This window comes from Microbacterium sp. MEJ108Y (assembly GCF_000834175.1).
In the GTDB taxonomy this organism is placed as follows: Bacteria; Actinomycetota; Actinomycetes; order Actinomycetales; family Microbacteriaceae; genus Microbacterium; species Microbacterium forte.
Genome location: NZ_JXQX01000028.1, coordinates 1 through 50,290 on the forward strand (window position 1 = coordinate 1; position 50,290 = coordinate 50,290).

General features: G+C 67.5%; 52 protein-coding genes and 1 other RNA gene. 39 read left to right on the top strand and 14 right to left on the bottom strand.

From position 1 onward, the window contains the following. The 23 genes from RU09_RS18750 to RU09_RS12770 all read left to right on the top strand — a co-directional run. Positions 1–193, top strand: a 193-nt coding sequence (locus tag RU09_RS18750) for a hypothetical protein (protein ID WP_042541085.1), incomplete at its 5' end; no start/stop codon positions are given. Further along, a complete protein-coding gene (locus RU09_RS18565; protein ID WP_042541087.1) occupies positions 190–1,626 on the top strand; it encodes a flagellar hook-length control protein FliK in 1,437 nt (478 codons plus the stop codon). The genes RU09_RS18750 and RU09_RS18565, both read left to right, overlap by 4 nt. Positions 1,627–1,638: 12 nt before the next feature. Beyond that, positions 1,639–2,121: a flagellar hook capping FlgD N-terminal domain-containing protein gene (locus tag RU09_RS12670; protein WP_042541089.1), complete on the top strand. Its 483-nt coding sequence runs from the start codon at positions 1,639–1,641 to the stop codon at positions 2,119–2,121. 30 nt (positions 2,122–2,151) lie between these two features. Continuing rightward, positions 2,152–3,318, top strand: a complete 1,167-nt coding sequence (locus tag RU09_RS12675) for a flagellar hook protein FlgE (RefSeq protein ID WP_042541091.1) — start codon at positions 2,152–2,154, stop codon at positions 3,316–3,318. Between the two features lie 147 nt (positions 3,319–3,465). Next, complete coding sequence (locus tag RU09_RS12680; RefSeq protein WP_042541093.1) at positions 3,466–5,325, top strand: heavy metal translocating P-type ATPase; 1,860 nt, start codon at positions 3,466–3,468, stop codon at positions 5,323–5,325. 102 nt (positions 5,326–5,427) lie between these two features. Then, positions 5,428–5,643: a flagellar FlbD family protein gene (locus tag RU09_RS12685; RefSeq protein WP_042541095.1), complete on the top strand. Its 216-nt coding sequence runs from the start codon at positions 5,428–5,430 to the stop codon at positions 5,641–5,643. 2 nt (positions 5,644–5,645) lie between these two features. Next, complete coding sequence (locus RU09_RS12690) at positions 5,646–6,443, top strand: motility protein A (protein ID WP_042541097.1); 798 nt, start codon at positions 5,646–5,648, stop codon at positions 6,441–6,443. Then, a complete protein-coding gene (locus RU09_RS12695; protein ID WP_042541099.1) occupies positions 6,440–7,249 on the top strand; it encodes an OmpA/MotB family protein in 810 nt (269 codons plus the stop codon). Before RU09_RS12690 ends, RU09_RS12695 begins: the two co-directional genes overlap by 4 nt. Positions 7,250–7,284: 35 nt before the next feature. Beyond that, positions 7,285–8,178 (top strand): flagellar motor switch protein FliM, encoded by an 894-nt coding sequence (locus tag RU09_RS12700; RefSeq protein ID WP_042541177.1) that lies wholly within the window; start codon positions 7,285–7,287, stop codon positions 8,176–8,178. Further along, complete coding sequence (locus tag RU09_RS12705; RefSeq protein ID WP_042541101.1) at positions 8,178–8,834, top strand: FliM/FliN family flagellar motor switch protein; 657 nt, start codon at positions 8,178–8,180, stop codon at positions 8,832–8,834. Before RU09_RS12700 ends, RU09_RS12705 begins: the two co-directional genes overlap by 1 nt. Positions 8,835–8,836: 2 nt before the next feature. Further along, on the top strand, positions 8,837–9,271 hold the full coding sequence (locus RU09_RS12710; protein ID WP_042541104.1) for a flagellar biosynthetic protein FliO: 435 nt from the start codon (positions 8,837–8,839) through the stop codon (positions 9,269–9,271). Between the two features lie 127 nt (positions 9,272–9,398). Continuing rightward, the gene (gene fliP / locus RU09_RS12715; RefSeq protein WP_194285926.1) at positions 9,399–10,238 is read left to right on the top strand and encodes a flagellar type III secretion system pore protein FliP; all 840 of its coding nucleotides are present in this window, start codon (positions 9,399–9,401) and stop codon (positions 10,236–10,238) included. Then, on the top strand, positions 10,238–10,513 hold the full coding sequence (gene fliQ / locus RU09_RS12720; protein WP_042541106.1) for a flagellar biosynthesis protein FliQ: 276 nt from the start codon (positions 10,238–10,240) through the stop codon (positions 10,511–10,513). Before fliP ends, fliQ begins: the two co-directional genes overlap by 1 nt. Further along, positions 10,513–11,274 (top strand): flagellar biosynthetic protein FliR, encoded by a 762-nt coding sequence (locus RU09_RS12725; RefSeq protein ID WP_042541108.1) that lies wholly within the window; start codon positions 10,513–10,515, stop codon positions 11,272–11,274. Before fliQ ends, RU09_RS12725 begins: the two co-directional genes overlap by 1 nt. Beyond that, on the top strand, positions 11,271–12,374 hold the full coding sequence (locus RU09_RS12730) for an EscU/YscU/HrcU family type III secretion system export apparatus switch protein (RefSeq protein WP_042541110.1): 1,104 nt from the start codon (positions 11,271–11,273) through the stop codon (positions 12,372–12,374). The genes RU09_RS12725 and RU09_RS12730 overlap by 4 nt, the downstream gene beginning before the upstream one ends. A 51-nt stretch (positions 12,375–12,425) precedes the next feature. Continuing rightward, positions 12,426–14,492 (top strand): flagellar biosynthesis protein FlhA, encoded by a 2,067-nt coding sequence (locus RU09_RS12735; protein WP_042541112.1) that lies wholly within the window; start codon positions 12,426–12,428, stop codon positions 14,490–14,492. An 89-nt stretch (positions 14,493–14,581) separates the two neighbouring features. After that, positions 14,582–14,830, top strand: coding sequence for a carbon storage regulator CsrA (gene csrA / locus RU09_RS12740; protein ID WP_042541117.1), 249 nt, complete (start codon positions 14,582–14,584; stop codon positions 14,828–14,830). 121 nt (positions 14,831–14,951) lie between these two features. Beyond that, complete coding sequence (flgN, locus tag RU09_RS12745) at positions 14,952–15,434, top strand: flagellar export chaperone FlgN (protein WP_042541118.1); 483 nt, start codon at positions 14,952–14,954, stop codon at positions 15,432–15,434. A gap of 7 nt (positions 15,435–15,441) precedes the next feature. Then, entirely contained in the window at positions 15,442–16,848 is a 1,407-nt protein-coding gene (flgK, locus tag RU09_RS12750) for a flagellar hook-associated protein FlgK (protein WP_042541120.1), read from the top strand. A gap of 17 nt (positions 16,849–16,865) precedes the next feature. Then, complete coding sequence (gene flgL, locus RU09_RS12755; RefSeq protein WP_042541122.1) at positions 16,866–17,753, top strand: flagellar hook-associated protein FlgL; 888 nt, start codon at positions 16,866–16,868, stop codon at positions 17,751–17,753. Continuing rightward, positions 17,750–18,148, top strand: a complete 399-nt coding sequence (locus tag RU09_RS12760; protein ID WP_042541124.1) for a flagellar assembly protein FliW — start codon at positions 17,750–17,752, stop codon at positions 18,146–18,148. The genes flgL and RU09_RS12760 overlap by 4 nt, the downstream gene beginning before the upstream one ends. A 241-nt stretch (positions 18,149–18,389) precedes the next feature. Next, positions 18,390–18,704 carry an HU family DNA-binding protein gene (locus RU09_RS18755; RefSeq protein ID WP_042541126.1) on the top strand — a complete coding sequence of 105 codons (315 nt, stop codon included), beginning with the start codon at positions 18,390–18,392 and terminating at the stop codon, positions 18,702–18,704. Positions 18,705–18,874: 170 nt separating this feature from the next. Continuing rightward, the gene (locus RU09_RS12770) at positions 18,875–19,678 is read left to right on the top strand and encodes a sigma-70 family RNA polymerase sigma factor (protein ID WP_042541129.1); all 804 of its coding nucleotides are present in this window, start codon (positions 18,875–18,877) and stop codon (positions 19,676–19,678) included. 36 nt (positions 19,679–19,714) lie between these two features. Here RU09_RS12770 and RU09_RS12775 read toward each other — a convergent pair whose 3' ends face one another. Beyond that, positions 19,715–20,800, bottom strand: coding sequence for an AAA family ATPase (locus RU09_RS12775; protein WP_052492967.1), 1,086 nt, complete (start codon positions 20,798–20,800; stop codon positions 19,715–19,717). A gap of 132 nt (positions 20,801–20,932) precedes the next feature. Between RU09_RS12775 and RU09_RS12780 the strand changes: the two genes are divergently transcribed. After that, complete coding sequence (locus RU09_RS12780) at positions 20,933–21,310, top strand: hypothetical protein (protein ID WP_042541131.1); 378 nt, start codon at positions 20,933–20,935, stop codon at positions 21,308–21,310. A gap of 36 nt (positions 21,311–21,346) precedes the next feature. Here RU09_RS12780 and RU09_RS12785 read toward each other — a convergent pair whose 3' ends face one another. After that, complete coding sequence (locus RU09_RS12785) at positions 21,347–22,180, bottom strand: zinc-ribbon domain-containing protein (protein ID WP_079112893.1); 834 nt, start codon at positions 22,178–22,180, stop codon at positions 21,347–21,349. A gap of 101 nt (positions 22,181–22,281) precedes the next feature. On the opposite strand from RU09_RS12785, the gene RU09_RS12790 reads away from it, so the two are divergent. After that, a complete protein-coding gene (locus tag RU09_RS12790) occupies positions 22,282–23,172 on the top strand; it encodes a TIGR01777 family oxidoreductase (protein ID WP_042541136.1) in 891 nt (296 codons plus the stop codon). A gap of 24 nt (positions 23,173–23,196) precedes the next feature. Here the strand turns inward: RU09_RS12790 and RU09_RS12795 are convergent, their stop codons facing one another. Continuing rightward, positions 23,197–23,961: an SDR family oxidoreductase gene (locus tag RU09_RS12795; RefSeq protein WP_042541138.1), complete on the bottom strand. Its 765-nt coding sequence runs from the start codon at positions 23,959–23,961 to the stop codon at positions 23,197–23,199. Positions 23,962–24,061: 100 nt separating this feature from the next. Between RU09_RS12795 and RU09_RS12800 the strand changes: the two genes are divergently transcribed. Further along, positions 24,062–24,898, top strand: coding sequence for a helix-turn-helix transcriptional regulator (locus tag RU09_RS12800; protein ID WP_042541140.1), 837 nt, complete (start codon positions 24,062–24,064; stop codon positions 24,896–24,898). Here RU09_RS12800 and RU09_RS12805 read toward each other — a convergent pair. After that, a complete protein-coding gene (locus tag RU09_RS12805; protein WP_042541141.1) occupies positions 24,870–25,805 on the bottom strand; it encodes a methyltransferase family protein in 936 nt (311 codons plus the stop codon). The two genes, RU09_RS12800 and RU09_RS12805, sit on opposite strands and share 29 nt — an antisense overlap. Positions 25,806–25,854: 49 nt before the next feature. Then, positions 25,855–26,694 (bottom strand): aldo/keto reductase, encoded by an 840-nt coding sequence (locus RU09_RS12810; protein WP_042541143.1) that lies wholly within the window; start codon positions 26,692–26,694, stop codon positions 25,855–25,857. Positions 26,695–26,716: 22 nt separating this feature from the next. On the opposite strand from RU09_RS12810, the gene RU09_RS12815 reads away from it, so the two are divergent. From RU09_RS12815 to RU09_RS12830, 5 genes are all read left to right on the top strand, one after another. Then, positions 26,717–27,139: a YchJ family protein gene (locus RU09_RS12815; RefSeq protein WP_042541145.1), complete on the top strand. Its 423-nt coding sequence runs from the start codon at positions 26,717–26,719 to the stop codon at positions 27,137–27,139. Between the two features lie 34 nt (positions 27,140–27,173). Then, positions 27,174–27,905 (top strand): zinc ribbon domain-containing protein, encoded by a 732-nt coding sequence (locus RU09_RS12820; protein WP_042541147.1) that lies wholly within the window; start codon positions 27,174–27,176, stop codon positions 27,903–27,905. 25 nt (positions 27,906–27,930) lie between these two features. Then, positions 27,931–29,628, top strand: a complete 1,698-nt coding sequence (locus RU09_RS12825; RefSeq protein WP_052492968.1) for a bifunctional 3'-5' exonuclease/DNA polymerase — start codon at positions 27,931–27,933, stop codon at positions 29,626–29,628. Between the two features lie 30 nt (positions 29,629–29,658). Continuing rightward, positions 29,659–30,015: RNase P RNA component class A (gene rnpB / locus RU09_RS18095), an RNA gene on the top strand. A gap of 48 nt (positions 30,016–30,063) precedes the next feature. Then, positions 30,064–30,594: a hypothetical protein gene (locus tag RU09_RS12830; protein WP_042541149.1), complete on the top strand. Its 531-nt coding sequence runs from the start codon at positions 30,064–30,066 to the stop codon at positions 30,592–30,594. Here RU09_RS12830 and RU09_RS12835 read toward each other — a convergent pair. Beyond that, positions 30,569–32,062 (bottom strand): amino acid permease, encoded by a 1,494-nt coding sequence (locus tag RU09_RS12835; protein WP_042541184.1) that lies wholly within the window; start codon positions 32,060–32,062, stop codon positions 30,569–30,571. The two genes, RU09_RS12830 and RU09_RS12835, sit on opposite strands and share 26 nt — an antisense overlap. A 219-nt stretch (positions 32,063–32,281) precedes the next feature. Continuing rightward, the gene (gene ppgK, locus RU09_RS12840) at positions 32,282–33,028 is read right to left on the bottom strand and encodes a polyphosphate--glucose phosphotransferase (protein WP_042541151.1); all 747 of its coding nucleotides are present in this window, start codon (positions 33,026–33,028) and stop codon (positions 32,282–32,284) included. Between the two features lie 70 nt (positions 33,029–33,098). On the opposite strand from ppgK, the gene RU09_RS12845 reads away from it, so the two are divergent. From RU09_RS12845 to RU09_RS12860, 4 genes are all read left to right on the top strand, one after another. Then, entirely contained in the window at positions 33,099–33,314 is a 216-nt protein-coding gene (locus RU09_RS12845; RefSeq protein WP_042541153.1) for a hypothetical protein, read from the top strand. A gap of 2 nt (positions 33,315–33,316) precedes the next feature. Further along, positions 33,317–34,654, top strand: coding sequence for a type I glutamate--ammonia ligase (glnA, locus tag RU09_RS12850; protein ID WP_042541155.1), 1,338 nt, complete (start codon positions 33,317–33,319; stop codon positions 34,652–34,654). A gap of 9 nt (positions 34,655–34,663) precedes the next feature. Beyond that, on the top strand, positions 34,664–37,639 hold the full coding sequence (locus RU09_RS12855) for a bifunctional [glutamine synthetase] adenylyltransferase/[glutamine synthetase]-adenylyl-L-tyrosine phosphorylase (RefSeq protein WP_042541157.1): 2,976 nt from the start codon (positions 34,664–34,666) through the stop codon (positions 37,637–37,639). A 70-nt stretch (positions 37,640–37,709) separates the two neighbouring features. Next, positions 37,710–38,639, top strand: coding sequence for a diacylglycerol/lipid kinase family protein (locus RU09_RS12860; RefSeq protein ID WP_042541159.1), 930 nt, complete (start codon positions 37,710–37,712; stop codon positions 38,637–38,639). On the opposite strand, the gene RU09_RS12865 is transcribed toward RU09_RS12860, so the two are convergent. Continuing rightward, positions 38,626–39,780, bottom strand: coding sequence for an AI-2E family transporter (locus tag RU09_RS12865; RefSeq protein WP_082041126.1), 1,155 nt, complete (start codon positions 39,778–39,780; stop codon positions 38,626–38,628). The two genes, RU09_RS12860 and RU09_RS12865, sit on opposite strands and share 14 nt — an antisense overlap. A 133-nt stretch (positions 39,781–39,913) precedes the next feature. On the opposite strand from RU09_RS12865, the gene RU09_RS12870 reads away from it, so the two are divergent. After that, positions 39,914–40,414: a GNAT family N-acetyltransferase gene (locus tag RU09_RS12870; RefSeq protein ID WP_042541161.1), complete on the top strand. Its 501-nt coding sequence runs from the start codon at positions 39,914–39,916 to the stop codon at positions 40,412–40,414. A gap of 7 nt (positions 40,415–40,421) precedes the next feature. Here RU09_RS12870 and RU09_RS12875 read toward each other — a convergent pair whose 3' ends face one another. The 3 genes from RU09_RS12875 to glnA (RU09_RS12885) all read right to left on the bottom strand — a co-directional run bounded on the left by RU09_RS12875 (position 40,422) and on the right by glnA (RU09_RS12885) (position 44,051). Further along, positions 40,422–40,658 carry a hypothetical protein gene (locus RU09_RS12875; RefSeq protein WP_042541163.1) on the bottom strand — a complete coding sequence of 79 codons (237 nt, stop codon included), beginning with the start codon at positions 40,656–40,658 and terminating at the stop codon, positions 40,422–40,424. A gap of 302 nt (positions 40,659–40,960) precedes the next feature. Beyond that, positions 40,961–42,262 carry a hypothetical protein gene (locus RU09_RS12880; protein WP_156145928.1) on the bottom strand — a complete coding sequence of 434 codons (1,302 nt, stop codon included), beginning with the start codon at positions 42,260–42,262 and terminating at the stop codon, positions 40,961–40,963. A gap of 364 nt (positions 42,263–42,626) precedes the next feature. Next, positions 42,627–44,051 carry a type I glutamate--ammonia ligase gene (glnA, locus tag RU09_RS12885; RefSeq protein ID WP_042541166.1) on the bottom strand — a complete coding sequence of 475 codons (1,425 nt, stop codon included), beginning with the start codon at positions 44,049–44,051 and terminating at the stop codon, positions 42,627–42,629. A gap of 160 nt (positions 44,052–44,211) precedes the next feature. Here glnA (RU09_RS12885) and RU09_RS12890 point away from each other — a divergent pair, with 160 nt between their 5' ends. Further along, positions 44,212–44,598, top strand: a complete 387-nt coding sequence (locus tag RU09_RS12890; RefSeq protein WP_153302300.1) for an RDD family protein — start codon at positions 44,212–44,214, stop codon at positions 44,596–44,598. A 6-nt stretch (positions 44,599–44,604) separates the two neighbouring features. On the opposite strand, the gene RU09_RS12895 is transcribed toward RU09_RS12890, so the two are convergent. After that, positions 44,605–45,084 carry an ATP-dependent zinc protease family protein gene (locus tag RU09_RS12895; RefSeq protein ID WP_042541169.1) on the bottom strand — a complete coding sequence of 160 codons (480 nt, stop codon included), beginning with the start codon at positions 45,082–45,084 and terminating at the stop codon, positions 44,605–44,607. Between the two features lie 26 nt (positions 45,085–45,110). On the opposite strand from RU09_RS12895, the gene RU09_RS12900 reads away from it, so the two are divergent. Next, a complete protein-coding gene (locus tag RU09_RS12900) occupies positions 45,111–46,298 on the top strand; it encodes a RimK family alpha-L-glutamate ligase (protein ID WP_042541171.1) in 1,188 nt (395 codons plus the stop codon). A gap of 64 nt (positions 46,299–46,362) precedes the next feature. Here RU09_RS12900 and RU09_RS12905 read toward each other — a convergent pair whose 3' ends face one another. Then, the gene (locus tag RU09_RS12905) at positions 46,363–47,073 is read right to left on the bottom strand and encodes a DUF4191 family protein (protein WP_042541187.1); all 711 of its coding nucleotides are present in this window, start codon (positions 47,071–47,073) and stop codon (positions 46,363–46,365) included. Positions 47,074–47,234: 161 nt separating this feature from the next. On the opposite strand from RU09_RS12905, the gene RU09_RS12910 reads away from it, so the two are divergent. Next, positions 47,235–48,734: a hypothetical protein gene (locus RU09_RS12910; protein ID WP_042541173.1), complete on the top strand. Its 1,500-nt coding sequence runs from the start codon at positions 47,235–47,237 to the stop codon at positions 48,732–48,734. A gap of 8 nt (positions 48,735–48,742) precedes the next feature. Here RU09_RS12910 and sucB read toward each other — a convergent pair. Next, a partial coding sequence (gene sucB, locus RU09_RS12915) for a 2-oxoglutarate dehydrogenase, E2 component, dihydrolipoamide succinyltransferase (RefSeq protein ID WP_042541175.1) occupies positions 48,743–50,290 on the bottom strand: 1,548 nt, incomplete at its 5' end.

Consider the following 50,290-nt stretch of genomic DNA (forward strand, 5'->3'; position numbering starts at 1 on the left):
GGCCAAGGCGGCCTCGGCCACCGAGACCACCGCCCCTGCCCCGGCCGAGGGGTCAGCGGCCGCCAGCACTGCGGCATCCGGCGGAGAGAACGCAGACGTCATCGCAGCACTGCAGACCTTGTTCTCGGCGAGCGCCTCGGGGACAGGCGGATCGACTCCGTCGATGCAGAAGATCATCGAGATGCTCGGATGACCGGGGTGGCACTGCTCGCGATGATCTCCGGCGCCGGCCCGGGTGAGGCGGACACCGGGGGACGAGCGTCGGGTGACTCCGGTTCGCTGTTCGGCAACGCGCTCACCGCGGCAGGTCAGGCGCTTGACGGCGCGTCGGACTCGGGCACGGCGATGCTCGCCGCAGATCGGCCGAGCGGATCGACGGCGGAAGCATCATCGGCAGCAGATCGCACGATCGACCCGCAGGCGGCGATCGCGGCCATGACCCATCTGGTCGCGTGGTCGGCTCCGGAGACCGCAGGGCCCTCCGTGGCAGCCCCGCAGGTGACGACCCCGCAGGTGACGACGCCGCAGGTGACGACGCCGCAGGTGACGACGTCCCAGGTGACGACGTCCCAGGTGACGACGTCCCAGAGCACCGTTCCGGGTGAGACGGCTCCGGACGCGGTGGTGGAGACCGTACCCGGGACGGCCGGGACGGAGGCGACACCTGTCGATCCCGTGAGCGGCGCCGCCACGACGGATGGAATGCACGTGGTTCCGGTTGCCGCGGCGTCGCCGACGACGTCGGCTTCGGCGTCGATCTCGGCACCCGCTTCGGTGAGCGCGGCAGTCGTCGCCGGTGGACGCGGCGACCCCCGATCGATGCAGGGCGGGACGCTGGGCGACGTCCGAGAAGTCGACGTCGACGCTCCGGCGACTCCGCTGGAGCCTGCCGGTGGCGGCGCCGATCCGTCGCTGTCCGAGCCGGTCGCCGTCGTGCCCCGGCCGGAGTCACTCCCGAGGCAATCGACGCCCGCGATCCCGTCCATGGTCGGTGCCCCTCTGGCCGCGACCGTGGCCGCTCCGAATCAGCAGGTGACGAGCGATGCGGGAGATAAGGCGCAGGGGTCGCAGCCCGCTCCCGCGACGGCCTCGACCGTGCCGGTCGCTGCCCCCCTGCCGACGGCGACACCCGTGTCGTCGCCCGATGCGGCCACAACCGCGAATCGTGCGGTGGCCGCCCAGGTCGCGCCGGTGGTCGTGAGCATCGCCCAGCGTCCGATGGGGACGCACCAGCTCACGATGACGGTGAACCCCGACAGCCTCGGCCCCGTCACGGTGCGCGCGCACATCTCCGCATCCGGAGACGTGCAGGTCGAACTCAGCGGTGCGACCGACGCCGGGCGCGACGCGCTGCGCACCATGCTCGTCGAGCTGCGCCGTGACCTCGCCGCAGTGATGCCGCACGCCTCGCTGAGCGTCACCCACGGCTCTTCCGCTGATGCCTCCGGCGACCGCGGCCAGCAGGCCGCGGGCGATGCGCCGACAGGGCAGGGGGCAGGCGATCGCGAGGCGAACCGCGGGCGCCCCGACCACCCCCGCGGGATCGAGCAGGCGCGGGATCTTCCCCGCACCATCCAGACAACGCCCTCTGCCACCTCCGGCGCGGGGCTCGACATCTTCGCCTGAGAGGACGACCGAATGACTGTCGACGCAGTGAGCGCCCCGAGTTCGATCCATACGGGAAGCACCACCGACCCCGCAGCCCGGAAGCAGGTGCTCGACGGAGAAGTGTTCCTCAAGCTCCTGGTCACCCAGCTGACGCACCAGGATCCCTCGAGTCCGATGGACACCAACGAGATGATCTCGCAGACCACCCAGCTCGCCATGATGGAGCAGCTGACGGCTCTCGCCGACAGCGGCGCCGAGGCCTTCGCCCTGAACATGCGTCAGGCCGCGAGCGCCCTCATCGGCCAGGAGGCGACCTACAAGGATGCCGACGGCAAGACCGTCTCGGGCCTCGTGACCAAGGTCTCGTTCGACGGACCGATCCCGCAGGTGACGATCGGCGACAAGACCGTCGCGCTCGACGTCATCACGGGCGTCACCACCGCACCGACCGCCCCCGCACCGACCACCCCCGCACCGACCACCCCCGCTGCGCCCACCCCCGCCGCAGTCTGACCTCCGTCTCACCCAGGAAGAGAGAACCCCATGCTCCGCTCGCTCTACTCCGGAATCTCCGGCCTCCGCTCGCACCAGACCATGCTCGATGTCACGGGCAACAACATCGCGAACGTCAACACGGCCGGGTTCAAGGGCTCGTCCGTGCTGTTCCAGGACTCCCTGTCGCAGCTGGTCGGCAACCCGGGAATCCCCGACGACGAGGTCGGCGGTCGCAACCCCGCCCAGGTCGGTCTCGGCGTGCAGGTCGCCGGCGTGCGCACCAACTTCGCACAGGGCTCGGCCCAGGCGACCGGCCGAGGAGGCGACCTGATGATCTCGGGCGACGGTTTCTTCGCGGTCCGATCCGGCGGAGAGACCCTGTACACCCGAGCAGGTGGATTCTCGTTCGACCCCACCGGCAAGATGGTCACCGCCGACGGCTCGATCGTTCAGGGCTGGTCGGCACAGGACGGCGTCGTCAACACCGGCCAGGCGACGGGCAACATCGTGCTCCCGCTCGACGCCGTGTCTCCCGCGAAGGCGACGACCGAAGCCACCGTCACCGGCAACCTCCCGTCGACGGCTGCGACCGGCGACGAGCTGGTGCGCGACGTCACTGTCTACGACGCGCAGGGCACGCCCTCGACTCTCAGTCTCACCTTTACGAAGACGGCGACCGGATGGGACGTCACCGAGCCGACCAGCGGTGCGACCGGGTCGCTGGCGTTCACCGACGGCAAGCAGGCCGGGGCAGGCCTCACGCTCACCGCAGGGGCCGTGAGCGTCGACCTGGGAGCGGTCACCGGCTATGCGGAACTGTCGACGGTCGCCGTGTCCGAGCAGGACGGTTCGGCAGCGGGCACCCTGAAGTCGTACAGCATCACCGGCGACGGATCCATCGTCGGCACGTTCAGCAACGGTGCGACGCAGACTCTCGGCAAGATCGCCATGGCCACGTTCGCCAACCCCGAGGGACTAGAGAAGGCCGGCGGAACGGCATACCGCGCATCCGTCAACTCCGGTGCGGCGCGCATGGGCGAGCCGGGCCAGGCAGGCTTCGGCAGCCTCGTCTCGGGCGCTCTGGAGATGAGCAACGTCGACCTCTCGCAGGAGTTCACCAACCTGATCGTCGCGCAGCGCGGCTTCCAGGCCAACGCGCGCATCATCACGACCAGCGACGAGGTCCTCCAGGAGCTCACCCAGCTGAAGCGCTGATGCGAACGGACCCGGCGCCGTCTCATGGCGCCGGGTCTGCCTGCGGAGCGAACCGGTGACCCGGGGTGCCCGCTGCCGAGATGCGGCCGGGGGCTCTGTCGCACACTGCCCCTGGCGCCAGGGGCAGCGGGGAGAGAGGCTGAGGGCATGCGCTTCGTCCGGCGGTACCCCGTGATCATCATCACGGTCGTGGTTCTCGCGGGGGTGCTCGCTCTGCACATGGTCGGCATACCCGCCGTCGGACGATGGATCGCCACTGCCTATGTCGGAGCGTTCGTCGTCTGGACGCTCGTCGGAATGGTGCGGGATGTGCTTCGCGGGCACGTCGGGCTCGACATCCTCGCAGTCGTCGCGATGGTCGCCACTCTCGCCGTCGGAGAGTACATCGCGGCACTCATCATCGTCCTGATGCTCGCGGGCGGCGAAGCCCTGGAGCAGTTCGCGGGCCGACGTGCGAAACGGGACCTCTCGGCACTGCTGGACAGGTCTCCGCGGATCGCACATGTCCTCGTGCATCCGCTGGCACCGGACTCGGAAGAGGTTCGGGATGTCGCAGTCGACGATGTCGTGATCGGCGACGCGCTGCTGGTGCGTCCGGCCGAGATCGTGCCGATCGACGGCGTGCTGCTTTCGGCGTCAGGTGAGTTCGACGAATCGTCGCTCACCGGCGAGAGCATGCCCGTCGCTCGCGAGGCCGGGGGCGAGGTGCTGTCCGGAGCGATCAACGGAGCACGGGCCGTCCGCATCCGCGCACTGCGATCGAGCGCAGACAGCCAATATCAGCAGATCGTCGCGCTCGTGCACGAGGCTGAGGAGTCGCACGCCCCGGTCGTGCGTCTCGCCGATCGATTCGCGATTCCGTTCACCGCCGTCGCTCTCGTACTGGCCGGCGCCGCATGGGCGATCTCCGGTGACTCGACACGGTTCGCCGAGGTGCTCGTGCTCGCGACTCCGTGTCCTCTCCTCATCTCGGCTCCCGTGGCATTTCTCGGCGGACTCTCCCGAGCGGCCAAGACCGGAGTGATCATGAAGGGCGGTGCGGTGATCGAGCAGCTGGCTCGGGTGCGGTCCGCGGCCTTCGACAAGACGGGCACCCTCACCCAGGGACGCCCCGACCTCGTCGATGTGCGACCCGCCACGGGGATCGATGCTGACGAACTGCTGCTGCTCGCGGCATCCGCCGAGCAGTACTCGTCGCACGTGCTCGCCGAAGGAATCCGTCGCGCCGCCGCAGAGCGTCGCCTCGTACTCCGTCGATCCGATGACGCGAGTGAAGTCGCGACCAACGGTGTGGTGGCCGTTATCGACGGCCGCACCGTCGTCGTCGGCAAGCCCGCTTTCGTCGCATCGCTCGCCGCCGACACCGTGCGCGCAACTCTCGGGACAGGTGAGGCTGCGGCCTACGTGGCGATCGACGGGCGGTTCGGAGGCGTCCTCATCCTCGCGGATGCGCCGCGACCTGAAGCGACCTCGGTCGTGTCGTGGCTCCGCTCGCACGGCATCGAGCGCATCATGATGCTCACGGGAGATGCTCGATCGACCGCGGAATCCGTCGCTCGCGAGGTAGGGATCGACGATGTCCACGCAGAACTCCTCCCGCCGGAGAAGGTCGGGCTCGCCGCCGACCTCCGTCCGAGACCGATGATGATGGTGGGCGACGGTGTCAACGACGCGCCTGTACTGGCGGCCGCCGACATCGGTGTCGCGATGGGCGCGCGTGGGGCGACGGCCGCGGGCGACGCTGCCGACGTCGTGATCCTGGTCGATTCATTGACGAAGGTCGTCGATGCGGTCGCCATCGGACGGCACACACTGCGTGTTGCGCTCACCGCGATCTGGATCGGCATCGGGCTGAGCGTGGGGCTCATGCTCGTCGCGATGACGGGGATCATCCCGGCGGTCGCGGGTGCTCTCATCCAGGAAGCGGTCGACCTCGCGACGATCCTCTATGCCCTCCGCGCACTGGGCGGTCCAGCCACCGGACTCGTCGCCCCTCGCGGGTCGTGATGTCGAGACCCGCCGGTGCGCCGACTGGTTACCGGGGGAGAGCCGCGTCGCGATAGTCGGGGCAGACTTCCCCCTCTCATCCGAAGCCCGGAGACCCCCTCGATGATCATCGTCACCCGCCTCGACCGCACCCGGTTCGCGGTGAACCCCGACCTGATCGAACGAATCCATGCGTCGCCGGACACGACTCTGCACATGGTCGACGGGCATGTGTACGTGGTCGAGGAGGACCTCGACGCCCTGATCGACCTGATCGTCGCCTACCGTGCGCGCGTCCTCGGCGCAGCCCAGGCTCTGACCTCGCAGACGGGCGCGTGATCATGGATCCCGCGTTCATCATCGGAGTGGTCCTGGCGTTCGGCGCGCTCGTCGCGATGATCACGATGGAGGGGGCGAGCTTCGAGGCTCTGCTCATCCCCGCGCCGATGATCCTCGTGCTCGGCTCGACGATCGGCGTCGGCATCGCGAGCCACACCCTCCGCGACACGATCCTCGCGGTGAAGAGCCTCGGGCGCATGGTCCGTGGCCCCAAGATGACACCGGAGGCGGTGATCCCGTTCCTCGTCGGGTATGCCGAGAAGGCTCGGGGTGAAGGGCTCCTCGCCCTCGAACAGGAACTCGACTCCGCGCCTGACGAGTTCACCAGGCAGGCGCTTCAGGCGCTCGCGGACGGCACGGATGCCGAGGATCTGCGGACCCTCATGGATGACGAGATCGCGGCGACATCGTCGCGCAACCGCGTCGCATCGAAGTTCTTCGGCTCTCTGGGCGGATATGCGCCGACGATCGGCATCGTCGGCACCGTCGTCTCCCTGACGCACGTGCTCGAGAAGCTCGACGAACCCGATCACCTCGGTCCGATGATCGCCGCAGCCTTCGTCGCCACCCTCTGGGGCCTCCTCTCTGCCAACTTCATCTGGAACCCGATCGCCGGCCGTCTGGGTCGGATCGGGGCCGTCGAACTCGAGAGGATGACCCTCGTCTCCGAGGGGATGCTCGCCATCCAGGCCGGCAGCGCGCCCCACCTCCTGCAGGAGCGACTCGAGGCGCTGTCGACCGTGAAGCCCAAGGCCGGCAAGCAGAAGCGGGAGCCTGAGTCGGTCGAGGGCGTCCAGTGAGCACAGCCCGTCGAGCTCGCGGTCGCGGGCATGAGGACGACTCGCATGACGAGCCGGACGAGCGCTGGGCCGTCTCGTATGCCGATATGGTCACCGTTCTCATGTGCCTGTTCATCGTGCTGTTCGCCGTGTCGAATGTCGACAAGACGAAGTTCGAGTTGCTCGCGAACAGCCTGGCGACGGGGTTCGGGCAGGAGAGCACCGAGGGTGGCGCCGACACCGCAGAGGGCGTGATCGTGCCGCCCGAGCTGCAGGACGACGACGGCGTGGTCGACCTCGCCGCCCGCGCGGAGACCGAGTTCGAGTCGCTCGTGGGCCTGCGTGACCGCATGAGCACGTCCCTGGCGGCTCAGGGACTGCAGGACACCGTGCAGTTCGTGATCGACGATCGGGGGCTCCAGGTCGGGCTGGTCGGCGCCGAGACCTTCTTCGCCGACAACAGCACCGACCTCTCGGCGAAGGCCGATGCGGTGCTCGACACCATCGGAGACGTCCTGGCCACGGTCGACAATCAGGTGAGCGTCGAGGGGCACGCCGATCACCGGGTCTCGGCCGCTCCCTTCCCGACCAACTGGGAGCTCTCGGGAGGGCGCGCGACCCAGGTGGCTCGATTCCTCGTCGAGCACGAAGGCTTGGGAGGTCCACGCGTGAAGGCCACCGCGTTCTCCGACACCCGCCCCATCGTGCCGGGCGACAGCCCACAGGCGCTGGCCAGCAACAGACGCGTCGACATCGTCGTCGAGTCGAACGAAGAAGAGCAGGTGAGAGCGCTGATACCCGCTCTCGCGGCTGCTGCGAACAAGTGAGCACTCACGTGAACACCACCGTCGAGGAGACCGTCATGACCGCATCCGCCGTGCTCGATGACCCGGTCGTGCGCTACCCGGCGTACGATTTCGGACGCCCGGCCCAGCTCGGGCGCGAGAGCACCCGGCATCTCGAGGCGGCGTTCGAGTCGTTCGCCCGGCTGTGGTCGTCGCAGCTGACCGACAAGATCCGCGTGCGGGCGCATCTGGCGCTCGAGAGCGTCGACCTGGTCTCGTATGAGGAGTACTCCGACACGCTCCCCGGCACGACGGCGATGGTCGCCGGCTCCTTCGCCGACCGTGATGAGCCGTGCGTCGTGCAGTTCGGACTCGACAGCGCCCTGCTGTGGGTCGTGCAGATGATGGGGGGCAGGAGCACATCGCTTCCCGCAGCCCGTACGTTCACTCCGATCGAACTGGCTCTCGTCCGCAACCTGATGGAGGGCACGTTCGAGCACCTCCACGCCAGCCTCGATGCTCTGCTCCCGGGCGCACCGAGGTTCAGCGCCGTGCACTACAACCCCCAGTACATGCAGGTCATCTCCGCCACCGCCGCGGTGATCGTCGCCCGCTACACGATGCGGCTGGGCGACTCGGAGTCGACGGCGACCGTCATGCTGCCCGCGTCGGCGGTCGTCGACCGCCTTGCGGCCTCAGGATCCGATGCTGCATCGGCTCACACGACCGAGCAGACCCTCGAACAGGTGCGCAGCACCCCGTTGGAGCTGACGCTGCGTCTCGCCCCCATCACGATCGGCACCGGTGAGATCCTCGACCTCGCGCCGGGAGACCTGCTGCGCCTGCCGCACCCGGAGACTCGACCTTACGAGCTGATGGCCGGACAGACGCGGATCGCCCTCGCGACACCCGGCAGCAGGGGCTCGCGCCTCACATGCAAGATCACGACCACCCATGAGGAGACCCACTGATGAGCACCTTCCACGAGACCGCCATCGCCGCGGCGATCGCCGGCAAGCTGCCGTTCGGATACCCCGTCATCCCGGCGCCCTCGACCGACCCGGGAGCGTCGGGCGACGCGGTCGTCGTCACCTTCACGGGCAGCCCCGGTGCTCGTATCGCGATCCAGGTCGTCGATCCGTCGCAACTGGAGGACGGTTCGAAGACCGCACCGCTGACCGATCGACTGCATCCGATCTTCGAGGCGGCCACAGCCGTGCTCGGCAGCGGTTCGCTCGGCGACGGAGCCGTGGTCGCGGCCACTGATGTCTTCACCGACTCGGGCACGCAGGTATTTGACATGGTCGACGCCGACGGCAGCGTCGTGGCCCGCGCATCCGTGCGCATCGACGGGGCGAGGTCCGCAGCCGCGGCGGGTCCTCAGCGACTGAATCGCATCGCGGGCGTCGAGATGGAGCTCGTGGTCGAGATCGGGCGCACACGGATGCCGGTGCGCGACGTGCTCTCGCTCGAACCGGGGCGTGTGGTCGAGCTCGACCGCGCGGCCGGGTCTCCCGCGGACATCAAGCTGAACGGCCGCCTGATCGGGCACGGCACCGTCGTGGTCGCGGAGGGCGACTTCGCGATCCGCGTCGAGCGCATCCTCGACGGCGCCGAGACGGTCTGACGATGGACGACATCCTCGTCGCGCTCCGAGCGATCGTGGCGCTGGGAGCGGTGCTCGGTCTGCTCCTCTTCCTGAGCCGTCGCCTGCAGAAGTCACAGGCGAAGGGAGTGAGCCCGCTGGCCGGGCTGATGCCGAAGAAGCTCGCCAAGCTGACCGAGCTCGTGCCGTCGCGTCCGGCGGCAGCCACGCGCCCGCGCCCGCGCCCGGAGAAGATCACCGTGGTGGCGCGGTCGGGCATCGGGGGCAAGGCGCAGCTCGTGGTCGCCGAGTTCGGCGGCATCCGCTACGTGCTCGGCGTGACCGAGCACGGGATCAACGTCGTCGACACCCAGGAGGCGCCTCCGCTCGCCGAGGATGTCCTCGCGGAGGACGAGCGCCCCGCTGTCTCCGAGATGCCCGACGACATCGTCGACCGCGCTCTTCGCTCCGTCGCCTGACGACAGTCAGCTCATCGGTCGACGCGGTTACGTGCACCTCGTCGTGTCGCGATAGTCGACTGCGAGCACGGATCGCTCGACCCTCTGGCTACGGATCGGCCACGTCACCCATCTTCGGAGTGCCGCCGTGCCCGTATCCGCCGCAGTCGCCGCGACGCCGTCTGCGCGCGCACCGCGACTGCCGCGGCGTGCCTGGGTACTCCTCAGCGTCGCGTTCGGCATCGCGGCGGTTCTGGTGCTCCTGCAGACCACCGGTGCGCACGCCGCCGCGTCGCTGCTCCCGACGGAGACCGGTGACGGCGACGGCGTGACGATCAACGGCATCAACGGGACCCCGTCCGACAGCATCATGACGCTGCTCGGCATCACCGTTCTCAGCGTCGCTCCGGCCCTGCTGCTGATGATGTCGAGCTTCACCAAGATCTTCGTGGTGCTCGCCCTCACCCGCAATGCGCTCTCGCTGCCGTCGATCCCACCGAACCAGGTGCTCGCGGGGCTCAGCCTCTTTCTGACGCTGTTCATCATGTGGCCGGTGCTCACCGACATCAATGCCGTCGCGGTCGCACCGTTCACCGATGGTCAGATCGACTTCGGCAGGGCGTTCGAGCTCGCCCAGGAGCCGCTGCGCGAGTGGATGCTCACCTACACCCGCGAAGAGGACATCGCGCTGATGCACCGGGCGGCGCAGATGGAGAACCCCACGGACGCTGCCAGCATCCCGCTGCAGACGCTCGTGCCGGCGTTCATGATCAGCGAGCTGCGCGCTGCCTTCCTGATCGGGTTCATCATCTTCGTCCCCTTCCTCGTGATCGATCTCGTCGTCGCCAGCGCACTGATGTCGATGGGCATGATGATGCTGCCTCCCGTCATGATCTCGCTGCCGTTCAAGATCCTCCTGTTCCTGCTCATCGACGGCTGGGGCATGGTCATCACGGCGCTCGTCCAGTCGTACAACGGGGGTGGCTGATGAACCCGGAGGCCGTCATCGACATCGGGCAGGCGGCGCTCATCGTGGGCGCGAAGCTCTGCGCGCCGCTGCTCATCACCGCGCTCGTGGTGGGATTCGCCATCTCGCTGCTGCAGTCCATCACTCAGGTGCAGGAGATGACGATCTCGTTCGTGCCGAAGCTCGTCGCCGTCGGCATCGCCCTGCTCGTGACGGGGCATTGGATGATCGCCGAGATGATCGCCTTCACGAACGAGATGTTCGCGCGGATCCCGTCGCTGCTGAACGGCGGCTGATGAACATCCCCATCGACTTCACGTGGCTCGAGGCGACCTCCCTCGCCTGCGTGCGGATCACCGCCTTCCTGGTGCTGGCGCCGCCGTTCAGCCACGGCACGATCCCGATGCGGATCCGCGCGATGCTCGGCGTGGGTCTCGCTCTCGCCGTATCGCCGGTGGTGACAGCAGGTTACGAACGTCTCGACACCGGAGCCTTCATGCTCGCCCTGGCCGGTCAGGCGCTGACGGGCGCGCTCCTCGGCTTTCTGGTGATGGTGCTCTTCAGCGCGATCCAGGGCGCGGGCCATCTCGTCGACACGTTCGGCGGGTTCCAGCTGGCGCAGGCGTTCGACCCAGGGATGGCGATCAACGGTGCGCAGTTCACGCGCCTGTTCCAGATGACCGCGATCATGCTGCTGTTCGCCTCGGACGGATACCAGCTCGTGCTCGGGGGCCTGTTCCGCTCCTTCGACGCCGTGCCCGTCACCGGCATGATCGATCTCGCCAAGCCGGCGGAGGCACTCGTGGGGGCGGCGGGGCAGATGATGCTCAGCGCCGTGCAGATCGCGGGCCCGCTGCTCATCGTGCTCTTCCTCGCAGACGTCGGTCTCGGACTGGTCAGTCGCGTCGCGCCGGCACTGAACGCGTTCGCCATGGGCTTCCCGATCAAGATCGGCCTCACGCTGCTGCTGGTCGGATTCGTCTACGCGGCGCTGCCCAGTGTCGTCGCAGTCATCGCCGAGGAGGCCGCGAGGCTGCTCCTGGGGGTGACGCGATGAGTGAGTCCGACAGCGGCGAACGCACCGAGAAGGCGACCGAGCGTCGCCTGAAGGAAGCGCGGAAGAAGGGGCAGATCGGCCGCAGCCAGGACTTCACCGCCTGGGTCTGCATAGCGGCCGCCGCCGTGATGATGGTGCCGACGATCGCCTCCGGCACGCAGGTCGTCACCGAGCTCTTCCTCGCCGTGACACCCGTCGCGATGAACCCCACCGACGGCGCGGCCCTCGACGTGCTCGGCTCGGCGATCGCATCGCTCGGCGGCATCCTGCTCCCGATGCTGGTGGTGGTGCTGCTCGCGACGACGGCCACCGCAGTCGCTCAGGGCGGCATCCATCTGCGAGGGGTGACGATGCGCACCGAGCAGTTCAACATCGTGTCCGGCATGAAGCGGGTCTTCGGGCAGCAGGCGCTCTGGGAGGGTGCCAAAGCGCTGCTGAAGACGCTGGCGATCGGGCTCGCGCTCTGGATCGTCGTCTCAGGTCTCGTGCCTGTGCTCATGGCCAGCGGCAGCCACAACATCACCTGGCTGCTCGAGCAGGCGGCCGGGGGAGCGATCGCGCTCCTGCAGGTCGCGGTCGCGGTGGGCATCCTGCTGGCCGCGATCGACGTGGCGGTCGTGATGCGACGCAACCGCAAGCACACCCATATGACGAAGAACGAGGCCAAGGACGAGCACAAGAAGAGCGAGGGCGATCCGCTCGTGCGCTCGCAGCGCCGTTCGCGGCAGCTCGCCATGAGCCGCAATCGGATGATCGCCGCGGTCGGCGACAGCGATGTCGTCCTGGTGAACCCCACCCACGTCGCGGTCGCGCTGAGGTACGAGCCGGGCAAGTCGGCCCCTCGGGTCGTGGCGAAGGGGGCGGGGGTCGTGGCGCAGAAGATCCGCGAGAGGGCGGAGGAAGCCGGCGTGCCGATGATCAAGGACGTCCCGCTCGCGCGTGCGCTGCACTCGGCCTGCGAGATCGGGCGGGAGATCCCCGAAGAGCTCTACACCGCCGTCGCCCAGGTGCTCGCCTTCATCGAGCATCTCAAGCGCCGAGGGTCGGCCAGGGGGACGCACACGATGCCCTTCGCGAGCACCAGGGACCGCGGCCTCTGAGCCGGGTCACGAACAGATTTCGAACGACGAGAGAGAACGAAGGCGAGACGCATGATCGGTCAGCTGTTGTCCAAGGCGACGGTGCCCGTAGGAGTGGTGGGCATCATCCTCCTGCTCATCGTGCCCATCCCGACCGGGCTCCTCGACGTCCTCATCGTCCTGAACATCTCGTTCGCGCTCCTGATCCTCCTCACCGCGATGTTCATCAAGAAGCCGCTCGACTTCTCGGTCTTTCCCAGCCTGCTGCTCGTCGCGACGCTCTTCCGGCTCGGTCTGAACGTCGCGTCGACGCGTCTCGTGCTCAGCGAGGCGCATGCAGGCGAGGTGATCCAGGCGTTCGGGGAGATCACGATCAGCGGGTCGCTCGTGATCGGTGCGGTGATCTTCCTCATCCTCACCGTCATCCAGTTCGTCGTCGTCACCAAGGGTGCAGAGCGCGTCGCCGAGGTCGGAGCACGATTCACCCTCGATGCCATGCCCGGCAAGCAGATGGCGATCGACGCGGATCTGAACGCCGGGCTGATCACCGACACCGAGGCGCGCAGGCGTCGAGCCGAGGTCGCGGCGGAGGCCGACTTCTACGGCGCGATGGACGGCGCGTCGAAGTTCGTCAAGGGTGACGCGATCGCGGGCATCGTGATCGTCGTCATCAACTTCGTCGGTGGCATCATCATCGGCATGGTGCAGCACGGCATGGAGGTCGGCGACGCCCTCGAGACCTACAGCATCCTCACCATCGGCGACGGACTGGTCACCCAGATCCCCGCGCTGCTGATGGCCGTGTCGACCGGCATGATCGTGACTCGCGAGAACGCCGAGTCCGAGATGGGACAGGCGGCCGGTCGTCAGCTCATGCAGTCGCGCAACGCCCTCGTGATCACGGGCCTCGCAGCCATCGCCATGGGCTTCATCCCCGGGATGCCCCTCGTGATCTTCCTGGCGATCGGAGCGGTGCTGCTGTTCGCGGCATCCCGCGTCAAGGCCAACGAAGACCGCGATGCCGCACTCGAGGCCGATGCGCTGCAGCAGGAGGCCGTCGAGGCCGGGGCCGAGGGACCGGAAGAGCTCATGGACAGGATGCGCGTGCACGCGCTGGAGATCTCGCTGTCACCTGACATCGTCGATCTGGCATCCGGGGGAGCGGGGGATCTGCTCACCCGGGTGAAGTCCCTTCGTCGCAAGCTCGCTCTGGACATCGGCATCCTGATGCCGCCGGTGCGCACCCGTGACAACATCGACCTGCCGGCGCAGACCTACTCGATCCTGATCGCCGGGGTCGAGGCCGGGCGCGGATCGGTGCCGCGCGGACACGTGCTCGCGATCGGCACGGGTCTCGAGCAGCTTCCCGGCACGGCCGTGGTCGACCCCGTGTTCGGCCTCGAGGGCAAATGGGTGCCCGCCGAGATGTCGCACGCCGCTGACATGGCGGGTGCGACGGTGATCGATCGGGCGAGCGTGATCATCACCCACCTCTCCGACATCGTGCAGAGCCAGGCCGATCGGCTGCTCTCGCTCGAAGACGTACGCCAGCTGACCGAGCACCTGAAGCAGTCCAGCCCCGCGACGGTCGAGGAGCTCACTCCGGCCGTGCTGTCGCTCGCCGCGATCCAGCGCGTCCTGGCGGGGCTTCTCGCCGAGCGGGTGCCGATCAACGACCTCTCCCGCATCTACGAGGCGCTCGCACTGCGAGGCAAGACCTCGACCGAGACCGCGGGGCTGATCGACGCGGCCAGGGCGGCGCTCGGGCCGGCGATCGCCTCGCGCTTCGCCGAAGACGGACGCATCCGGGTCGTCATGTTCGAGCCGATGCTCGAACAGCAGATGCTCGAGGGGATGCGGGTCGTCGACGGTCATCCGCAGATCGTGCTGACGCCGGAGTCGACCATGCAGGTGCTCGAGAACGTGCGTCGCACCGTCGCCGAGCTCGAGCAGGTGGGTCCGGAACCCGTGCTCGTGTGTGCTCCGTCTCTGCGTCAGGCCGTGCGTCGGATGGTCTCGTCGCAGGTCAGCGGCCTCCCCGTGCTGTCGTACGACGAGGCGGCGGCAGGCGGCCTCGCGACCGACGTCGTCGGAGTTGTGCGCATGACGCAGTCGGCTCTTCCGAGCGCGGCCGTGTAGGGCCTGGATCTGCTCATTTACGAGCTGAATGCGATACGTTTGTGGGCAGAGGGCGCAACAGCGCTCACGCCATGGAAGGCAGACGACGCATGCTGGTACTCACGAGACGCGCCAACGAGAGCATCGTGATCGGCGACGACATCACCGTCACCATTCTCGCGGTGACGCCCAGCGGCGTCCGCGTCGGCATCGATGCGCCTCGCGACAAGCGCATCAACCGCGCCGAGATCGTCCTCGCGGTGAGCGACGCGAACCAGGAAGCCGTCCAGACATCCTCCGATGGGTCCGCCGAATCGGTTCTCGTCGGCATCCTGGGAAGAACGACCCCGGCACCCTGATCCGGTCGCAGGAGCGTCATCTCGACGCGCGCCGAGTTACTGGCCCGCTCCTTGTCGCGATAGTCGTGGATGTGACGGGCGATCCCGTCATGGAAACCGTGACATGACGAGGTGACGAACCGTGGCCGCTCACGACCTGAGCATGCAACTGATGCGAGAGCGCGACCTTCTCGAGGTGCTGCTCTTCAAGCTCGACGAGCAGCAGATGCTGCTCGCGACCGGACGCAACCGTTGGATCCACCATGCGGCGAACGAGATCGAGCGGGTCATCGCGGCCATGCCGACAGTCGCCCTCTCGCGTGACACGCTCGTCATCGCTGTGGCTGACGAGTGGGGCGTGCCGGAGGCGACGACGCTCCGCGATCTGATCGAGGCCGCACCGACCGACGCGTGGCGCGAGATCCTGACGGGTCACCTCGACGCGATGACGACCCTGGCCGACGAGATCGGCGACATGAAGAAGGTCAACGAGCAGCGCCTGCGCACGGCCATCCGGGTCACACAGGAGACCATCGCGGGTCTCGGCGTTCCGACCGGCGAGTACGACACGCACGGCGATGTCGTCCGCGGCGCGGACGCCCGACTTCTCGACACAAGGGTGTGAGGTAACGATGTCGTCATTCGCAGGGCTCCGCCTCGCAGAATCCGCGCTCTCCGCGGCACGAGCGGGGATGACCGTGACCGGTCAGAACATCGCCAATCAGGCCACCCCCGGCTACACGCGCCAGCGGGTGGAGCAGACCTCGTTCTCAGCGCCCGGGCAGACGGGACTCTGGCCGTCGGGACTCGGCATCGGCGGAGGTGTCGGCGTGACCGGGATCGCGCGGCTGGGCGACGACATCCTGGACGCTCGCGTCCGTGATGCCCTGTCGACGTCGGGTTTCTGGAGCGCCCGCGCGACGGCCGCCAGCAGCGCCGAGGGCGTGATGGCCGAACCGACGAAGGACGGCCTCGCGGCGAACCTCGACCGCTTCTGGGCGGGCTGGTCCGACCTCGCCAACACGCCGGATCCGGCTGCGGCCCAGGTCGTGCTCACGAATGCCAACGTGCTCATCGGACAGATCGCCGCGGGATACCAGACGATCGCCGGGCAGTGGAGCGACCTGCGTGGACAGGTCGACAGTCAGCTCGCTGACGTCAATGCCGTCGCAGGCCAGGTGGCCTCGCTCAACGGTCAGATCAGGGATGCACTGCAGTCCGGGCGCAACGCCAACGAGCTGATCGACCAGCGCAACGTCCTCGCCCAGCAGCTCTCGACCGCAGTCGGAGCCAAGGGCAACGTGGAGGCAGACGGAACCCTCACCCTTCGCGTCGACGGCAACGCGCTCGTGTCGGGCGACAGCAGTCGAGCGCTCGTGGCGAGCGGGCCGCGTGACATCGCCGATGCCGGTCGCATCACCGTCGCGTGGGCCGATCGGCCGGGCCTGGCGGTGCCGATCACGGGCGGCATCGTCGGCGGCACCATCAGTGCGCTCGCCCCCGCATCCGACGGCGGCACGCTGGCGGGAGTCGCTGCGGCCTACAACGAGACGGCGACAGCGCTCGCGACCGCCGTGAACGACGTGCACCGCACGGGCGTCACATCGTCCGGTGCAGCCGGGGGCGACTTCTTCACGCTCAACGGCGCGGGCCCTGCTGCTCTCGGGCTCAGCGTGGTTCCCACCGGTCTCGACCAGCTGGCTCTGGCAGCGCCGGGAGCCGGAGCGAAGGACACCACGATCGCCGACCGCATCAGCGCGCTCAGTGCATCGGCGACTGGGCCCACCAAGACCTGGTCGACCTTCGTCACCGGGTTCGCGGTCACCGTCGCAGGCGACCTGCAGCGCGCCGACATCGCCGACATGGGAGCTGTCGCGGCGGTCACTGCACAGCAGTCGAACTCTTCGGTCGACGGCGACGAGGAGACGATCAACCTCCTGACCTACCAGACCGCCTATCAGGCAGCGGCCCGCGTGCTGACCGCTGTCGACGAGGCCCTGGATCTGTTGATCAACCGCACCGGCCTCGTCGGCCGCTGACTCTGGGGAGAGCGAACATGATCGGCCGTATCACGAGCAACACCATGACGCAGCAGTCGCTGCGGACGTTGCAGACCAACCTCGCGGACCGCGAGCGCCTGCAGAATCAGGCTGCCTCGCAGCGTGCCTTCCGCTCGCCGAGCGAAGACCCTGCCGCAGCGGCCACAGCGCTCGGCGTGCACGGCGACCAGTCGCGCGTCGCCCAGTTCGCCCGCAACCTCAGCGACGGGATGGCGTGGGTGACGACCGTCGACACTGCTCTCGGGGCCAGCGCAGACCTGCTCAACCGCGCGCGGGATCTCACCGCGCAGGGAGCCAACTCGGGGGCGCTCAGCCCGACAGCGCGCGAGTCGATCGCGCAGGAGCTCGAGTCGATCAGCGCGGAGCTGCTCGCCAAGGCGAACACGAGGGTGCTCGGTCGCAGCGTCTTCGCCGGCACGAGCGATGCGGGAGGCGCCTTCGACGCCACCACGTTCACGTTCAACGGCGGCACGGGTGACGGAGTGCATCGCCGCATCAGCGACAACGAGACGGTGCGCGTCGACTTCGACGGCTCGCAGGCGTTCGGCGAGGGTGCTGACAGCGCGTTCGCCCTGCTGAACGACATCGCGGCGGACCTGCGCAGCGGCGTGGAGGTGGGCGCGCGTCTCGGCGACCTCGATGCACGATTGAAGGATGTCAACGCCGCGCGAGGGACGACGGGTGCGCGTCAGGTGCAGATCGAGCGCGCCTCGGCCCAGAACCTCTCGGCGTCGATCGACCTCGAGGCCCGTCGCACCGAGGTCGAGAACGTCGACAGCCTCGAGGTGCTCGTTCGACTCCAGTCTGCCGAGCTCGTCTTCCAGTCCGCACTGCAGGTGACGGCGCGATCGCTGCAGACCAATCTGATGGAGTTCCTGCGATGAGTGCGTCGACCGACCAGAGGCCCGCGACGCTGGACGTCGAGTTCGCATCGCCCATGCCGGGCCTGAGCCCGCACACGGCGTTCACCCTCGAGCAGATCGACGGCGCGGAGGGGTTGCACGCTCTGCGCGCCACGGACGCCGATGTGCGGTTGTTCCTCCTCGATCCGCTCTCCGGGGACTACGGCTACGAGCCGACCATCCCCGCCGAGGTGCGAGCGCAGCTCGGCGCCGCCGATGACTCCGAGATCCGTGTGTTCGTCGTGGCCAACCCTTCTGCAGACGGTGTCTACATCAATCTCCGAGCTCCGATCCTCATCCATGCCACCTCCGGCCGTGCGGTGCAGGCGATCCTCGAGGATCAGCGGTACCCGATCCGCGCGCTTCTGGGCGGGTGAGGGGGCGTCCTGATCGACGGCTCTTCCGGCGGCGCGGGCTCTCAGCATGCAGAGGATTCTGAGATTCACCGCATATACCAAGGAAGAGGAACTATCCTCTGAAGAGCACAGGCTGGGGTACTGGCGGGATCCCGGCGTCGTCGCAGGAGATCGGGGCCTGGGGCACGTCACGGATGCGGTTGGTAGGGGTACAGCGCACGGCGCTCGGCGACGAGCGACATTCCATGGGACGGAAGACAACATGAGCACTTCAAGGACGCTCGAGACGAATCGGGTCAGCAAGCGGGAGTTCGTGCAGAGGTTCGCACGACGCGGCGGCATCTCGGTTCAGGCGGCACAGACTGCGTACACGGCGATGATCGACGAGCTTCTCGACCTCGTCGGCCGGGGCAACACGGTGACGCTCACCAATTTCGGCAAGTTCTATCCGCAGACGCACAAGGGGCACCGTGTGCAGTTCGCGAAGGACGACGGAGACGCCGAGGTCAACGACTACACGGTGCTGAAGTTCTCTGCGACTCGAGAGGTGAACCGTCGAGTCAAGGTGAACGATTAGTCATCGTTATCTGAACGTAAACGAGAATCCCCGGAGGTTTTGGCCTCCGGGGATCTTTCATGCCCGTCTCACCTCTAGCATGTAGGTGAAAGCAGTTCCGGTCGCTGGGGAGAGACCACACTGTGAGTCGCTGGGGAGGGCTTGCACTTACAGTGAAAGAGGCGAATTCGATGCCTATGCGCCCGCGCGACCAGCTCGTGGTCGATCATCTGCACATCGTCGGCGCGGCAACGGCGTATGTGGCCTCGCGCATCACCCATGTCTCCCGCGACGATCTCGCCTCTGCCGGTGCGTTCGCGCTGGTCCGTGCGGCCGAGAAGTTCGATGCGAGCCTCGGTGTGCCGTTCGGGGCGTTCGCCCGGGCACGCGTCAACTGGGCGTTGAAAGACGAGCTGCGGTCGATGGACTGGGCGCCTCGAGACGTACGAGTGCGGGCGAAGCAGACGATCAAGGTCAGGCAGACCCTGTCGGCGGCGCTCGGACGCACGCCCACAGTGACGGAGATCGCCGCGGCCATGGGCGTCGACACCGCAGTGGCGCGAGAGGGCCTGGATGACGCCGAACGTCTGCTCACCAGTCTTGACGCGCCGGATGCGCCGGAGATCGTGTGGACCGGGTATCTGCCGGAAGAACTCGCGATCGCATCCGAGCGCGATGAGTTCCTGCGACGGGCCGTCGCTGCGCTGCCGGAACGCAAGCGGTGGATCATCACGGCGATCTACTTCGACGACCGCACGGTGACCGAGCTCGCGGACGAGCTGGGAGTATCGCACGCCGCCGTCTCTCAGCAGCGAGCCGCGGCGGTGCGCATGCTCCGGGATGCGCTGGACCGCCATTACGCCGACGCCCCGACGACCGAGTCCGCGCCGGCCGCGCGCTCATCCGCGTCCGGGCTGGACGCGTATCTCGAGCGCCTCGCAGCCAGCGGCCAGCGGTTCACACGGGCGATACTCTCGCACGCCGTCGGCGTCTGATCAGGAGCCCGCCGTCCGACGCGTCGGCGAGGTCGCTCAGAGACTGAAGCCGTAGTTCGCCTGACCTACCAGGATGAGGTTGACCGTCGTCGGGTAGACCTCGGGCTCCTCGTCCTCGTCGTCGAGAAGCTCGAGCTTGTGGATCGGCACGAAGATGCTGCCGTCCGGTTCGAAGATGAGATCCTTCGGCACGAACGACGCGAAGATCGACCGCGTCGCGTTGCGCAGTTCGAAGGTGCGCCCGACGTCGCCCCGCTCGAAGAGGTTCATCTCCACCTCGTCCGACCAGACCTTGCCGTCGGGGAAGCGGGCCTCGATGCGATACGTGCTCGGCTCGACAGACTTGATGTTGAGGTCCTCCACGACGTCTGCGAACAGCGCGTCCGGCTGCTCGAGCTCGAACGCGATGGCACGCAGGTGGTCGTAATTGAGGCGGGCCCGGCGCGAGAACAGGGCGACGTTCTCGATCTCGTCAGGATCGGCGTGCGGTGCCTGGTCGATCAGATACTGCCGCACCTCGTCAGGGCCCGGGTACTCGAATCGCATGTGGTAGTGGAACCGCCCAGGGCGGTTGACGATGTAGGTGCTGACATCGCTGATGTCGTTCACCGTCAGGCAGTAGATGCGCTTCACGGACGAGAGGCCGTCGAACAGCGACAGGAACTGGTTCTGCCGGTTGTCTCCCTCTCCGCCGCGGCGCCCCGCAGGGAAGACCTTCTCGAACTCGTCGAAGATGATCAGGCACTCGTCGAGGGTGTCGAGGAACTCCACGATGCCGTCGTTGTCCTCTGAGACGATCACCACGGGCAGGCACTGCTCGCGGGCCTCCTCGGCGACCATGCGCAGGAACAGCGTCTTGCCGATCCCTTTGTCGCCGGACAGCATCACACCGAGACTGCGATCCGTGAGGGCATAGGAGCGGAAGATCTTGTCGACCTTCCTGTCGCGGCCGCCGTAGACGCGTTCGGTGCCCACTGTCAGGTCGTCGATCTTGATCAGGCTGAAGCCCTCTTTCGAGGTGAAATGCACCCGATAAGTGCCGAGAGGGAACTCGTGATGCGTGCGGACGGCCGCGTCGTACACGCGGACATGTCCGCCCGTCTCGATGTAGGTGCTGGTCAAGATCCTTCTCCTTTGCTCCCCGTACTCATATATCGGTTGAGATCCGATCGCCGTAAGGCGTTCGGAAAGAAACTTTTCGCAGTACCCTGAGCGGACAGTGGGCGTGGGGACGCCCGGGTCAGGGGATCCATCATGGGCGAGTATGCAGGGGACGAGCAGCCGGTCGCAGGTGCGATCGTCATCGTTGTCGAGGCCGCGCCGCAGGGGCTGATGCAGTACACACTGGATCCCGACGACCGACAGCCCGCATGGCAGGCGGTGCTCGTCGCTCACGACGACGCCGTGATGGGAGCCGTGACCACGCCCGAGCAGACGGCGGAACTGCTGGTGCGCGGAAGCGTCGAGTGCATCAGGCAGAGCATCCCGAGCCTCGAGGTCGGCGGCCTGACCATGCGCCCCGAGCTGGGCCCGAACGACAATGCACAGATCGTCGCCGCCGGAGAAGCCACCTTCCTGAGGTCCGAATGGGATGCGGTCGTCAGGCGGGCCGACGACCGACCCGAGAGCTGAGCTCGAACTCTGTCACCCGAGCACGCCACATCGCCGTCAGCCGGGAATCAGGTACGCGTCGACGATGAGCGGGCCGCGGATCTGACGGAGCTCGTCGATGATGCGATCGACGCCGCGGGCAGAGACCGACGGCATCTGCAGGTCGTGGGGGCCCAGCGGCTCGAGCCGCCCTGTGCGGATGCGGATGACCTCCCAGCCGGCGGCGCGCAGGGCACGATCCTTGCGCAGGTCCGTCTCCTGTCGCTTGCCGACATGCTCGAGTCCGTGGCGCCCGACGGTGTCGTACTCGATCGCGACGCGAAGCTCCGGAAGCAGGATGTCGGGCCAGACCTCGGTGTGACGGAAGAACGGTCGCGCCACCTTGACCGCGTTGACACCCGACGCGAAGGTGATGCGAGACGCGAGCGCTGCGCGGAGCCGGGCTTCGGCGGCGGATGCCGGCGCAGGAGCGCACACGCTCGAAAATGCCTCGCCGGTCGGCAGATCGGGAGTCTTGTCGCACAGCGTGAGCTGCGGTCTCGGACGCCGCGGAATCGCGCGGGCCTCTCCCAGCACCACGGGCTGGGGCCTGGCGAGCGTCGAGCACTCGGGGCACCATGCCGATTGGCGACGCACCCGTCCCGGCCGCTCACGCTGTTCCGACGGAGTCGCGGCGAAACGATGGCCGACCCGGCATTCCCAGCACAGCAGCACGTCTGCGGCCAGCGGCACCTGCGAGAGCGCGATGCCGTGATTGAGCTCGGGATGGTACTGACGGATCAACTCGGGGTACGCGGCCCATTGCGAGCGATAGGTGCCGACCTCGTATGGCACGTCTCGGCCTCGCGAGAACTGGCGTCTCGCCCACCACGACTGCACTGGTTCGGCCACGTCGGGCAACCTACCGGTCGCCGCCGACATCGCCAGAGGGCGTCGGACGTGACAGACTCGCGAGGGAGAACGAGTCCGGTGGACGGACAGAGGGAGTCATCATGCCGCAGCGGATCGTGATCAGTGGCGCATCGGGTCTGATCGGCACGGCCCTCGCGTCGTCCTTGCGCTCGGACGGCGTGGAGGTGACGACCCTCGTGCGTCGTCCTCCGCGCGACGCCTCCGAGGTGCAGTGGACACCGGGGGAGCGTGAACTCGACCCCGACGTGCTGGCAGGTGCTGACGCCGTGGTGGCTCTGGGCGGGGCGAGCGTCGGCCGCCTGCCGTGGACCCCGCGCTACCGCCGTGAGCTGGTCGAGTCTCGGCTGACGACCACTCGCACGCTGGCCACTGCGGTGCGCACCCTGCGTGACGATGCTCCGTCGCTCGTCTCGGCGTCCGCCGTCGGCTACTACGGCTCGGCACCCGGCGAGATCCTGACCGAGGCGTCTCTTGCGGGTGACACTTTCCTCGCGCAGCTCTGCGTCCGCTGGGAGCAGGAGGCGCTGCGTGCGGGGGAGCAGACGAGAGTGGCGCTGCTGCGCACGGCCCCGATCATCCACCGCCAGGGTGTGCTCAAACCGCTCATCCAGCTGACCCGATTCGGCGTCGCGGGTCCCATCGGGCCCGGCACCCAGATCTGGCCGTGGATCTCTCTGGAGGACGAGATTCGCGGCATCCGACACGTGATCGATCAGCGTCTCGAGGGTCCCGTGAACTTCACCGGCCCGACGCGCGCCTCGGCGAACGACATCGGCCGTGCACTCGCGAAGAAGATGCGGCGACCGTTCTGGATTCCGGCTCCGACCTGGGCGCTGAGACTCGCGCTGAGCCGTGACGCCGCCGACTCGCTGCTCGTCTCGGATGCCGATGTGAGGCCGGCGGCGCTGGAGGACTCCGGGTTCGGGTTCACCCACAAGACCGCTGCGCAGGCCGTCGACGCAGCGATCTGATCGCGGTGGTCGACGGCCGCATGCTCAGCGGGCGTGGGGGTCGCGCCGGTTGAGGGTCTCGACCACCTGCGCGTAGTCGCCCCGCGCCTCGCCGTAGCGCAGGAACTTGACGTTCTCGACCTGGATCTCGGTCGCGTCCGGCTGGGCCTCGATGAGTTCGACGACCTCGGTGACGAACTCGTCGAGCGGCATCGCGAAGTCGCTGGTCTCCTGACCGGGCATCAGGGACGTGCGCACAGCGGGCGGTTCGAGCTCGAGCACGCTCACGCTCGTGTCGGCGAGCTGCAGGCGCAGCGATTCGCTGAGCATGTGGATGGCCGCCTTCGTGGCGTTGTACGAGGGGGTGACGCGCAGCGGGGCGAAGGCCAGACCGGACGACACGGTCATGATCGTGGCATCCGGCATGGTGCGCAGGTGCTCGATGAACGCCGCGATCAGTCGGATCGGGCCGAGCAGGTTCGTGGTGACCGTCGCCTCGGCCGTCTCGAGGAACCCTGCGGGCGACGTCCAGTCCTCGGGGCGCATGATGCCGGCCATCGCGATGACGACGTTGAGCGAAGGATGCGTGGCCAGCACCGTCTGCGCCGCACTGTGGATGCTGCCGGCATCCGTCGTGTCGATCTGGACGGTGTCGATGCCCGGGTTCGCCGCCGCGATCTCGTCGAGCAGTTCGACACGACGTCCGCCCACGATCACGGTGTTGCCTCTTTCGCTGAGTCGCCGGGCGAGCGCGAGGCCGATGCCGCTCGTGGCGCCGGGGATGAAGATGGTGTTTCCGGTGATGTTCATGCATCCACTCTTCGGAGTGTCGCAGCGGCGCACCAGAGACCACGCATCCAGGGATCCCCGATCCCTGGATGCACGACGCCGAGCACGAGATACTTCACGGGTGGACAGAGAAGCACTGGCCGAGTTCCTCGTGCGACGCAGGGAGCAGCTGAAGCCGTCAGACGTCGGGCTCGGCGCGGGAGCGCGCCGCCGCACTCCCGGTCTCCGTCGCGAGGAGGTCGCGCAGCTCGCAGCCATGTCGACCGACTACTACGCGCGCCTCGAACAGCAGCGCGGTCCGCAGCCCAGCGTGCAGATCCTCGCCTCGCTCGCACGGGCGCTGCGGCTGACTCCCGACGAGCGCGACTACCTGCATCGCATCTGCGGGCACAGCGCCCCGGACCGCACGACCTTCACCGACTACGTGCATCCGGGCATGCTCCGTGTTCTCGACCGCCTCGATGACACGCCCGCCTTCGTCGTCTCGATGCTCGACGAGGTCCTGATCCAGAATGACGCCGCACGGGCGCTGCTCGGCGACGTCAGCGGTCTGGAGGGTATCGAGCGCAGCGGGATCTACCGCTGGTTCGCGCACCCGCATGACGAGCGCGGGCGCTACCCGGAGCAGGATCACCTGAGGCACAGTCGTGTGCTCGTGGCGTCGCTCCGGTCCGCATACGGCGCGCTCGGCGAGCGCTCACGAGCCGGCGAGATCGTGCGCGAGCTCATCGTCCGCAGCCCGGAGTTCGCCGAGCTGTGGAACGTGCACGAGGTGCGGCGGCGTTTCGAAGACCACAAGGTCCTCATCCATCCGGAGATCGGTCCGATCGAGGTCGACTGCCAGGCGCTGTTCACCGAGGACGAATCCCAGGCGCTCATCGTGCTGACAGCAGCGCCGGGGAGCGATGCGGCGAGCAAGCTCGAACTGCTCAGAGTGCTCGGGACACAGCGGGTCTGACCGGCAGCCAGCACGACACCCTGCTGCTGTACTCCACGAATTCCGACCCGAATCTCGCTTCGAGATCCGCCTCCTCGAGCGGTCGCACGACCGAGTTCCACAACAGCGATCCAAAGAGCGAATACGTGACGACGAGCCAGGAGCCCATGATGAGGCCCACGCTGATGCCCTGCGCGATGCCGGCGACCGCCATCGGGTTGCGCACGTATCGATAGGGGCCGGAGATCACGAGTCGCCGCGCCATCTGCGACGGGAGCGGGGTGCCCTCGCCCTCGACCGACATCGACACGGCCGACCAGATTCCGAGGGCGGTCGCGGCGACGAGAAGCACACCGCCGGCCAGGTGGACGACGAACGGAACCTCGATGCGCAGCGACCACCGGGCCTCGACGAGCGACACCACGATGGGGATGACCACCAGGAAGGTGCCCCAGAAGAACAGCGTCTGCAGTCCGGTGCGGGCGAGCAGCGCTCGCGTGCCGATGCTCGCAGCCGGCCGGAAAGCGAGCGGACCGGTGACCAGCCATTCCACGGGTGCTCGCCCGCAGAGCAGGACGATTCCCGCCGCTGCGCTCGCCCCGGCAGCAATCACCATGACCAGGGCGCCCCATCCGGCGAGGCCCGTCGCCGTGGCGTAGACGGCCATACCGGCGGCGACGATGGCCGTCCACGGAACAGCGACCCAGACAGCCCACCAGAAACCCGCTGCGATGACAGCCGAACCGATGACGAAGAGCGGGATGTCGAACACCGCCACGAGTCCCGCCGGCAGGTCTCCGAGGGTGAGACGACGCACGTCGTCCGACAGCGCCGCCGCGATCCACCAGGCCACTCCCGCCAGAGCCTGCACAGCGAAATACAGCCGAGCGGTCACCGGTGTGATCGGGATCCCTGCGATGACCGGCATGCCGCCAGTCTATGAGCGCCCTCTGCCGACGCCCGCTCAGGACGCCGCCTCAGGACTCCTCGTGCGACCCGGGATCTGCGTCGAACAGCCGTCCGTCTGCGCGTCCGAGCGCGGTGATCGCCTCGACCTCGGCGGTGGTCAGCACGATCTCTGCTGCGGCGAGGTTCGAGACCTGGTGTTCGAGAGAGGATGCCTTCGGAATCGCCACCGTCTCCCGTGCGATGTGCCAGGCCAGCACGGTCTGGGCGGGGGAGATGTCGTGCGCCGCGGCGACCTCACCGATCACCTGTTCCTCGATCAGCTGCTTCGCGCGTCCCAGTGGACTCCACGCCTCGGTGAGGATGCCGTTCTCGCGGTGATAGGCGAGCTGCTCGTCCTGCGGGAAGTACGGGTGCACCTCGATCTGGTTGACGACGGGGCGGACGCCGGTCTCGCGCTCGATGCGTTCGAGGTGCTCGGGGAGGAAGTTCGAGACGCCGATCTGTCTCACGACTCCGCGCTGCTGAGCCTCCACCAGCGCCTCCCATGCCTGCACGTACTCGTCCTGGTGCGGGTTCGGCCAGTGGATGAGGTGCAGGTCGATCGCGTCGACGCCCAGCCGTGACCGGCTCTCCTCGATGCTCGTCCGCGCCTTCGCGCGCGGGTGATGACGGCCGGGCAGCTTGGTCGTGACGATGAGTTCGGACGCGTCCACGTCGGATTCGCGCACCCCGCGGCCGACCGACCCCTCGTTCTCGTAGTTGAATGCCGAGTCGATCAGCCGGTACCCGGCGCCGATCGCCGAGGCCACGGCATCCGCGCCTGCATCCCCGTTGAGGGCGTAGGTGCCGAGTCCGAGAGCGGGGAGGGCGAAGCCGTTGTGGGCCGTGAAGTGAGGGAGAGCCGTCATGGCGCCAGCGTACGCTGGAGCGATGAGCGGACTGCAGAGGATGGCGCCAGATGACGGCGTCCCGGATAATGCGGCGCGTTGTCCGTGTGGCTCCGGAGATGTCTTCGGCGGATGCTGCGGGCCTCTGCTCGACGGGGCACTCGCACCAACGGCCGAGCGCCTGATGCGCTCACGCTTCACGGCGTTCTCGATCAAGGATGCCGCGTACCTCCTGAAGACCTGGCATCCGTCGACCCGCCCCGCCGAGATCGACCTCGACGACGACGTGGTCTGGCGGCGCCTCGTGATCATCGATCGCGCCGGCGGCGGCCCTTTCGATCGCGACGGTGAGGTCGAGTTCGAGGCCTTCTGGCAGCAGGGCGCCGAGCGCGGTTCGCTCCGCGAGCGGAGCCGCTTCGTGCGCGAGGACCGCAGGTGGCTCTACCTCGACGGACAGGTCGGGTGATGGACGTGACCGCGCAGCGACTAGATTTGAGAGCGTGAACGCCAGCCCAGAACACCAGCGCATCCTGCTCGACGTCGCCGACCTGGACCGGCGCATCGCGCAGGCGGAGCGCGCGCGCACCAAGCCCCCGCAGGCCGCCCGCATCACCGAGCTCGTCGCGATCCGTCAGGATCAGCTCCGCGAGCTGACCGCGCTGACCGGCACACGTGACGACGTGCGCACCGAGCTCAAGCGGCTCGAGTCCGATGTGAAGCTCGTCGAGCAGCGCCGGGCCCGCGATGCCGATCGGCTCGCCACGGCCACGAACTCGAAGGAGGCCCAGGCGCTCGAGCACGAGATCGCCAGCCTCGCCAAGCGCCAGAGCGACCTCGAGGACATCGAGCTCGATGTCATGGGTCGTGTCGAAGATGCCGACGCGGCGGTCGCCGCGCAGCAGGCGCTGCTCGGCACCACGACCGCAGAAGGAACCGCGCTCACCGCTCAGGCCAAGGCCGACGTCGCGGCCGCGACCGACCTCATCGCCCAGTTGACGCGCGATCGCGAAGCGGTGACGGCATCCCTTCCGGCGCCGCTCCTGGCCGAGTACGCACGCCGCGCCGCGAACAGCGCCGGCGCCGCGGTGCTGAGCCGTGGCACCTGCGAAGGCTGCCGGATGCTGCTCCCGGGCACCGACCTCAACGACATCCGCAACGCGCCGGACGACCTCGTGGTCTTCTGCCCCGAGTGCGGCTGCATCCTGGTGCGCACCGAGGAATCCGGGCTGTGATCTCTGCGCCGCGAGCACGCCAGCGGTGAACTCGCGGCAGCAGACCGAACGTCGCGTCGTCCTGGTGGCGGCTCGCTCGGGCGGCTACACGGCGGTGGAACTCGATGCGGACGATGCCGAGGCACATCGGTTCGACCTCTCCGCGTCCGAGATGCCTGCGTGGGTCGCGGCTCAGGAGCGCGAGAATTCGCCGCGCTGGGTGATCCGCAGCGCCCGCGAGATCTACCCCGTCCTGCTCGACGCGGGGGTCATGCTCGCCCGCTCTCACGATCTGCTGCTCTGCCACGCGATTCTTCGCGACACGGACAAGGTCCCGCGCCCGCTCGCTCCGTCGTCGTCCTGGGTGCGACGTGAGCCCGTCGACGAAGCCCCGGCGCTGTTCGACGTCGTCGCGCATGACGCGCCGGATGACCCTGTCGGCGACGCCCTCGACCAGTACCGCGAGCAACGTCGCGTTCTCAGGGACAGCAAGGACGGTCGCCTGACGCTGCTCACCTCGGCCGAATCGGCCGGAGGACTGATCGCCGAGGAGATGCGCGCGGCCGGCCTGCCCTGGAACGAGTCGGTGCACGATGGCATCCTCACGGAGATCCTCGGCACCCGACCGATCGCGGGAGGCCTGCCCAGTCGCATGGTGGCGCAGGCCGAGCGGGTGCGTTCGATCCTCGGAGACCCCCATCTGAACCTCGAGAGCCAGCCGAAGCTGCTCCGCGCTCTGCACCGTGTCGGCGTGCAGGTCGAGTCGACGGGCCGGTGGGAGCTCGCCCAGCACAGCCATGCCGTGGTCGAGCCGCTGCTGGCGTACAAGAAGCTGTCGCGTCTGCTGAGCGCCAACGGATGGGCGTGGCTCGCCGAGTGGGTGCATGACGGGCGTTTCCGGCCGATCTACATCACGGGCGGGGTCGTGACGGGGCGGTGGGCGTCGGCGGGAGGCGGCGCCCTGCAGCTGCCGCGCAACCTGCGCGCCGCGGTGCGCGCCGACGATGGGTGGACGCTGGTCGTCGCCGACGTCGCTCAGCTGGAGCCGCGGATGCTCGCCGGCATGGCAGGCGACCGTGCGATGGCCCGGGCCGCGCAAGGAAAGGACCTCTACGCCGGGGTGGTGGAATCGGGCGCCGTGGCGACGCGCGAAGAGGCGAAGTACGCCGTCCTCGGGGCGATGTACGGAGCGACGACCGGTGACAGCGGTCGGCTGGTTCCCCGACTGCGCAAGGTGTATCCGCGCGCTATGGCGCTCGTCGACAAGGCTGCGCGGTTCGGCGAGGACGGGGGAGTCGTGTCGACGTGGCTGGGGCGGTCGTCTCCGCGTCCGTCGATCGAGTGGGAGACGATGCAGGCCGCCGCCACCGGTGCCGACGCCGACCCCGCCGAGGTGGCACTCGCCCGCCGCCGCGCGCGCGACTGGGGACGCTTCACGCGCAACTTCGTGGTGCAGGGCACCGCGGCAGAGTGGTCGTTGATCTGGCTCGCTGAGATCAGGCACCGCCTGCAGCAGTTTCCCGAGGCAGAGCGAGAGGCTCCGGCATCCGGGATCTTCGGCTCGCGTGCCCACCTCGCCTTCTTCCTGCACGATGAGGTGATCCTGCATGTTCCTCAGGAGCAGGCGGATGCCGCCGCGGATGCCGTACGCGAAGCGGCGGCGGTGGCCACGCGCCGACTCTTCGGGGGTTTTCCCATCGAGGTCCCGCTCGATCTGCGGATCGCGGAGTCGGCTGAGAAGTAGGACGCTCTGGTCGTAGACTGGACGTGCGAATGGGTCGACTGGACGGTCGCGTGGCGGGCAACCGCACCGAGGAACGTCCGGGCTCCTCAGGGCAGGACGGTGGGTAACGCCCACCCGGAGCAATCCGCGAGAAAGTGCCACAGAGAGCAGACCGCCCCGCAAGGGGTAAGGGTGAAAGGGTGGTGTAAGAGACCACCGGGGGCCATGGTGACATGGCCCGCCAGGTAAACCTCGTCCGGAGCAAGGTCAGACAGAGGATGTTGACGCGGCTCGCCGAGTCCTCGGGTAGACCGCTAGAGTGCCACGGCAACGTGTCGCCGAGAGAGATGGCCGTCGAAGGGGCGAAGAACCCCGGAACAGAACCCGGCGTACAGGTCGGCCCATTCGCATCATCACCGTTGGCTTCGGGGCAGGATGCCACGGTAGCGTTCGTTCATGTCGAACCGCACAGCCGCCGCCACCGTGGCGTTCCTCGCCGCCTTGGTTGCCGCAGCGCTCACCGGCTGCACCGCGCCGGCTCCGGAGGGCACCGAGACTTCCGCGGCAGTTCAACCCGTGGTGAAGCCGACGCCGAGCGGTACGCCCGTGCCGACACCGACCGCGACGGCTGAGGTGAGCCGCTGCGACGTGCTGTCCAAGATCTCGTTGACCGGCTACAGCGAGGGCGATGAAGAGCCGACCTACTACGCGACGTGGAACGGCGTACTGCCGGTGGACAACGGAATGACCGATTTCGCGCGCGGCACGGTCACGAAGACAGCGGACGGCACCATCGCGACGTACACGGTCGCCGCTGGCGATGCGCCGTCCGCGATCAGGGAGCGGCTGTGCAGCGACGTTTACGCGGCGATGACCTATAGCCGTCTGGGGTCGATGCTGTACCCGGGCGATGTGCTGACGCTGGGACCGGGAGCCATGGAGCCGCTCGCGACGGAGACGTTCATCTGGGAGCCTCAGCGCCGCTGACAGTATCCGGGGCGCTGCTCCCCTCATCCGACGCCTTCCGTCGCTTGAGGTTGCGTCGCACGAGCGGCCAGAACAGAATGAGCACCCCGGTGGCGATGAGGCTCGTCCAGACCTGGGTTCGTCCGCCCTCGCTGAACATCATCACGGCGATCACCGCCGCGATGCATGCGATCAGCAGGATGTTGAGCCAGGGGTGCAGCCACATCTTGAGCTTGAGGTTCGCGACCTCTTCGGGCGTCATCTTCTGACGGAGCCGCCACTGCGTGAGGGCGATGAAGACGTAGACGAACAGGGCGACGAGTCCGGCCGAGTTCATGATGAAGTCGAAGATCCCCGATCCCGGCGTCAGGAAGTTCACCAGGGTGGCGATGAGTCCTCCGCTGGTCGAGGCCAGCAGAGCCATCACCGGCACGCCGTTCTTCGACTTCTTCGCCACGATCTTCGGCGCGAAGCCCTGCTCGGCGAGGGCCGCGAACATGCGCGATGCCGAGTAGAGACCCGAGTTCAGCACCGAGATGACCGCGGTGAAGATCACGAGCTGCATGATGATGCTCGCGCCGGGAATGCCGAACTGCTCGAGAGCGTACGTGAACGGCGCATTGGCCACATCGGTCGGAACCGGCAGCTCGTTCCAGGGAACGACGGTGACGATGATGAGCACGGAGCCGACGAAGAACAGCAGGATGCGCCAGATGATCGTGCTCGTCGCCTGACGGATGCCCTTGGCAGGGTCCTCCGACTCGGCGGAGGCCATCACGGCGATCTCCGTGCCGAAGTACGAGAAGATCACCAGCGCCACCCCTGTGAAGGCGACGCCGAAGCCGTTCGGCGCGAAGCCGCCGTGCTCCCACAGGTTCGAGATCGAGATCTCGGAGTTCGGCCACAGTCCGAAGGCGAACAGCAGACCGGCGCCGAGGAAGACGACGATCGCGAGCACCTTGACGCTGGCGAGCCAGAACTCGACCTCCCCGAAGGCGCGGACGGAGATGATGTTCGTGCCGACGAAGATGCCGATCAGGATCAGCGACCAGGCCCATGACGGGACCGCGGGGAACCAGCTCGCCATGGTCTCGCCGCCCAGCACCGCCTCGTAGGCGAGCACGCCGACCCAGAAGTACCAGTACAGCCATCCGACGAGATACGCGGCCCAGTTGCCGAGGCCCACTCGTGCGTACTCCATGAACGAGCCGATGGCCGGGCGGGACGCCGCCATCTCGCCGAGCATGCGCATGGCGAGGAACACGAGCAGCCCGCCGATGAGGTACGACAGCACCGCGGCCGGCCCGACGGCGCGGATGACGTTGCCCGATCCGACGAACAGACTCGCCCCGATGATTCCACCCAGGGTGATCATGGTGACATGGCGCGACCGCAGCTTCTTCGCCTGAGGTCTCTCGACCGGTACGAGACCGGCTGACGTCGCCGGTGAAACCGGCTTCCTCCAGGACGATTCTGAGGGTTCGTTCATCTCGAAGCTGCCTTTCTTCACGGCGCGGCCCTCACAGCCAGGCCGGCCATCCGGGTCGTCTCGCCGACCGAGAAGCACACGGAGAGGCTATGTTGTCACGGCTCTGCGACCCCACGCAGTATTTTCTGCGGCGTGCATCCGGCGTTCGGCTGGACATGCAGAAAGGCCCCGCCGGATCGGCGAGGCCTTCTGCGCTCGGTACGTGTGTGTGTATGCGTGTCAGTCGCCGGCGAGGGATGCAGCGCCGATGATGCCCGAGTTGTTGCGGTGGATCGCCGGCACGATCGGGGTCTTGAGGTCGAGCAGCGGCAGGAAGTCTCCGGCGTTCTTCGACACCCCGCCGCCGACCACGAACAGGTCAGGGCTGAAGAGGAACTCGATGTGCGAGTAGAACCTCTGCAGACGCTCGGCCCACTCCGACCAGCTCAAGCCCTCGCGCTCGCGCGCGGACGTCGCCGCATAGGTCTCGACCGACTCGTACTCGCCGAAGTTCAGGTGTCCGAGCTCGGTGTTCGGCAGCAGAACGCCGTCGTAGAGGAACGCCGACCCGATTCCCGTGCCGAGGGTGGTGAGCAGCGTGAAGCCGCGCACGTCGCGGGCCGCACCGTGGCGCGCCTCTGCGACACCGGCAGCATCCGCGTCGTTCACGAAGACGATGTTGCGTCCGAGTCCGTCACGGAAGAAGCGCTCGGCGTCGAAGTCGACCCACTCCTTCGAGACGTTGGCGGCGGAAAGCGTCTTGCCGCGCTTGACGATGGCGGGGAAGGCCACGCCGAGGGGGAGGGTCGAGTCCTTCACGTCGAGGGTCTTCAGCACCGTCTGCACCGCCTCGAGGACATCCTGCGGAGATGCGCCCTTGGGAGTGGGCACGCGCACCCTGTCCGAGGCCATGATGCCGTGCTCCAGGTCGACGAGACCTGCCTTGATACCCGTGCCGCCGATGTCGACGCCGATCGCTTTTGCCATGGTCGATAGCTTAGCGACCGACGTCAGCGCCGATAGGATCGATGACACCACGTGAAGAAGGGGATCGGCCATGTCGAACGGCGATGAGAAGTACTGGTACAACCTGGAGACCGGTCAGGTGGAGTTCGGGATGATCTCCGCGTCGGCCGATCGCGTCGGGCCCTTCGACACCGAGGCCGAGGCGTCTCGGGCTCCCGAGAAGCTCAAAGAGCGCTCGCGCGCCTGGGCCGAGGAGGAAGCGGCCGAGAGCGGCTGGGACGCCGGCACCGGCAAGGGCGCTGAGTGACCGTGGACAAGCAGAGAGATTTCGTCCTCCGGACGATCGAAGAGCGCGGCGTCAAGTTCGTCCGCCTGTGGTTCACCGATGTCATCGGCACCCTCAAGTCCGTCGCGATCGCGCCGGCCGAGGTGGAGGGCGCGTTCGCCGAGGGGATCGGGTTCGACGGCTCTGCCATCGAGGGTCTGACCCGCAGCTACGAGTCCGACCTGCTCGCACAGCCCGACCCCACCACGTTCCAGACCCTGCCGTGGCGCGGCGAGATCGATCCGACTGCGCGCATGTTCTGCGACATCACCACGCCCGACGGGCGTCCGGCTGTGTCCGACCCGCGCCACGTGCTCAAGCGCACCCTCGCGAAGGCCGCCGATGCCGGGTTCACCTTCTACACGCATCCCGAGATCGAGTTCTACCTGCTCAAGTCGTCGTCGTTCGGTCCTGAGGGTCCGGTGCCGGTGGACTCTGCCGGCTACTTCGACAACGTGCCCGGCGGCACCGCGCACGACTTCCGGCGTCGCTCGGTGCGGATGCTCGAAGACCTCGGCATCTCGGTGGAGTTCAGCCATCACGAGGGCGGGCCCGGGCAGAACGAGATCGACCTCCGCTATGCGGATGCGCTCACCATGGCCGACAACGTGATGACGTTCCGCACGGTCATCAAGGAGGTCGCGATCGAACAGGGCGTCTACGCGACGTTCATGCCGAAGCCTCTCAGCGGTCACCCGGGAAGCGGCATGCACACGCACATGTCGCTCTTCGAAGGGGAGCGCAACGCGTTCTACGAAGAGGGCGCCAAGTACCAGCTGTCCAAGACCGGACGCCACTTCATCGCCGGGCTCCTGCGGCACGCGAACGAGATGGCCGCGGTGACCAACCAGTTCGTCAATTCGTACAAGCGGCTCTGGGGCGGCGACGAGGCTCCGAGCTTCGTCACGTGGGGTCACAACAATCGCTCCGCGCTCGTCCGGGTGCCGATGTACAAGCCCAACAAGGGCGGATCGTCACGCGTCGAATACCGTGCGCTCGACTCCGCAGCGAACCCCTATCTCGCCTACGCGCTCATGCTCGCGGCGGGGCTCAAGGGCATCGAGGAGGAGTACGAGCTGCCGCCGGAGGCCGAGGACAACGTGTGGTCGCTCAGCGACGCCGAGCGTCGTGCGCTCGGCTACTCCGCGTTGCCCGCGAGCCTCGACCACGCGCTCGAGTACATGGAGAGCTCCGAGCTGGTCGCCGAGACCCTCGGCGAATCGGTCTTCAACTACGTGCTTCTGAACAAGCGCAAGGAGTGGGAGGCCTACCGTGGCCAGGTCACACCGCTCGAGCTGAAGAACAACCTCGAGCTGCTCTGAGCGTCGTCCATGGCCCGTTCGGACGACTCTGTCTCGCTCTCCGCGCTGGCCAGGCTGGGGTTCGCCGAGCTCAGCGAGGCGGCGGCGAACCTCACCGAGCTCGCGACGCTGATCGGTGTCGACCGGTCGCTTCTGCTCGCTGAGGCGGATGCTGCTGATCCCGACGCGGCAGTCGAGGGGATGCTGCGCGTGGCGCGGCGCGATGCGGCACCGATCGCAGCTGTGTTCGCAGACCAGCGGGCGCGCAGACGCGCATGGCGGGTGTTCGGGTCGTCACAGGGCTTCGCCGACTTCTTCCTCAGGCATCCGACAGAAGTGTCGGTGCTGGCTGACCGATCCACGGGGCTGCCGTCGGCAGACGAGCTGCGCGAGCGCATGCTCGACGCGGTCGGCGCGCGCGACGGCTTCGCCGATTCGGGCGACGACAGTGCAGTGGTCACGCTGCGCGTGGCCTACCGGCGCAACCTCGCACTGATCGCCGCGATCGATCTGACGGCGTACAACCCGGTGCGGATCGTCGCCGATGTCGCAGCGGCGCTGGCCGATATCGCCGGCGCTGCGTTGGAGGCGTCGCTGGCCATCGCCCGTCGACGGCTCGTCGACACGATGAGTCGCGACCAGGTCGCTGCCACGCAGCTCGCCATCATCGGCATGGGCAAGGCGGGCGCACGCGAGCTGAACTACGTCAGCGACGTCGACGTGATCTTCGTCGGGGGAACCGCAGACGAGGATGTCGTCTCGGAATCGCGGGCGATCGACATCGCGACGCGCCTTGCGAGGGAGACGATGCGCGGCCTGAGCGGCATCGAGGTCGAACCGCCGCTCTGGGAGGTCGACGCGGCGCTCCGTCCAGAAGGCAAGCAGGGGGCGCTGGTGCGATCACTCGGCTCGCACCTGGCGTATTACGACCGTTGGGCCAAGAGCTGGGAGTTCCAGGCGCTGCTGAAGGCGCGGCCTCTCGCAGGCGATCCCGAGCTCGGCGCCGAGTACATCGCCGCGGTGCAGCCCAAGGTGTTCTCCAGCGCCGCGCGGGAGAACTTCGTCGACAGCGTCCAGCGCATGCGCGAGCGGGTCATGGAGCACATCGACCCCGAGGATGCGCCGTACCAGCTCAAACTGGGCTCCGGTGGACTGAGGGACATCGAGTTCACCGTGCAGCTCCTGCAGCTCGTGCATGGCCTCACCGACCCGAGCCTGCGCACCCGCGGCACGTTGGAGAGCCTCGACGCGCTGGTCGAAGGCGGCTACATCGGTCGGGCGGAGGCTGCGTCGTTCGCGGACGACTACTGCGTGCTGCGGCTGATGGAGCACAGGCTGCAGCTCAAAGAGCTCAGCCGCACCCACCTGATGCCTCGCACGCCCGCCGGCCTGCGCGTTCTGGCTCGCAGCACGGGGCTCGGAGAGTCCGGCGAGGCGATCTGGGCTCGATGGGAGAGCGTCCGGCGTGAGGTGCGCGACATCCACACCCGGCTGTTCTACCGTCCTCTGCTGAGCGCCGTGGCCTCCCTGCCCGAAGAGGAGCGCACCCTCTCGACCGCTCAGGCGCACGATCGCCTCATGGCCATCGGCTTCCGCGACCCGGCGGGCGCTCTGCGACATATCGGCGCGCTCACGACGGGGTTGAGTCGCAAGGCGACCATCCAGCGGCATCTCATGCCGGTGATGGTCCGCTGGTTCGCCGACGGCAGCGACCCGGACTATGCGCTGATCGCGTTCCGCCGCATCAGCGAGCGTCTCGGCGACACCCCCTGGTTCCTCCGGATGCTGCGGGATTCGTCCGGCGCCGCTGAGAGCCTGACGAGGCTGCTGTCTTCGTCACGATACGTCGGCGAGCTCATGGAATGGATCCCCGAGTCTGTGGCCTGGCTCGACAGCAGCGAGCTCCTGCGTCCGCGCAGCGGCGCGGCGCTCGACGAGGAGGCCAGGGCCATCCAGACGCGTCACAGGAACGTGGGTGACGCACTGCAGGCGGTTCGAGCGCTGCGACGTCGCGAACTGCTGCGCACGGCGATGGGCGGCGTCCTCGATGTGCTCTCGATCGAGCAGATCGCGACCTCGCTCACCGAGATCACCGACGCCACGATCCAGGCGGCGCTGCGCGCGGTCCGGCGTGAGATCGTCACCGCCGATGACGAGGCGTTCGATTTCGCGGTCATCGGCATGGGCCGATTCGGGGGAGCGGAGCTGGGGTTCGGCTCCGATGCCGACATCCTCTATGTGTACGACGCGAACGGCGTCGACCCTCAGCGGGCGCAGTCGCTCGCAACGCGGATCGTCGCAGGACTCCGGGAGCATCTGACCGATCATCGGGTGCCGCTCGATCTGGATGCGGACCTCCGGCCGGAGGGACGCAACGGCCCGGTGGTGCGGTCGATCGAGGCGTATGCCGAGTACTACCGACGCTGGTCGCTGTCGTGGGAGGCCCAGGCTCTGCTCCGAGCACGAGGGGTCGCAGGCAGCGCCACTCTCATCGCGAAGTTCACTGCCCTCGCCGACAGCATCCGGTACCCCGCGGAGGTCGATCTGCAGGGCACCCGGGAGATCAAGCGGATCAAGGCTCGGGTCGAGGGCGAGCGGCTGCCGCAGGGAGTGGATCCGCGTCGTCATCTGAAACTCGGCCCAGGCACGCTCAGCGATGTCGAGTGGCTGGTGCAGCTTCTGCAGTTGCAGCACGCCCACGACGTGCCTGCACTGCAGACCACGTCGACCCTCACCGCCCTCGGGGCTGCGGTCGACGCGGGATTCGTCCCGGCCGATGCCGCCGATCTGCTCCGCGCCGCGTGGTTGCTGTCCAGTCGCCTGCGCTCGGCGATCACCCTGTACACCGGCAAGACGAGCGACGTGCTGCCGACGGATCCGCGCGACCTCGATGCGATCGGTCGACTGCTCGGTTATCCCGATCGTTCAGCGAGCGTGCTCGACGATGACTACCTGGGGGTGACCCGGCGTGCGCGCCGGGCGTTCGAGCAGCTCTTCTACGGGTAGGCGGTCTCGCGTCGCGTCAAGGGCTGGCGCGCCATTTGCCTTTTCTGCGCCGGTCGCACAGGCTGAGCGCATGACGATCTCGAAGCTCGGTGTGATCTGGAACCCCTCCAAGGTTGACGGGGATTCGCTGCGCGAATCCGTCGCCGCGACGTTCGTCTCCGACGGAGTCGAAACGCCCGTCGAGTGGTGGGAGACCAGCATCGAGGACCCGGGGCGCGGTATGGCCGCCGACGCGGTGGCCGCAGGCTGCGACGTGGTGATCGCCGTCGGTGGAGACGGCACCGTGCGGGCGGTCGCGGAATCGTTGGCGGGCACGGACTCCGCGCTCGGCATCGTGCCGCAGGGCACCGGCAACCTGCTCGCTCGCAACCTCGAGATCCCGTTGAACGACATCCCCGCCGCACTGGAGCGGGTCCGCGACGGGGAGCCGCAGCGGATCGACATGGGCTGGGTCGACCACGACGGCACCGAGCACGCGTTCGTGGTGATGGTCGGCTTCGGCATCGACGCTCAGATGCTGGTGGAGACCGACGAGGACCTGAAGAACCGTGCCGGATGGATCGCATACGTGGAGGCGATGGGGCGTGCCCTGGCCGGCACCGAGATGACCGACATCACCCTCACGCTCGACGAGCAGGAGCCGCAGGCCCTCCGCGGTCACACGATGCTGATCGGCAACTGCGGCATGGTGCAGGGCGGCATCCGTCTCCTGCCGGACGCCGTGCTCGATGACGGGCTGCTCGACATGCTGCTCGTGAGCGCCGATGGGCCACTGCAGTGGCTCGACACGGTCCGCGCCTTCGTCTGGGAGAACGGCATCCGCCGCATGATGGGCAATGTCGACACCGCGGTGAGCACCGACTCGACGACCCACATCTCCGCAGAACGCATCCGGGTCGAGCTCGCGTCACCGCAGACGTTCGAGATCGACGGCGAAGAGGTCGGAGCGGTCTCCGACTTCACTGTGCGGGTCCAGCCCGCAGCGCTCACGGTTCGCTGAGGGTTCCCGGCGGGACGAGCTTGCTGTCCTGCAGCGGGAACACGACCTTCTGGACGACGATGATGATGCTGGCGGCGACCGGGATCGCGACGAGCGCGCCCAGGATCCCGCCGAGCGCGCCTCCGGCGACGGCAGCGATGACGACGAGCGCACCGGGTACAGCGACGGCCTTGTTCATGATGCGAGGCGATAGGACGTATGCCTCGATCTGCATGTAGACGAGGTAGTAGCCGAAGGCGATGAGCGCGGTGACCGGGCTCACGATCAGGCAGATCAGCGCATTGATGATCGACGCAGTCAGGGTGCCGACGAGTGGGATCATCGAGCCGATGAAGGCGATCAGGGCGAGCAGGGCAGGCACGGGCGCGCCGATGATGCTCAGAACGATGAGGCTCAGGATGCCGTTGATCAGCGCGAGGCTGGCCTGTCCCATCACATATCGTCCGACGGCACCCGAGACGTCTTCCAGGAGCCCGCCGAAGGTGTCCCGCTGGTACGACGGGACGAAGCGCACGGCGACGCGCTTCATGCTGCGGAGGGACGCCATGAAATACAGCGTCAGAATCAGCACGATGGTGACTCCGGTGAACCCTCCGGCGATGCCGGCGCCGACCGCGAACACGCCGCCGCTGATGTTCAGGATGTTGCCCGGGTCCTGCACGAAACTCAGCACGCCCTGGGCCGCGTCGTCGAAGGTGGAGCCGAACTGCTCGCTGACGTCCTTGAACCAGGCGCTGGCCATGAAGTCCTCGACCATCTTCGGGCCGTCCTGGATCAGGTTTGTCACCTGCTCGACGAGGAGCGGCACGATGGCGAGGATGATCCCTACGAAAGCCAGGACCACGACGGAGACGACGATCGCGACCGCCGCTGGGCGAGGGAGCTTGCGCTCGATGAACGAGACGACGGGGTCCAGGCCGAGGGCGAGGAAGACGGCGACCCCGATGTAGACGAGCACCGTCGCGAGCTGATCGACGATGCCTCCGATCAGGAGGGCGACCAGGACGCCCAGCGCACCCAGAAGTCCGTATGTGAACGGGTTGATGCGAGCGAGCGCCGCCGCCGCGGTCTTGGGCTGAGCCGGGGGAGTCTCGGTCGTGTGGACCTTCTTCGACTGCAGCCTGTCGTTCTTGCGGCGCATGATGGCCCCTCGCTATTGTTCGTTCGGACCCCTCAGTTGACCAGTCGATGCGGGGGAAAGCAAGCGCGACACGGCCACGCTCTTTGTGGTGTATGACGTGGTGGATGTCGGATGCCTGTGCGATCGTTCACGCATGGATGCCCTGACACTCAGACCCTGGTCCGCGGGTGATCTCGAGCTGCTGCGTGTGGCGAACACTCCGGAGATGACGGCCCATCTGAACGGCGTCGAGAGCGAGCAGCAGCTGGTCGACCGCAACGCCCGCTACCTCCGCCTGTGGGAGGCGGGAGAGGCCAGGATGTTCGTAATCGAGGACGAGGATCGTCGTTCGCTGGGGTCGATAGGGTTCTGGAACTCCGAGTGGCGTGACGAGCCGGCGTTCGAGACGGGGTGGTTCGTGATTCCTGACGCGCAGGGGAGAGGCGTGGCTTCCCGGGCTCTCGGTCTGCTGATCGATGACGCGACAGCGCACCGTGGTGACCGCAGGTTCCTGACGGCATTCCCCTCGGTGGAGAACGCGGGGTCGAACGGCGTCTGCCGTCGCAGCGGGTTCGAGATGGTGGGCACCTTCACCGACACGTTCCGCGGTGCAGAGCTGACGATGAACGAATGGGTGCTGGATCTCGTCGGCTGAGCGCGCGCTACTCGGCCGTCTCGGGCTTGTCGCCCTTCTCGCTCTTCGGCGACGACTCGAACGCTGCGCCGAACGCGACTCCCAACGCCAGGCCGAACGCAACCCCGACGCCCACGTTGTCGAACAGCAGCATCCCTGCCCCCGCACCGATCGGAAGCCCGATCGCCATCCCGAGAGCGATGCCGACACCCGGCTTCTTCGTCGAGTTCTCGGTTGCTTCGGAGTTCTCGTCTGATTCGGTCATACGCAGCACGATACGTAGTCGGGCGAGCACCCACATCCCCCGCAAGACGGACACGGTGCGGTCTGCGGCGGGCAGGAAGACAAGAACGCCCCCGAGCCACAGCTCGGGGGCGTTCTCGGAGAATTCTGCGGATCAGACTCCGAAGTACAGCTCGTTCCTCCGGGGGTATAGGGGGATCATGAGAGTCGTTGTGAGACGCGGACTTCCGAGGGCCATGTTTGGGGATTCATGGTTACAAATTGCGCCCCTGTCGGCTTGTCGGCCGGGAGGGCGAGGAGAGTGGGGTTCTCTGCTTTCGCGGTCTAGCTCGCGGCAACCCTGTTGAGGAAACGCTCGACAGTCTGCCCCACCACAAGATCGGGCTTCAGCTCATCCATGAGATCCCAGTCGATGTCTGGTCCCCAGTGGAAGTGAAACTCTCGAAACAGGTGCTTTCCCCACCACGAGAGGTAGCCGGCGAAATCACCCGTCCCGAAGAATGAGTTGCCGAAGACGAGCACTTTGAGCGGGCTCGGGGCGGTGCTGTTGGTCCACCTGAACCGGCGGCCCCTCATGCCGCCGTCAGCAGGGAAGTGCTTCTCCACCATCGTGAGGCCGCCCGCGTAGGCCGCAAGCTCATCGGCGCTCGGCTCGACGATACGTGAGTAAAAAGGCAACCTGAATCGGCCGGTGAGGTCACCGACTGCGTGCCTGAATTGGTACATGCGAACGCCATCGACGAGCGGAACGAGCTGGGGGTCGATCTGAGCGGCCAGTGCAGAGAACATTCGCTGAGCACCGACCGCTGAGAAGTGGGTGTCTGTCATCAGGAACGGATCATCGACTTCGTTCCACTCCTCAAAGGGTGCAAGGCCGCTGACGTAGAAGTCGGCGTCGCGCAGCCTGCTCTCTATCTCTAGAAGCACGGGGCTCGGACCATCGATATCGAGAGGAGCATCCTCGCGCAGGACGGTCAGTTTCTCCGGGATGATGGTCTGAACGAAGCGCGCGCCACGCGCCTCGCATCCTTCTCCCCGCTGGGCGAGCACATCCATCCACTGATCAACTCGTGACAGGAGCGCATCGTCGACGGGCTCGTCGTACAGCGACAGCAGGGAGTTGGTCCCACCGGTGAGGAACAGGTGCCCGCGGAGGCCGATGACCGCTGACCCATCCATCGACGGCAACCCGGCCGGCATGAGCATGGGGGACAGGTTGCCCGCCTCGACCTGGTGTTTCACCGCGTTCCGGTCCTCCGGGGACCAAAGGGTGGTCGACGATACGCCATTCAGTTCTTCAACGGCGGTCTTCCTCAGGGTGGCTAGACCTTCGGCTCCGAGGCTCAGTGCTGCCTCTCGACCATCGCTCAGAGCTTTGACCAGGAACCGTCCGGATACGACATCGAGAGCGGTGAAGCGTCGGGAACACTCAAGAGAAAACCACGCGTCTTGGGTCGTGATCTTCTGCAGGTCGCCACGAGTTGCGCTCGGTCTCGTTTCCCCGACGATCTCGCCGTCGAAGGTGGCGACCACCCGAACATCCCGGTTATCCGCTGCCTCCGGATCGAACACCCAACCCCTGATGATCTGCCGCTCGAAGTCGAAGCGCTCTGCGTACCCTTGCACGCGGACCACTGTAGCGGACGACCTACGAGACGGCCGGAGCTGCTCGCGTCCTCCCGGATACGGAGTTGGGGTGATTCGCGCGCGCGGCAGCCACTTACGTCCTACCTCGTACGTGACGAATCGTCACGTGCCGCTGTGACCGCAGCGCTGCAGGCGCGTGGGCCCATCCCGGCCCGGCTCGAACGGGCAGCCTCCCTCTCCGACTAGCTGGACGCGTAGCCGGGGTGAGCTGACGCGCCTAGGGCGGGACCGAGAAGGACTCTACGCGAGACGCAAGAGAGCCCGCCAGGCATGGCCTGACGGGCTCTCTGTGAGATTCTGCGGACTCCCTGCGGACTAACCCCCGGAATTCCGCGTGATCTGGCTACACTCCGAAGTACAGCTCGTACTCGAACGGGTGCGGACGCTGAGCCATCGGCAGGATCTCGTTCTCGTACTTGTACGAGATCCAGGTCTCGATGAGCTCCTCGGTGAACACGCCGCCCTCGAGGAGGAACTGGTGGTCCGCCTTCAGGGCGTCGAGCGAGTCCAGCAGGGAGTTCGGGACCTGGGGGATGTTCTTGGCCTCCTCGGGAGGAAGCTCGTAGAGGTCCTTGTCGACGGGCTCGTGCGGCTCGATGCGGTTCTTGATGCCGTCGAGACCTGCCATGAGCTGTGCCGCGAACGCCAGGTACGGGTTGCCCGAGGCGTCGGGAGCGCGGAACTCGATGCGCTTGGCCTTCGGGTTGGAGCCCGTGATCGGGATGCGGATGGCAGCCGAGCGGTTTCCTGCGGAGTAGACCAGGTTGACCGGCGCCTCGAAGCCCTTGACCAGACGGTGGTAGCTGTTCAGGGTCGGGTTCGTGAACGCGAGCACGGCCGGGGCGTGTGCCAGGAGTCCGCCGATGTACCAGCGGGCGACATCGCTGAGCTGGCCGTAGCCGGCCTCGTCGTAGAACAGCGGCTTGCCGTCGTTCCAGAGCGACTGGTGCGTGTGCATGCCCGAGCCGTTGTCGCCGTAGAGCGGCTTCGGCATGAAGGTGGCGACCTTGCCCCACTCCTCGGCGGTGTTCTTGACGATGTACTTGAACTTCAGGATGTCGTCCGCCGAGTGCACCATGGTGTCGAAGCGGTAGTTGATCTCCTGCTGGCCCGCGGTGCCGACCTCGTGGTGCGAGCGCTCGAGGATGAATCCGGCCTCGATCAGCTTCAGGGTGATGTCATCGCGCAGGTCAGCGGTCTTGTCGACCGGGCTGACGGGGAAGTAGCCGCCCTTGTACGGGGTCTTGTTGGCGAGGTTTCCGCCTTCTTCCTCGCGACCGGTGTTCCACGCGGCCTCTTCGGAGTCGACCTTGTAGAAGCTCTCGCCGGCGGTGACCGAGTAGCGCACGTCGTCGAAGATGTAGAACTCGGCCTCGGGGGCGAAGAACGCGGTGTCGGCGATGCCGGTCGATGCGAGGTACTTCTCGGCCTTCTTGGCGACCTGGCGCGGGTCCTTCGAGTAGATCTCTCCGGTGCGGGGGTTGTAGATGTCGAAGATCATCACGAGGGTGCTCGCCTCGCGGAAGGGGTCCATGTAAGCCGTGGTGACATCAGGGATGAGCTGCATGTCGGACTCGTGGATGCTGGCGAAGCCGCGGATCGAGGAGCCGTCGAACAGCTGCCCGTCCACGAAGAAGTCCTCGTCGACAGTGGCCGCTGGGATGTTGAAGTGCTGCTGCACACCCGGGAGATCAGTGAATCGGATGTCAAGGAACTTGACGTCGTTCTCCTTGATGAAGGTCAGCACCTCGGACGAATCTTTGAACATGTACGACTCCTGGATTGCGGATCGATGGCTTCACGGCCATTGTGCACAGTACGTGCGGGGCGTTACTCCACGGTATCCGCTTTGTTTCCAGCATGTTACGCGCCGGTAGGCTGATGACGTGACGGATGCTGTGAACACGTACCCCGGAGAACGACTCGGAATGCCGCAGACGGGGACGGGCAGCATCGCCCGCCCTGGGCGGCGGATCGGGGCTCTCCTCATCGACTACATCGCCGCGACGATCATCGCCACCGGCTTCCTCGGATACGACCAGTTCGCACTGCCCGCAGAGGCAGGCCTGACGATGTTCGCGCCGATGGGCGTGTTCGCCCTGCTGCAGATCCTGTTCATCCCGACGGCGGGTGGCAGCCCCGGACACCGCATCCTCGGCATGCGCGTCGTACGCCTCGGCGGTGGCTGGGTGGGAGTGTGGCGGCCGATCGTGCGCACGCTGCTCATCGTCATCGTGATCCCGGCGGTCATCTGGGATGCCGACCAGCGAGGTGTTCACGACAAGGTGACGGGACTCGTTCTCATCCGCGCCTGACGCGGCTCACTCCTTGCCGCGGTTGCGGCGTCGTGCCTCGCGCGGTGCGCGACCTCCGAGGAACGAGCGTGCGGGGTCGACGACGTAGCCCTGTCGCAGCGCCTCACGACCGATGAGCATGCGGAAACCCATCTCATCTCGGTTGCTCAATGTCACCTCGGCGAGCACCTCTCGGTCATGCAGACGAATGAGCATCTCGACGACGAGTCGCTCCTGCGCATGGCCGGAAGAGCTGCGCACCGCGCGGCGATCGTGCACCGGGGATTCGACGATCACCGCGTCCTCCTGGCTGTCCTGCCAGGGCTTCACCCGGAACCGGACCCACGACACGCCGTCGCGCTCGAACTCCTGGATCTCGAATGCGTGCAGCGAAGAGGTGCGGGCGCCCGTGTCGATCTTGGCTTTGAGCCAGTCCACACCGAGATCGGGCAGGCTCACCCATTCTCGCCACCCGATAAGGGTGTTTGAATGGGATGACTTACTCACCCGACCATCCTGGCAGGAAATCCCCCGTGAAGATCGCAGTGCTCTCCCGCGCGCCGCAGGCGTACTCCACCCAACGGCTGCGCGCCGCCGCGCTCCAGCGAGGTCACAACGTCAAAGTGCTGAACACGCTGCGCTTCGCGATCGATCTCACGGCCGACGAACCCGACCTGCACTACCGCGGACGTCAGCTCAGCGACTACGACGCGATCCTGCCCCGAATCGGCAACTCGATCACCTACTTCGGCACAGCAGTGGTGCGCCAGTTCGAGCAGATGGACGTGTACACGCCGAACACGGCGAACGGGATCTCGAGTGCCCGCGACAAGCTCCGCGCGAACCAGATCCTCTCGCGCCACAACATCGCGATGCCGCCCACGGCGTTCGTGCGCAACCGCGCCGATGTGCGGCCCGCCATCGAGCGCGTCGGCGGCGCTCCTGTCGTCATCAAGCTCCTCGAGGGCACGCAGGGGATCGGCGTCATCCTCGCGCCGCAGGTGAAGGTCGCTGAGGCGATCATCGAGACGTTGCACTCGACCAAGCAGAACGTGCTCATCCAGAAGTTCATCTCCGAGAGCCGCGGTCGGGACATCCGCGCGCTCGTGGTGGGAGACCGGGTGGTGGCGGCGATGCGACGGTCCGCAGCCGGAGACGAGTTCCGCTCGAACGTGCATCGCGGGGGCTCCGTCGAAGCCGTCGAGCTCGACCCCATCTACGAACGCGCGGCTGTTCGCTCGGCCCAGATCATGGGCCTGCGCGTCGCCGGAGTCGACATGCTCGAAGGCGACGAGGGCCCGCTGGTCATGGAGGTCAACTCCTCGCCGGGGCTCCAGGGCATCGAGACGGCCACCAAGCTCGACGTCGCCGGGGCGATCATCGACTACATCGCAGGGCAGGTGGCGTTCCCCGAGATCGATGTGCGCCAGCGCCTGACGGTGTCGACCGGCTACGGCGTCGCCGAGCTGATGGTGCACGGCGCGGTCGATCTTGTCGGCAAGACGCTCGGCGAGGCCGGACTCTGGGAGCGCGACATCACGGTGCTCACGCTGCACCGCGGCGTCTCCGTCATCCCGAACCCGCGAAAGCACGTCGTCCTCGAGGCCGAGGATCGACTCTTCTGCTTCGGCAAGCTCGACGAGATGCGATCCATGGTGCCGGAGCGCCGGCGTCGCCGCGCCAAGGTCCGCCGCCTCCCGCGTCAGCCGCTCTCCGAGTGAAACGACGAAGCGCGGCCGCCTCTCGAAAGAGGACGGCCGCGCTTCGTCGTATGCAGGCGTCAGATCAACGAGGGCGCTGCGCTCGGACCTTCGTGGGGTCGATGCCCTTCGGGATCGGCAGCGAGGAGATCGACTGCGACACCGACTCGATGCGTCGGATGACGGCGCCCATGGTGGCCTTGTCGATGACCTTCGGAAGCTTCTTGATCGTCTTGGCGAGGTCGGCGATGGCGACGTCGTCATCGCCGTGGCCGACGTAGAGCACGGTGACAGGCACGCCGTGGGCGACGCGGGCGGCCTTGCTGCGCTCGTCGTTCACGAGGCGGGTCAGGCGTCCGCGTGAGCCCTCTCCGACGACGACGACCCCGCCGCGTCCGACCGTGCGGTAGACGGCGTCCTGCGTCTTGGGGTTGATCCCCACCGGCGTCTCGGAGCCCTGCCAGTGGCGACCGAGGCTGGTGCTGAGCACGTGGCCCGTGGCACCGGGCATTCCGTCGATCTTCTGATACATCGCCGAGGTGGACAGGCGCGTCATCAGGAACATCGCGCCGAGCAGACCGAGCATCAGGCCCGAGATGCCCCAGAGGATGAGGGTCCACACCTGGAACGGCGGGATCAGGTAACCGACGATGAGGCCGACGAGCACACCGAGGACCAGCAGCGCGATCTGAGCCCAGGGCAGCCAGGGGTAGATCTCTCTCGTGAACTTGAAGAGGGACTTGATCTGGGAGAAGAATCCCGGACGCTTCTCGGGCGCGGACGTGCGGTTTGCCATGTGCATAAGAATACCGACTCCGGGAGGCGCTCATGGCGTCGTTCGCGTCAGGCGGATTCCTGGTCGCCATCCTCCTCTGCACAGGTCGTCGATCCCCGCGGAAGCGTCCACATCCCGCCTCCCTCCCACACAGGCTCCGTGCGATGCACTGACATGGGGTGATGGCAGATACAGAGGCGCGGTCACGAGGGGCGGTGCTCGTGCCGGGTGCGCATCGCGCGATCAGGAGGATCGACCCGGGCGAAGGACCGTACGCAGGAACGCTGGTCACCCGGGGCGGGTCGGTGGCCGTGCAGGTCGACTCGGAGTCGATCAGCGGGTGGGCGGGGTGGGAGCACGCCGGAGACGATCACGTCGCGGGTCCGCTCGACATCGTGCGGCGATCCGACGGGCATGACGTTCTTCTGCCGTGGTGCACGGAGCGGGTCTCCTCGTTCGTCGGACGCCGTGCCGCAGCCGATGCCTCGCTCGCCTCCGGAGAGATGACCACTCTCGTGGCGAGCATCCTGCGCGGTCTGGGCGAACTCGCGAGAGCCGAGGGGCACGATGAGACCGGCGAGTGGTGGCTCACGGACGACGGACGACCGACGTTCGTGATCGGTGCCGGCGAGACTGCTCGAGCCGCGGCGGCTGCCCTCGTGGCGCGGTTGCGGGAGGATTGTGCCGATCGCACGCTAGCTCGTCTGCTCGTCGTGATCGCGGAAGGGCTCGGTGCCGAGATCGCAAGGCCGGGGATGCCGGCTCGTCAGCTCGAGAGGTGGGAGGCCGAGCTGTTCGACACGGCGGCTCCGAAACCGCTGAAGCGAGATGTGCATGCGCCAGCGCTGGCAAGGCATACCGATGCGGCGAGGCATGCGGTCGTGGCACGGCCCGTCGCGCGGCGCCATCTGAGAACCCGCGCGTCGCTGCCGAGGGACCGCAGCGGAGTCGGGGCACTGTCGTCTCGAATCGTCGGTGGGATCGTGCATAGCCTCAACGGGTATCGGGACGGCGTCGCCCTCCGGCTCGGACGCAGACCTGGGCCCGGCATCGTCGAACGCTCGGTCCGTCGAACCGAGTCGGCAGACGTCGGCACCGCAGCTGGCAGACCTGCTCCCGTTAGACGCGGTCGACGAACGATCGTCGCCGCTGCGGCGGCGGCAGTGGTGCTCGCCGGCGGGCTGCTCTGGCCCGGCGGGGCGACGGGGGAGCCTGACGGGGAAGGCGCCCCCGCCGTGCCGAAGAGCACTCCCCTCGCGACGGAGGTGCACCGCGTCTCCACCGATTCATCGCCGACGCCCATGTCACCCGCACCGGATCCGCCGACGCCGGGGGAGGGATCGCCGAGCGACGGATCCGACCCGACGGACCCCGTGGAGGCGGCGCGGATGCTGATCAGTGCGATCGGCATCTGCGGCGAGAACGAGGACAAGGTCTGCGACGGTGCTGTCGCTCAAGGATCTGTCGGTGTCGTCGACGAGTTGGGCGGCGGCAACGAGGGAGCGCTGCAGCTTCAATCGGTGGATGAGTACGGAGACGTCGCAGTGATCCGGGTCTCCCCGTCTCAGGGCGTCAGCGATGGTGCGGCGTCGGAAGGTGGGGAACGGATGGTCGTGCTCGTACGGATCGCAGAGAAATGGCTGGTCCGCGACGTGTATGACGTCGCGGACCAGCCAGGGTGATGCTGTGGTCAGGCTCCGAGCTGAGCGGCGAACTGCGCCGACTCGAGGCGGGCCTTCACCGCGCCGAGGAAGCGGGCGGCGTCGGCTCCGTCGATGATGCGGTGGTCGTACGAGAGCGCGAGGTACACATACGAGCGCACGGAGATCGCGTCCGCTCCACCGACCTTGACGAGACCGGGACGCTTGACGACCGTTCCGGTGCCGAGGATCGCGGACTGCGGCAGGAACACGACGGGGGTGTCGAACAGCGCGCCACGCGAACCGGTGTTGGTCAGCGTGAACGTGCCGCCGGCGAGCTCGTCGGGCTTCAGCTTGTTGTCACGCGTGCGCGCGGCGAGGTCGGCGATCTCGTGGGCGATCTCCGCGATGTTCTTCGACGCGGCATCGCGCAGGACCGGCGTGAGCAGACCGCGCTCGGTGTCGACGGCGATCGACACGTTCTCGGACTCCGGGTAGACGATGTTCTCTCCGTCGACCGTGGCGTTCACGATCGGGAAGGCGCGCAGTGCCTCGGCGGCGGCCAGAGCGAAGAACGGCAGGAACGACAGCTTGTCGCCGGTCTTCTCGAGGAACGATCCCTTGACGCTGTCGCGGTACTCCGCGAGAGCGGTCACATCGACCTCGACCACCGTGGTGAGCTGAGCCGTCTGCTGCATCGACTCGACGGCGCGCTTTGCGAGCACCTTGCGCAGACGCGACATCGGCTGCGTGGTGCCACGCAGCGGCGACACCTCGAGCGGAGCCGGTGCGGCAGGAGCGGCGGCTGCAGCGGGTGCAGACGAGGCGCTCTCGGCGGCCTTGAGGACGTCCTCCTTGCGGATGCGTCCTCCGACACCGGTGCCGGTGACGCTGGCGAGGTCGACGCCCTGCTGCGAGGCCAGGCGGCGCACGAGCGGGGTGACGTACAGGTTGTCGCTCTCGGTCGGGAGTGACAGCTTCTGCTCGGCCTGAGCCGGAGCCGCGGCGGCGCCGCCGGTCGCCTGCTCCGGAGCCGCCTGTGCGGGAGCCGCCACGGGCGCCTCGGCGGCAGGCCGCTCTGCAGGCTTGTCGACGGGGGCCTCCGAGACCGATTCCTTGGCCTCAGGCGCCTCGGCAGCAGACGGCTGCCCGGCAGGAGCCGGGGCCTCTGCCGCGGGCGCGGGTGCCTGTGCCGGTGCGGCCGCGGGGGCCGCTCCGGAGCCGACACGAGCGAGCACAGCGCCCACCTCGACGGTCTCGTCTTCGGCTGCGACGATCTCCTGCAGCACACCGGCGACGGGCGACGGGATCTCGGTGTCGACCTTGTCGGTGGAGATCTCGAGCAGAGCCTCGTCGACCTCGACCGTGTCGCCGATCTGCTTGAGCCAGCGCGTGACGGTGCCTTCGGTGACGCTCTCGCCGAGTTCCGGGAGGACGATGTCAGTGGCGTCGCCGGCGGGTGCGGGCGCGGGAGCCGCCTCGGCGGCAGCGGGCGCAGCGGCTTCGGGCTCTGCGGGAGCCTCGGCCTGCGGCGCGGCCGGCTCGGGGACCTCCTCAGCGGCGGGGGCAGCGGCCGCGGGGGCGTCATCTGCCGGAGC

Coding starts and splice junctions, on each gene's coding strand:
- RU09_RS18565 (WP_042541087.1), top strand. CDS start 190: ATGACCGGGGTGGCACTGCTCGCGATGATCTCCGGCGCCGGCCCGGGT.
- RU09_RS12670 (WP_042541089.1), top strand. CDS start 1,639: ATGACTGTCGACGCAGTGAGCGCCCCGAGTTCGATCCATACGGGAAGC.
- RU09_RS12675 (WP_042541091.1), top strand. CDS start 2,152: ATGCTCCGCTCGCTCTACTCCGGAATCTCCGGCCTCCGCTCGCACCAG.
- RU09_RS12680 (WP_042541093.1), top strand. CDS start 3,466: ATGCGCTTCGTCCGGCGGTACCCCGTGATCATCATCACGGTCGTGGTT.
- RU09_RS12685 (WP_042541095.1), top strand. CDS start 5,428: ATGATCATCGTCACCCGCCTCGACCGCACCCGGTTCGCGGTGAACCCC.
- RU09_RS12690 (WP_042541097.1), top strand. CDS start 5,646: ATGGATCCCGCGTTCATCATCGGAGTGGTCCTGGCGTTCGGCGCGCTC.
- RU09_RS12700 (WP_042541177.1), top strand. CDS start 7,285: ATGACCGCATCCGCCGTGCTCGATGACCCGGTCGTGCGCTACCCGGCG.
- RU09_RS12705 (WP_042541101.1), top strand. CDS start 8,178: ATGAGCACCTTCCACGAGACCGCCATCGCCGCGGCGATCGCCGGCAAG.
- RU09_RS12710 (WP_042541104.1), top strand. CDS start 8,837: ATGGACGACATCCTCGTCGCGCTCCGAGCGATCGTGGCGCTGGGAGCG.
- fliQ (WP_042541106.1), top strand. CDS start 10,238: ATGAACCCGGAGGCCGTCATCGACATCGGGCAGGCGGCGCTCATCGTG.
- RU09_RS12725 (WP_042541108.1), top strand. CDS start 10,513: ATGAACATCCCCATCGACTTCACGTGGCTCGAGGCGACCTCCCTCGCC.
- RU09_RS12730 (WP_042541110.1), top strand. CDS start 11,271: ATGAGTGAGTCCGACAGCGGCGAACGCACCGAGAAGGCGACCGAGCGT.
- RU09_RS12735 (WP_042541112.1), top strand. CDS start 12,426: ATGATCGGTCAGCTGTTGTCCAAGGCGACGGTGCCCGTAGGAGTGGTG.
- csrA (WP_042541117.1), top strand. CDS start 14,582: ATGCTGGTACTCACGAGACGCGCCAACGAGAGCATCGTGATCGGCGAC.
- flgK (WP_042541120.1), top strand. CDS start 15,442: ATGTCGTCATTCGCAGGGCTCCGCCTCGCAGAATCCGCGCTCTCCGCG.
- flgL (WP_042541122.1), top strand. CDS start 16,866: ATGATCGGCCGTATCACGAGCAACACCATGACGCAGCAGTCGCTGCGG.
- RU09_RS12760 (WP_042541124.1), top strand. CDS start 17,750: ATGAGTGCGTCGACCGACCAGAGGCCCGCGACGCTGGACGTCGAGTTC.
- RU09_RS18755 (WP_042541126.1), top strand. CDS start 18,390: ATGAGCACTTCAAGGACGCTCGAGACGAATCGGGTCAGCAAGCGGGAG.
- RU09_RS12770 (WP_042541129.1), top strand. CDS start 18,875: ATGCCTATGCGCCCGCGCGACCAGCTCGTGGTCGATCATCTGCACATC.
- RU09_RS12780 (WP_042541131.1), top strand. CDS start 20,933: ATGGGCGAGTATGCAGGGGACGAGCAGCCGGTCGCAGGTGCGATCGTC.
- RU09_RS12790 (WP_042541136.1), top strand. CDS start 22,282: ATGCCGCAGCGGATCGTGATCAGTGGCGCATCGGGTCTGATCGGCACG.
- RU09_RS12795 (WP_042541138.1), bottom strand. CDS start 23,961: ATGAACATCACCGGAAACACCATCTTCATCCCCGGCGCCACGAGCGGC.
- RU09_RS12805 (WP_042541141.1), bottom strand. CDS start 25,805: ATGCCGGTCATCGCAGGGATCCCGATCACACCGGTGACCGCTCGGCTG.
- RU09_RS12810 (WP_042541143.1), bottom strand. CDS start 26,694: ATGACGGCTCTCCCTCACTTCACGGCCCACAACGGCTTCGCCCTCCCC.
- RU09_RS12815 (WP_042541145.1), top strand. CDS start 26,717: ATGAGCGGACTGCAGAGGATGGCGCCAGATGACGGCGTCCCGGATAAT.
- RU09_RS12830 (WP_042541149.1), top strand. CDS start 30,064: ATGTCGAACCGCACAGCCGCCGCCACCGTGGCGTTCCTCGCCGCCTTG.
- RU09_RS12835 (WP_042541184.1), bottom strand. CDS start 32,062: ATGAACGAACCCTCAGAATCGTCCTGGAGGAAGCCGGTTTCACCGGCG.
- ppgK (WP_042541151.1), bottom strand. CDS start 33,028: ATGGCAAAAGCGATCGGCGTCGACATCGGCGGCACGGGTATCAAGGCA.
- RU09_RS12845 (WP_042541153.1), top strand. CDS start 33,099: ATGTCGAACGGCGATGAGAAGTACTGGTACAACCTGGAGACCGGTCAG.
- RU09_RS12855 (WP_042541157.1), top strand. CDS start 34,664: ATGGCCCGTTCGGACGACTCTGTCTCGCTCTCCGCGCTGGCCAGGCTG.
- RU09_RS12860 (WP_042541159.1), top strand. CDS start 37,710: ATGACGATCTCGAAGCTCGGTGTGATCTGGAACCCCTCCAAGGTTGAC.
- RU09_RS12865 (WP_082041126.1), bottom strand. CDS start 39,780: ATGCGCCGCAAGAACGACAGGCTGCAGTCGAAGAAGGTCCACACGACC.
- RU09_RS12870 (WP_042541161.1), top strand. CDS start 39,914: ATGGATGCCCTGACACTCAGACCCTGGTCCGCGGGTGATCTCGAGCTG.
- RU09_RS12875 (WP_042541163.1), bottom strand. CDS start 40,658: ATGACCGAATCAGACGAGAACTCCGAAGCAACCGAGAACTCGACGAAG.
- glnA (WP_042541166.1), bottom strand. CDS start 44,051: ATGTTCAAAGATTCGTCCGAGGTGCTGACCTTCATCAAGGAGAACGAC.
- RU09_RS12890 (WP_153302300.1), top strand. CDS start 44,212: ATGCCGCAGACGGGGACGGGCAGCATCGCCCGCCCTGGGCGGCGGATC.
- RU09_RS12905 (WP_042541187.1), bottom strand. CDS start 47,073: ATGGCAAACCGCACGTCCGCGCCCGAGAAGCGTCCGGGATTCTTCTCC.
- RU09_RS12910 (WP_042541173.1), top strand. CDS start 47,235: ATGGCAGATACAGAGGCGCGGTCACGAGGGGCGGTGCTCGTGCCGGGT.